This window comes from Sphingomonas sediminicola, from assembly GCF_014489515.1.
Classification (GTDB): Bacteria; Pseudomonadota; Alphaproteobacteria; order Sphingomonadales; family Sphingomonadaceae; genus Sphingomicrobium; species Sphingomicrobium sediminicola.
This window is the reverse complement of record NZ_CP060782.1, coordinates 1953598-2007878: the sequence shown is the minus strand read 5'-3', so window position 1 is coordinate 2007878 and position 54281 is coordinate 1953598. Positions and strand designations below refer to the sequence as shown.

Genomic DNA, 54281 nt, shown 5'->3' with positions numbered 1-54281 from the left:
TTCACGGGTCCAGCCAGCCTGCTTCGACGAATAGAAGCTGGGTCCGACCTTCTTGCCACCGATCGCAACCAGCTTGTCGCCCTTCTTGAGGCCGGCCCGTTCCGCGGGTCCGCCCGGCGTCACGTGGAGGACGTTGAAATGGTCGTCCTCCAGCAAGACGAACATGCCCGCCCGGTCCTTGGTGAACAGCGGCGGGTGCCCGGCGGGTTTCAACCATAGCCGGTCGTGGCTGAGGTCGAGCGTTAGATGGAACTGCTTGAACAGCTGGATGCCTGCGTTGGCACGCTTCTCGTAAGGGCCGTCCGCGACCGAGCCGAAGTCCGTCGGCACATCATGGAAGGTGAAGCCGCCGACTTCGACCGTCGGCATCGTGACCCTTTTCGTCTCGTGCAGGCCGCCCACTCCGCCGCTCAGCCCGATGGCGTAAGGGAGCTTCGCGAGTGCCGGAACCGACTCGTGATATTCCTTGGACAGGCTGAGCGCTCCGCCGTTGCCGAGGTCGAGCGCCGCATCCACCGGGGCCTGGCCGTCGATGGAAATGGGCAAGTAGTGAAGCGTCCCGTCGCGCTTTAGCTTCACTTCCGTGGCACCCGCTGGCGAGACGAAATTTGATGCCGGCGACAGGGACAGGATCTGCTTGTCGAAATCCAGATCGACGACGCTGTTCGTGAATAGCTCGCGGCCCATGATGACAGGGATCGGCCGGCCGATTGCCTTCTCGATCGCATCGAGATCGATCACCGCGACCGTCACTCCGCTAAGCTTGAGATTGCCGACTTCGACGGTGACATCCTGGACAAGTTCGGCGTCCTGCCTTCCGCCCGTTCCCTGCGCCGTGATCTTCATGCCTGGCTTAAGGCCGATCTTGCGCGCGAAGTCGCGGTCGATTGTCGTGACGCCGGCGCCGCTGTCGAGGATCATTGGCGTATCATTACCGTTGACGCGGCCGCTGAGGATGATCCGGTTCTCGCGAAACAGCTCGAACGGAACGGCGGCCCGCGCGTCCGGGATCGCCGTCACGACCGGCTTCGCGATTTGCGCCGCGGCAATGCACGGATAAAGCGCCGTTGCGGCCCCGAGGCTTACCAGCGCGAGCGCGACTTTGATCTGGCGTTTCATTCTGTTTCCCTTTATGTCCGTATTGCAATGCATCAACGAATTATCGCAAAACGATAATAAGGTCAAGCGAGATGAATGGATCGAACATTGGCAGGACCGCGAAGCGGCTTCGGTGGGCGGTCTGGATCTTCTGGGGCTGCATCATCCTTGCCTATATTGCCGGGCGACTGGGGCTCAGCCTTCGTGGAGCCGTCGAGGTCCAGGCGCATTCGTCCGCGGCCGAATCCGGAACGCCGATGATCGTGGCCGACGTCACGATCCTCCTCCTGAGCGTCGCGCTCTACCAGCTGAGCAGGATGCTGGGAGCGATCGGCGAGGGCGATCTGTTCTCGGCCCGCGTCGTCGGTGCATTCCGCTCGTTCGCCTTCTGGCTTCTCGTTGTTGCGGTCGTGTGGATCGTCGCGCCGATCGTCGCCGTGTTCCTGACCGGACCGGGCGAGACGCACCGCCTCGAATTCAGGTTACAGCTGCGCGACGTCCTGACGATCGGAATTGCGCTCATCCTGTTCCTCGTCGCCCGCCTTCTCGAGCGTGCTCGCACGATCGACGAGGAAATGCGGGAGATCGTCTGATGAGCATCGTCGTCCGGCTCGACGTGATGCTCGCACTTCGAAAGATGCGGTCGAAGGACCTCGCGGCGAAGATCGACATCACCGAGGCCAACCTGTCGTTGCTCAAGTCCGGCAAGGTCAAGGGCATCCGCTTTTCGACGCTGGAGGCGATCTGCGAGGCGCTGGACTGCAAGCCGGGCGACATTCTCGATTATGAGCCGGAGGCTGCGGCGAACGGGAATTGACAAGCCTCTGGCCCGCCTCCAAATGGCGCCGCCTACCAGCTGAAAACGAGCTCTCCGTGCCCAGGTGGCGGAATTGGTAGACGCACCAGCTTCAGGTGCTGGCGCTCGCAAGGGCGTGGAGGTTCGAGTCCTCTCCTGGGCACCATAGGCAAATCGGCGCTGAACTAAGCGCATTCCAGAGCTGCCGGGCGCGCGAATCTGATTTGGGTAGAAGGATTGGCATTGACGTCGTTGCCGGCAATGCAGGCGCTTCCGAACGTCGAAGCACTATCCCGCTCGTTTATTATTTCTTATCTAGATTAGTGTTAATGCTTGAAAAACACGCTTTTTTAAGGCATTATCGCATCTTGCTCGGGAGTCCCGGCTACATGCCGGCCCTGATGGTGTCGGGTTGTTGCGTGAGCAGGCCGCCGTTTCGGACCTGACCGCCGCCGGCACACTGCCTCCGACGACCAGCCCCGGACGAGCGGAAAAACTGTCGCTCGTACCAGGGGATTTCGCGACATGGCACACGATCCTTGATCTGAGAGGCTCCCGGAAACGGGTTTCATAATCAGCTGATTCCTCGACGCAGCGCACCATGCGCCGCGGCGACAGAAGGTCTTTGCATCAATGGCGACCATGGAGGGGGCCGTCGTTCCACCAGGGGGAACTCGTCATGGCGCTCGATATCACTGCTCTCGACATCACGGTCGACGAATCAACTGGTCTTACGGATAACGACGTCGACAAGACCGTTGCTCCGTACAGCACCGATCCCACGGTCCAATATCTCCTGTCGCTCGATACGTCGGGCGGATTGAGCTCACCGGAAGTCGCCTACATGGCCGACTTTATCACGGCGACGGCGACCGGAGGGGACTCGTTCTCCTCAGTGTCTCTCACGCAGAGTCTCAGTGGAACTCCGTTTTCCACCACCGTGGGCGTGAACAGCGGCATCCAAACGGTCGATGGCAATTATGTCTGGCTGTTCCTCGACCCCAGCAATTCCAATGTCGTGCGGGGCGTGATTGGTACGTCGAACCCGGCAACTGCGCCGGCAGCAGGCGGAGCGCTCGCTTTTTCGTTCGCGCTGATCAACACCAGCACCACCACCCCGGACCTGTATCTGGTCCAGTATGTGGCGTTGTCCCATCCGGATACGAATTCCACCGACGAGCGCATCGATCTCACCAACAAGGTGTTCGCAACGCTCTCTGCTACCACCACGGTCGGCTTCTCGGGCGCGAACGCCGCGTCCGGTAATCCTGACTTCTACATCATCAATTCGCCCACCGATGCTTCCAAGCAAGTACTGGTCATAGGTATCGGTGGCACAGCCAATGTGAGCACACAGGGCTTCGGCGTCGCCAACCAGAGCATAAATCCGAACGAGACGCTCCAGGTCGATTTCGTGACCGGCGGCACCCTGGCTTCAGGCAGCGCTTCGCAGATCCAGTACGGCAGTCATCTCGAGGATGTCACGCGGGCTGGGTTCACGATCAACCAGATCACGCCTTCCAACCCGGATAAGAGGGTCGACATCACCATCAGGGCCTTCAACAATACCGGTAACGAGCAAGGTTCGGACTTCTACGACGGAACCGCGACCAACCCCGTAGACATCACCAGCGTCATACTAACGGGCGCATCGGGATTTGCGTCCACGATCACTGCGGATGGCACCTATGCTACCTCGAGCGGCAACGTCACCATCACGGGGCTTAGCGGGACCGGGAATGCGGTTACCATCACAGGGCTCGATAACGTCACCACGGTCGATTTCACGACCGCGACCTCAATGGACCGGCTGCAGGTGACGGGTGTCGACGCCAACGAAGGCTGTGACATCACCGAGTTCCATTTCCAGACGACCACCCCCAACGGCCGCACCGAAGAAGTCGGCTCCTTCATCAACTTCGACGACTCCGGGCCGGATCTCTCGATCACGGCCGCGCCGGTGGTTGGCGCCCTCGAGGTAGTGGAGGCGAGCAACGTTGCTGGACAGAGCCAGGCGACGATCACGCCGCCGACCTACAACGCGAGTGCGGTCGACGGCGTCACGCCGAGCGTGGCCTACGCGCTGGCGTTGATAGGCTCGTCGGCGACAGGGCTGCAGACGACCGTAGGCAACAAAGCGATCACGCTTGTCGCAGATTCGGCGAGCCAGATCTCGGGCAAGTACGACAGCGACAACAATGGCTCGCTTGATGCGACGGCGTTCACCGTGACGCTTTCCGGGACGACGGTCACGCTGAGGTCGATGGTTGCGCTCGAGCACTCGAATTCGCCGCAAGGCGCGGGGGAGGACAATACGCTCGATCTCAACGGCCTCATCAAGGTCGTGGCGACCGTTTCGGTCTTGGACGGCGACAATGATCCTGCGTCGCAGCAAAGTTCGAGCTCGGCACTGTCAATCACGTTTGACGACACCGACCCGACGCTCTCGATCACATCAGCCGTGGCGGTTGGTTCCGCCGCAGTAGACGAGGCAAGCGGCAACGGCGGCAAGAGTACGGCAACGATCACGCCGCCCGGTGTAACGGCGGGCGCGGTCGACGGCAGCACGACGGATGTGACCTACGCGCTGAGCTTGGCCGGGACCGCGACCGGGCTGGTGACGACTGCGGGCAACCATCCGATCACGCTGGTAGCCGACTCGGCCACCCAGATTTCGGGCAAGTACGACAGTGACGGCGACACCACGCTCGACGCAACGGCGTTCACGGTGGTGCTCTCTGGCACGAACGTGACGCTGACGTCGGTCGTTGCGCTCGAGCACGACAACACCCAGGGCGGGAGCGAGGACAATACGCTCGATCTCAGCGGCCTGATTAATGTCGTGGCGACGGTGACTGTAACCGACGGCGACAATGACTCCGTCTCCCAGCAGAGCACGACCTCGTCGGCACTATCACTGACCTTCAACGACACCGATCCGGTCATCACGAAGGCGTTCGACGCCGATCCTGGTACTGCGGGGAATCAATCGCCCGAGACGCTGGCGAACACGCTGAACGCGACGGCCAGCGGAAACTTCGGCTATGCCATGACGGACCAGATCGCCGGCGCGGCCTACAATTTGACGACGGTTAGCGACTTCGTCGATGCCGACGCCAACACTGCAGGGGTGCAGATCAGCCTGACAGGCGCGGTCTCCAACTCACAGAACCCAGGCATCACTGACGCGGTCGCGACCCTCACGGCCGAGGACGCCAGCTCCGCCACCTTCAGCTTCTCGTTCAGCTACGACTATGACCCGATCACGGCTGGCGTGCAGAGTGCTACGGCGGGCGGCACGCTCTATTTCGACAAGGCTGCCGATACCTACACATTCACCCTGACTGACGTGGTCGACGGATTCAGCTTCGACGTGCTGCACACGGCCGAGCTGGTCGCCAAGGCGCCCACGGGGAACACTGGGCATCCTCTGATCGTCGCCGAGCAGCTGACGCCGAATGGCGATCCGGATCCGTTCTTCGTTCAGTTCACCGGGAACTCGGTCACCCAGCAGATCGGCTTCGGGTTCAACTCGACCGGCGACGGAGCGACCGTCGGTGACACCACGTTTAACAACGGCGGGGCCACCCATGATATGGTCACCAACGTCAACGAGGACTGGGTCAGTGCAACTCAGGCCACCAATGGCGTTGCTGGCGATACGATCCAGAAAGGTGAACTGCTTACGCTGCGGTTCTTCGAGGAAAACATCCTCAGCGATGTCAACCCGAAAGCTGCCGGCGGTGGCACTGAGCGGCTCGACCCGACAACATCGGCCAGTGGCGTCGTCGTCAAGTTCGACGGCATCGGCAACTCCGAAGACCTCGTCCTGATACTCGACCTGAAGGATGCGAACGGCAATGAAATAACCAGAGCCGTCAACGTCGAGAATTCGGACCTGATCAGGGGCAACGCAAATATTCCCGCCCCGTACAACACCGAGTTCACGCTCGATAACAACGATGCCCTGCTGATCATTGAGCAGAACGACTACACGATCGCTGGCGAGACCTACCTGATTCAGGGCATACAGATCATGCAGAGCTCCAACGGGTTGACGGGTGATGCCATCAACCTGAACGGCGCCGTCGGGGTCAATGGCGGCAGCAGCGCCACGACCAGCCTGACGGCTTGGGATCCGATGGACAACGACGTCCTGAAGATCGTGGACATCGGGTTTGTGCAGCAGAACAGTGGGACGATCGGCGCCAGCCTGGACTTCGGGTTCAACATCGTCGACGGCGATAACGATCAGACCGCCACTCAGCACATCCTAGTGGATGTTGGCGATACGTCCTCCATCAACTCGAGTTCGTTCGCGGCGCAGTTGAGCAGTCTGTCTCTCAAGAATGCTGGTTACACAGCGGATAGCGGCATGGCGCCCTCAAGCCATTCCATTAGCCTCATGGGTACCAGCGACGTGTACTCGACGTTGAAGATCGAAGCGCTGAGCCACCTCCACACAGCGGACTGGTACATGGTCTGATTGGGGAGCGCGTTAGGGAGATCACGCCTCCCGAATTCGCAAAGGAGAAGGGCCGCGGAGCGATCCGCGGCCTTCTCTATATCCGGAAACCCAGACTCACGACCCTGAAGCGCGAGGGGACTGGCGAGCATCGCGATCCGCCGCTAGCCAGTCCTGCACATCATCGTTAGCGGGGGTGACGTGAAGATCGGAATTCTGACCGGCGGCGGCGATGTTCCCGGGCTCAACCCCTGCATTCGTTCGATCACGCTCAACGCCGACGACAACGGCTGGGAAGTGGTCGGCTTCAAGCGTGGCTGGCAGGGCGTGCTCGAAATCGATCCCGACGATCCCGCTTCGATCGCCGCCAACAGCGTCTCGCTGACCCGCGACGGGGTCCGTGGAATCGACCGGATGGGTGGTACGATCCTCCACACGTCTCGGCTCGATCCGCGCACGATCGCTGACGGGGACAAGACGACCCAGGTCCTCCACACGCTGCAGCGGGTCGGCGTCGACGCAATGGTAACCCTCGGGGGCGACGGCACCCTGCGTTTCTCCGCGCATCTGTCGCGTCAGGGCTTTCCGGTCATCTCCATTCCCAAGACGATGGATAATGACGTCTTCGGCACGGATTACTGCATCGGCTTCTCGACCGCGGTCAGCCGCTCGGTTGAGGCGATCAATGCGCTTCGCACCACTGTCGGAAGCCACGAGCGGATCGGCATCATCGAGCTGTTCGGTCGGCGGAGCGGCGAAACGGCATTGCTCGCCGGGTTCCTCGCGCAGGTCGACCGCACCGTCATCGCCGAAGTTCCCGCTGACCTCGACGTGCTCCTTCCGCTGCTTGCGCGAGACAAGGAAGAGAGCGGATCGAACTATGCGATGTGCGTCATCTCCGAAGGCGCGACGATCCGCGGCGAAGGTAATGGCGACGATACGATGCGCTCGCTTCCGGGTAGCGAGCGAGAGGACATCAGCGTCAGCCGACGGCTGGGACGGGCGATCAAGCAGCGCCTCGGGTTTGGCACCGTCATCCAGGAACTCGCCTATCTGATGCGCGCCGGTGAGCCCGACGCGATGGACCGGATGGTCGGCCTCGCTTTCGGAGCGCTCGCGGTGCAGCTATTGGCCCGTAACGAGCATGCGCGAATGGTAGCGCTCAAGGACGGCAATTATTGCCATGTTCCGATTGGCACGCTCGAAGAGAGTGCGAAGCTGGTCGACGTTTCCGGCCTCTACGATCCCTCCACTTACCGCGCGAAGCTGATGCGCGTGGAGGGAATGCCGATGTTCCTCTACTAGGGAACGGTGTTCCCGTCGCGATTGCCGGGCGGCGAATAGCGGCAGATCAGATAATCCCAGGTGCCGTCGCGATAGATGGCGCAGCCGACGTGGGTCGTCGTCTTCCAGATCATCTGCGTATAGTGGGCGACGTCCGACCAGTTCCCGGAACGGCTAACGTTCGGAAACATGCCGGCGTTGAACAGTCTTTTCTCGTCGGTCCAGACAGTGACCATCTCTTCCGGGCGGAAGCGCCCCTCCTGTCCCATCCAGAGGTTCTCGCGCTGGTTCTCGCGCCCGGCACGGGGCGAATGCACGAGGTGCCCGATCCGCGACAGCGCAGGGCCATAGGAAGCCGCCGCTACTGCGAGGCTCGGATCCCACTGCAGAGGCGGAGCTCCGACCTCGGCCCGCGCCGCATTGTGGGCCATCAGGATGCGCGCATTGACGTTGTCGAGCCCCGGCGACGTCGCGACATAGGCGGCCGCGTCGGCATCGCTCGGCACGAGCGCGATGGCTGCTGCGATCAACGCAATGATGGGGCTGGTCTTCATTGCCGCCAAGTCTGCGCCGCAATCCCTAATCGTTTCTAAATCGATACGAGTGCGGAAACTTCTCCGGATGGAGCGGTTGTCGGGCAGTGGCTGTTCCTGAATCCCGCCCTGCGATCATCGCTGCCCTGATCGGGAATGGGCTCATCGCGGTGACAAAGGGCATTGCGGCCGCGATTACCGGAAGCTCGGCAATGCTCAGCGAAGCAGTCCACTCGCTAGTCGATTGCGGGAATGAGGTCCTTCTACTCTACGGACAGCACCGGTCATCCCGGCCGGCGGACGAGGTCCATCCGTTCGGTTACGGCCGCGAGCTCTACTTCTGGTGCTTTGTGGTCGCGCTCATGATCTTTGCACTCGGCGCGGGCATTTCGATCTACGAGGGTGTGATCCACATTCGGCATCCGGAGGCCATCACCAAGCCGTACATCAATTTCATCGTGCTCGGCCTGGCGTTCGTCTTCGAGAGCGTGTCCTGGTTCGTGGCGTGGCGCGGGTTCCAGCGAGTGCGGGGAGACGGGTCGATCTGGCATGTTGTCAGGGCGAGCAAGGACCCAACGATGTTCATGGTCCTGTTCGAGGATACCGCTGCACTGATCGGAATCGTCATCGCGGCGGTCGGAACGGGGCTTGCGGTTGCATATGATGCTCCGTGGATCGACGGCAGCGCGTCCATCCTGATCGGCCTGGTCCTGGCAGCAGTTGCCGGCGTGCTCGCCCGAGAGAGCAAGAACCTGCTGATCGGAGAGCGCGCCGATCCCATTCTTCAGGAAGCCATTCGCGAGGCGGCCGATCGTGAGGCATGCGTGAGGAGCGTCCGCAGGGTGCTGACCACGCACATGGCGCCGGACCAGGTGATCGCGACAATGGACGTCGAGTTCGACGACAGACTGACGATCCCGGATGTCGAGAAGCTGATCGGCCGCATCGAGCGCGGACTGCGGGACCGCCACCCCGAGCTTTCGCGGGTGTTCATTCGGCCAGAGCCGCGCGTGACTAGCGGTATCGACCGCGTGTAAACGCGGTTCATGACACATGCGCGCGTCTGGAAATTCAGGCCACCTGCTGGCCGCGAGGACGAGTTTCAGCGGGCTTACTCGGGCACCGGCAATTGGGCGAGGCTGTTCGAGCAGGCTCAGGGATATCGCGGCACCACGTTGCTGCGGCCCTGCGAGCCGGGCGACTGGTGGCTGACCATCGACCGCTGGGAGACGGAGGCGGATTTCGAGGGTTTCCAAAGGGACTTTGGCATAGAGTATCGCGGGCTCGACGAAGAGCTGGAAGGGGTGGCCGGCGAAGAGGTGTTCGTTGGGGCTTTCGAGGAATGAGCCTCTACGATATCGATGGCGTATTCCCACAGTTGGCGGAAGGAGCCTGGGCTGCCCCGTCGGCTGACCTGATCGGCGACGTCAGGCTAGCGGCAAGGGCCAGTGTCTGGTTCGGAGCGGTCATCCGCGCCGATAACACACCGATCATCCTCGGTGAGGAAACGAACTTCCAGGACGGCGCGATCGGCCACTCCGATCCCGGAGCGCCTCTGACCATCGGCGCGCGCGTGACGGTCGGCCACCAGGCGATCCTCCATGGCTGTACCATTTCCCGCGACTGCCTGATCGGCATGGGAGCGCGAATATTGAACGGCGCATTCCTTGGCTCCGAGTGCCTGATCGGCGCAAACGCGCTGGTCACCGAGGGCAAGAGATTCGAGGAAGGCGGGCTGATCGTCGGTGCGCCGGCCCGCCTGATTCGTCCGCTGACCGATGCAGAGAAGGCGGCGCTTCGCTTCTCCGCCGCGCATTATGCGGACAAGGCGGCTCGTTACGCTTCCGGTCTTAGGTTACACGGCTGACACTTGAAGGGTTCTGCTGCAGAGCCACTTTCATCTCATGATCGACATCCGCAAATTTGATTCGCTGGGCCATGCCGACCACGGATGGCTCAATGCCCGTCACCATTTCTCGTTCGCGAATTACTACGACCCCAACCGTATGGGCTGGGGCCGGATCCGCGTCTGGAACGACGACAAGATCGCCGCCAAGTCGGGCTTCCCGCCGCACCCGCATCGCGACATGGAAATCATCACCTATGTCCGCACGGGCGCGATCACACACCAGGACTCGATGGGCAACAAGGGCCGCACCGCGGCCGGCGACGTGCAGGTGATGAGCGCCGGCACGGGCGTGACCCATGCCGAGTATAATTTGGAGGACGAGGACACGACGCTCTTCCAGATCTGGATCGAAACGGACAAGCCGAATGCCCCGCCAAGTTGGGGCGCTAGGCCCTTCCCGAAGGAGAGCCGCGAGGGGCAATTCCAGCTGCTCGCCAGCGGCAACGGCGACGACGGCGTGCTGCACATCAATTCCGATGCGCGGATCCTCGGCGCGACGCTCAAGGCTGGCGAGACGCTGGAATACAAGGCGGACCCGTCGCGGCACCTCTACCTGGTGCCGAGCGCCAAGGTCGACGTGAATGGCACGCAGGCCGAGACACGCGACGGCGTCGCCATTACCGGCGAGTCGGTCGTGACGGTCAAGGCCGAGGAAGACGCCGAGCTCGTCCTGGTCGACGCGCGCTAAATCCCGCTCATTTCGGCGTTTTTTGCCGCTGGTCGCCTGTCGTTCATCCATACTGTGCTTGAAAGGCAGGCGATTGGACGGCAAAGCGCCGGAGTCGCTGCTTGGAGCTAAGCGACCCCAGCCAGATCAAAGGGTGAGATGAAGCAAGCATTGCGCATGAGTTCGACGGCGGTAGCGCTGGCGTTGGGCCTCGCTGCGCCTGCGATTGCGCAGGATCAGGCGAACAACAGCCCGGCGCCGCCCACCATCGCTTTGCCTGCGCCTTCGAGCGAGGACGCTGTCGGTCCCGCGCAACTCAAGGATTTCTCTATTAACGGCACGGTGACGAGGCGTGCCGACACTGCCGAACCTGCCGCGTCGCAACCCGCGGCCAGACCAACGACGGTCGTTGCGGCCCCGACGAACGCGCAGCCGGCAGCGAACACGCGTACCGTCGCCGCTCAATCGGAGCGTACCCCGACCCAGACTTCGCGAACTGCGGTGCCATCGCCAACCCCGACTTCGACTGCCGGTAGCTCATTCGGGTTCACGCCTTCGGCGCCGACGGAAAGCCAGACCACGTCGTTCGGAGGCGCGCTTGCTCCTGCGGCAACCCCAATCGTCGACACGACATCGGCGGAAGGGAACCTCTTTTCACACTGGCCATGGCTTCTGGCGCTGCTTGCAGTTGTGGGCGCGGCTCTCTGGTACTTCCGTCGTCAACGGCCCGACTATTCTTTTGCCGGTGCCAGCGGTGACGCATCTGCATTCAACTTCAGTCCTCCGACGCCCAGGCCCGAGACGCCGAGGCCGGCCCTGCCGCGCCCCGCTCCGGCGCCTCAGCCTGAGCTTCGGGAACCGGTTTCCGGCAGCGTCACGACCAAGCTCGCTCCAGCGCAGGGGATCGTCTCGACCCGTCTACGTCCGTGGCTCGAGATCGAGTTCGACCCGCAGGCCGCAATCGTCGACGCCGAAAAGGCCTCGATCCAGTTCGAAGTCGTCATCTTCAATTCGGGAAGCGCACCAGCCCGCGACGTGCTGGTCGAGGCGGCCCTGTTCAACGCGGGTACGGACCAGGACCAGCTACTAAGCGCCTTCTTCGGTCGCCAGCCGGGCCAATCGGACGGGACCACCATTCCGCCGCTTCAGCGCATGAGCTTTAGAAGCATCGTCACGCTTCCGCGCGACCAGTTACGTCTGTTCGAGGTCGAAGGCCGGACCCTCTTCGTGCCGGTGGTCGGCTTCAACGTCCATTACCGCTTCAGCAACGGGGCGGGCCAGTCGTCGACGAGCTATATCGTTGGCCGCAACAGTGCCGGCGAGAAGATGGCTCCTTTCCGGGTCGAGAAGGGATCCAAGACCTATCGCGGTCTTGCGACCCGCGAGCACAACCTCCGGGTTAGAAACTAGTCGGAACTGGCCACAATGGCGCGGGTGTCGCCGTCGATGCTGAGCGCTCCCGGCCCCTGAACACGAAATAGAGGAAGATGAAGCAATAGAGGATTGCTGCATCGCCCATGTTGTTCACGGGCCAGAAGTCCTTGGGCATGTGCTGGTAGAAATATCCGACAGCCATTGTCCCGGACGCCAAAAACGCCGCCGGACGGGTGAACCACCCGATCGCCACAAGGAATCCGCAAATCAGCTCGATTGGCCCGGCATATGCCCGAGCTGCGAGAAGGCCCATCCGCTACCGGCATAATCTCCCGGCGGGAAGGACAGGAATTTCTGGGCACCGTGCTCCAGGAATAGAAGTCCCGTCATGATCCGCACAATGCCAAGGACGATTGGTTCGTATTGCATCAGCTTTCGTGCGTTCATCGGGTCCTCTGCGAGCTGGTTTCGAGATTACAATACCGCTGAATTGTAACTGTGCCACGCGAGTACCGCCGCGGCGCCGCGATGCGGCTTCCAGCGCTCGCCGATCTCACGCAATTGCTTCTCGGTCGGCTTCTCCTCGAAGCCCATCAGTCGTCCGAGTTCGATCTGCACCGCCAGATCGCCCGCCGGGAAGACATCGCGTCGGCCTTCGGCAAACAGCAGGTAGATCTCGGCCGACCAGCGCCCGATGCCCTTGATCTTGGTCAGAAGCGCGATTGCTTCCTCATTCTCTTCCGGCAGAGCGTCGAGGTTCAGCTCTTCGGAAAGCACGAGGTCCGCAAGGCTACGAATGTAGCCCGCTTTCTGGCGAGACATGCCCGCCGCTCGCATCTCCTCGTCGGTTGCGGCAAGGAGCTTCGAAAGGTCCGGCGGTGAACCGAAAGCTGCTTCAAGCTTGGCCCACATCGACCGTGCTGCCGCGACGCTGACCTGCTGGCCGACGATCGTGCGAAGCAAGGTGATAGTGCCGGGTGGGCTGATGCGCGGCTCAGGGCGCCCATGCTTCTCAAGAACCGCTGCGAAGGCTGGTTCGAGCCTCGCAAGCTCATCGAGGCTTTCGTGAAGCGTGTCGGCAGTTCGAACCATCAGGCAACACTCGCTGCATAGAGGGCCACTGCCGCCGCATTGGAGACATTGAGGCTCTCGATCGAGTCCGAAATGGGCAGGCGTGCCACGGCATCGCAATGCTCGCGCGTGTTCTGGCGCATTCCGGGCCCTTCGGCGCCAAGCACCAGGGCAACGCGCGGCGGACCCAGCGCGTCCTTGAGATCCGCGTCCGCCTCGCCGGCAAGGCCGATGCGCCAGAAGCCTGCCTCGCCGATCTGCTCGAGCGCTCGTGCAAGATTGACGACTCGAACCCACGGCACGCGCTCCAGCGCTCCAGACGCGGCCTTGGCGAGTGCACCGCTTTCCGGTGGCGAATGACGATCCTGGGTGACGATTCCGATAGCTCCGAAGGCAGCAGCCGATCGCAGGATTGCACCAACGTTATGCGGATCCGTCACTTGGTCGAGGACAAGCAGGACGGCCCGATCCGGCGCATCCGCCAGAATGTCGTCGAGCCACGCTTCATCGAGCGGCTCGACCTCGATCACGATGCCCTGGTGAGGAGCATCGTGCGGCACGAGGCGGCCGAGGTCGGGCGCTTCCGCAAGGGTGACCGCGACATCCTTCGGGAATTGCATGAAGCCGGACGCCTCGCGGGTTGCCCAGGCGCGCAGGACCTTGCGGTCCGGATTATCGAGCGCTGCCGCGACTGCATGCTTGCCCCAGAATCGCGGCCGGTTCGCTGTGCCGTGGCTTTGGTGAGATTTCTTCCGCCGGGACATTTCGGCGGCAATGCGGGAGAGGGGCCTCGCGCGCAAGCCTTCTAGGCTGAGGCCGGCTGGCGACGTTCTTCCATGCGGCGGCGGTGGCTCCGCCAGGTTCCGATCACGATGATCAGGAAGATTGGATAGACCCAGAAACGGGCTGCCGCGGCATAGGCCTGCGGCATGAGGTCGAGGCGGCCGACCTTGAACGCGTGCGACATCAGGGTCGTCAGCTGCAGTCCGGCGACCCACAGCGGCCAGAACCGCTCCGACTTCAGTGCGACAAGGGTGAAGGCCACGAAGGCGCCGATATCGACCAGCAAGATGCCAGCCTCGAGGTGGGAATAGGCGCTCGCCTTCTGAGTGGCGACCAGCACGGACGCTATCGAAGCGGCGACGCATGTTGACGCCACGGCGCGCTCGTCGGTGCGCCCACGCACGAATGCGTAGGCGCACACCACGAACAGAACTACGAAATACGCTTGCGGACTAAGCATGATTCACCTCGGCCCGCTGCAGCGACACCACCCAACACTGTCAAGCGACGATACGCAGATCGGTGAAACCGGTCTTCTGGTCCGGGCAGTCATTGCCCTCGCCGAAGGAAACGGTGCGAAGGCCAGGGACCTTGCCCTTCGCCTCGGCCAGTGCCGTATGGCAGCCGACGACGGAGCCGCGGGCCCCGACCAGGCCGGTCACGGCTGCTGCCAGCTCTTCAAGCACCGGGTGAACGGTTCCGAAGCCGGCGCGTGCGACGGAGTTTACGCGCATGATCCTTGCGTGCAGCTCGGCGATCTCGGCGAGCGCGGCATCGATGCTGTCCTCGACGGCACGTACCTGGGTTGCGACTTCATAGGCGGCGTTTTCAATCTGATGCTTACGCATGACTGCTCCTTTCCGCGCGAAGGAGAATCGCGCGGGGATAGTTGCCGAAAGAAGAAGAGAAGTGGTTTCCGCTAGCTCTTGAGCAGCCTGGCGAGACTTTCGAGACCGGCGAGATACATGCCCGCCGAAAACGCTGCGCCAGTCGCGATCAGGAAGATCCAGAGCAGCCGGAGGCCGACGCTCATCTCATTCCGGGGTGGCTCCTCGTTGCGAACGGCAAAGGCAAGGGAGACCGGAATGGCTCGGATCTCTGCTCGGTATTGAGGTCCGGTCCCCGGCCTCCCCTGCGCGATCAGCGTGCCGAATCTGATGACTGACCGCCCGTCTGAATGCTCGGCGGGGAGGGGACCCTCAATGTACGGCGATTGATGTATCAATCGCTGATATGGCTCATGATGCCGGGCCACGATGCGGGCGGCCTGAGCACGCCGCTCCACGCCCAGCGTTTGAAGCGCTATGCGAATGCGTTGGTCGACCGTGTGCGGCGAGATGTTGAGCTCAGCCGCGATTTCTTTCGATGAGAGGTGCTGGTCGACGAGCAAGAGACAATCCAGCTGACCGCGGGTGAGCTTTGCTACCCGAGCCGTCACTGCCCCGTCCTGTCGTCGGGATCCTGCGACCCCGCCGCCGCCGCTTTCAATGGCATTCCTTCCGAGCTGACTGCCCCATACGCCCAGGGAACATCCGAGTCTGCTCCAACTTATGTCGATTTGGCCAATTTGGACAATTCCGTAGCGTAAGTTTGTCGCTAACTTACGTTTCCTTCGAACTTTTCCAAGCGAACGTGGGCATTTAGGCCACGTTCGAGCTGCAGAGAGCTGACTTGTCCTGTTCGCCGGTCCTTGGGGACCGGCCGTGCGCAGCGCTGGTGGAGAGGGCTGGATTCGAACCAGCGTACGGGAAACCCGGGCAGATTTACAGTCTGCTGCCTTTAACCACTCGGCCACCTCTCCAGGTGCAGGCAGGCGCGCCATGTGGCGGTGGACACGGGATGTGTCAACGCCGTCGGCGAGCGGATTCGCGGAAGATTTGGGGTTTTGTCGCCCCTTCGCTTCGTTTCAGGCGCTCCGGCCTCAACACGCCTCCGGCATGTTGCTAATCGGTTGGAGCGGGTGAAGGGAATCGAACCCTCGTCGTAAGCTTGGAAGGCTTCTGCTCTACCATTGAGCTACACCCGCGCCCGAGCGGAGGCGCCCAATGCCACCCCGCAGGACTTGCGTCAACCGCTACTACCGAAAGGCGTGAAGGCGCCCGTCGTCGTCGAGAATGTACAGGGTCTGGTTTGCGACGACCGGCGACAGGCTGATCGGCGCTTTTATGCTCGTCTGGCTCTGTACCGCCCCAGTCGCCGGATCGACGTTGATCAATGCGCCCTCCGAGTTGACGACGATCAGGCGATTCCCTGCGAGCACCGGCCCCGAATAGCTGATCGGTCCAGCCTTCTTCTTCTCGTGGCGGAAGGCGGGAAGCTGAGCGATCCAGCGAATCTTTCCGTTCGCCCTGGCGACGCAGAGCAGCTTGCCATCGTCGGTGACGACATAAGCCCAGTCGCCGATGACCCACGGGGTCGAGATGCCCGCGATGTTCAGCTCCCACTGGCGCTGGCCGGAAAGAAGCTCGATTGAGACCATGCGTCCGCCTTGGCCGACGGCGAGAACCTGGCCGTTATCGATAACCGGATCGGCATCGACGTCCGAGATCGACGCGACGCTGGTGCGAATGCTGGTGCGAGCGAGCTGGTCCTGCCAGACCAAACGTCCGTTCTCGTAGCGATAGGCGTTGAGCTCGCCGGACGAGAAGCCAGCGACGACCGTTCCCTGCCCGACCGCGGGCGAGGCGGTTCCGAAAAAGCCGGCGATCTCGAGCGCTGCGGCCTGCGACCAGTTGGTCGAGCCGTCGGAGGTCTTGAGGGAATAAATCTGGTTGTCCTGGGTGATCGCGTAGACCGTGTCACCGACGACCGTCGGCGAGCCACGGAGCGGTCCGGCCGGATGGACCTGCCAGATGATCCCGCCGTTACGGGCGTCGAGCGCGGCGACATAGCCGAGACCGTTCGTCGCATAGATTCGGCCGTTGTCGAACGCGACGCCTCCGCCGAACAGCGATGACTTATTGCTTTTTTCCGTCCCGAACTGCGTCGACCAGACCGTGGCGCCGGACTGGGCATCGAACGCGCGCACCGTCGCTTGCGTGTCGATGGTGTAGACCTTGCCATCCCCGACGACCGGTGCCGCGGCGAGCCGCGCGCGGAGGCTTCCACCTTCGCCGATCGAAACCGCCCAGGCCTGTCCAAGCGACTGACCGAGAGCGAGATGACCCATCGACTTTGATGCGTTTCCGCCCGACTGCGCCCATTCCGAGTTCGCGGTCGCTTCCGGCAACGAGAAGGGCAGTGCGGCCGTAGCCGGATCGACGGCGACATCCTGCTCCGTGGCGAGAACGGCGACGCGTTCGCCAAGAACGGGAGTTTTGGGCGATCCCTTTTTGAAGATTCCGCATCCGCTCGCAGCGAGCGCGGCGAGCGTCAGGACCAGGAACCTCGTTCGAACTGCCTTCATCGATTTCAATCCTGTTGTGGGAGCCCGGGCATCGATGCGCTTGCGTCAACGCCGAGCGTGCCCGCGATCTGGACGGCGCGGGCCCGAATGGAGTTTGGTACCTGTTGATCGGCGGCGATCGCGGCAAAGAGCTTGCCGGCTTCGGCCTTCTTGCCCTGCTTGAGATAAGCGAGCGCGGTCAGTTCGCCGGCGCTTCCGAACCAGGGATTTCCGGCTTTCGCGAGTGGCTCGAGGCGCGAGACGACCTCTTCCGCCTTGAGCGTGTCGAATTCCAGCGTTGTGCCGCGAATGGTGGCGACGTCGCGATAGACCTGCGCCAGTCCCCTGTCGTTCGCCAGCTCCCGATACTTTGCGATCGCTGCCGAGCGGTTGTTCTGCTCGAGCGCGAGCGCTGCATCGGTCAGCGCGGCCGAAGCCCGGACCACGTCGCTGTGGGATTTTTCGAGATCCGCAAGGCGCTGCGGCACGGTCTGCCGACGGTTGGAGGAAATGTCGGTCAAGATGGCGTGAAGCTTCTCGGACTGCTCGGCCGACTGCTTCTTCTGGTACTCCTGCCAGTAGATCCAGCCGCCCACTGCGCCCAGGAAGACCACGACCGCGACGGCGATCCACGTGCCATTCTTCTTGAAGAAGTCCTGAAGCTGGTCGCGACGAAGGTTCTCGTCGACTTCTCTCAGGAATGTGTCGTTGCTGTCCGTTGGGATCGCCAAGACTGCCTCAAAACGAAGTGACCGGAAATTGAAATGCCGGCGCTTCCTTCCTCACCCGGATGAATGGAAGCTGGCGGCGAACCGTCTAGCGGCTAAGTCGGCAAAGGCAAAGGGTCCTACGATCCCTTCGGTCGATAGGTCTGGTTCGCCGACGGGAAGGTACGCGAGCGGACCTCCGAAGCGTAGGTTTCCGCGGCCTTGCCGATCTGCTCGGCGAGATTGTCGTAGCGCTTTACGAAGCGCGGCGTCCGTTCGAACAGCCCGAGCATGTCGTCGGTTACGAGGATCTGGCCGTCGCAGTCCGCGGAGGCTCCGATCCCGATGATCGGCACCGGGATTTCACGGGCAATCCGCGTCGCCAGCTCTTCCATCACGCCTTCGACGACAATGGCGAAGGAGCCTGCGTCCGCTATCGCCCGCGCGTCGGACAGGATCTTCTTGGCTTCCGCATCGCCGCGTCCACGCGCTCCATAGCCTCCGAGCGAATTCACCGCCTGCGGGGTCAGGCCGACATGGCCGATGACTGGGATTCCGCGCTCGCTGAGGAAGCGGACGGTCGGCGCCATGGCATCGCCGCCCTCCAGCTTGATCGCCGCGCAGCCCGTCTCTTTCATCACCCGCGAGCAGTTCGCGAAGGCCTCTTCGGGAGAGCCCTCGTAGGAACCGAAAGGCATGTCGACCGCGACTAGCGCATGCCAGCTTCCACGGACGACCGCCGCGCCGTGCGCGATCATCATGTCGAGCGTGACGGGGATCGTCGATGGAAGCCCGTAGATCACCTGTCCAAGACTGTCGCCGACCAGCAGCAGATCGCATTGCTCGTCCAGCAATTGCGCCATGCGCATCGTGTAAGCGGTTAGCGCTACGATCGGCTGCTCAGTCGTCCCGTCGACCTTGCGCGCGCGCAGCGCAGGGGCAGTCATCCTCTTGCCGGGCACCGGAGTGGGGGTCGCTCGGCTGGTCGCCGTATCAATGGTGAAGGTGGACATGGGCAGGGCTTTTAGCCGCTCGCACGGCTGTCAGCCATCCCGGCTCAACCACAGCTCACCGACAATGGGGCGAAACCAACCGCGCGTCCCACTAGTCGGCCGCCTCGCGCACCTCGATGCGCATTCCCAGTCATCCACAACGAAAGGAATTCCGATGAAGATGACCAGGCTTATTGTCGGCGCTTTGCCGCTGGCTTTCGGTGCGAGCGTCGCGACGGCCCAGGCCACTCCAGCAACGCCAGCGACGCCATCGTCCGGCGCAACGCCCGCTACTCCCGCGACGCCGGCCGATCCGTCAACGGGCACGGCGGCGATCCCCGCCACGCCGGCCACTCCGGCAACGGCTGCAACCCCGGCAACTCCGGCGGAGCCGGCCGCCCAGGCGACAACCGACGATCCGCTGGCGCCGACCACGACAACCGACACGACCACGAAGAAGTCGAAGAAGAAATCGAAGCCTCAGTAGGCTTCAAGAGCGGGCGCGCCTTCGGGCGCGCCCATATTCGCTAGCGCAGCCAACCCCTTTGGCGTGAATGGCGCGCGAACCAGAAGATCGTCCATGTAATCGCCAATACGACCACTGCCACGGCAATATCGTTCGTGGTGACGAGATCGCTGACCGCCGGAACAACTGCATAGGGGATGAAAGTGAAGATGGCTGCGATCAGCGAGACGAGCAGCAGGGGCTCCGCCGCTTTCCTGCGCATCAAAAGCAGAACTGACCCCAGCAATCCGATCCAGACCGCGATCGCATAAGCGGCAATCATCCATATCGGCCGCGCGGCCATCAGATTACGTTGGTCCGCGGGGAGGCTGCTCGGATCGGTCAGGACGCTGGCGAGATAGCCAGCGCATCCGATCGCCATGAACAGCACTGACGCGATCGCTGCAAACTTGAACCAGCCGGCCACCGGCCGCGGCGAATAGTGATCGTCCATCTTTCCCTCCCACAAGCGCGACGCGAGACTGCGCTGACCGTCGAAGTTAGGCAAGCGGGCTGGCACCATCTCGTTTCGTAAGCGTTTCGGGCGTTATGGAGCGTTTCTTCACCCGTGTAGCCACGTCAATCTCGAGCGCGGCAGGCCAGCCCCTGGCGTTCGTACTGGCGGTCTTGATTATCGTCGTCTGGGGGTGACCGGGCCGGTATTTCATTTCTCCGATACGTGGCAGCTGGTGGTGAACACCGGCACGACCATCATCACATTCCTGATGGTGTTCCTTATCCAGAATGCCCAGAATCGCGATGCCGCGGCGATGCAGGCAAAGCTGGATGAGTTGCTTCGCGCGGTAACCAAGGCCCGCGACCAATTCATCGGCGTGGAGCACCTCACCGAACGCGAGATTGAGATGATCCGCCGCGCTCTCGAGCGTGAGGTGAAAGATCCCACCAAAAAGGGCAGCACTACGAAAGGGACCGTCGACCGGCTGCTTGACCGGTTCTGACACTGGGAGGGACAAAAACCGCTTGAACGCTAAGCCATTCGCAATATTGCTCTTCCGCGGGTGGAAGAGTACGGGCGCATTGCGCCAACGCGTTAGGAACAGCACCGTCTTGTCCAGCCTCGACAGTATCTCCGAGCAGCAGCGTTTTCAGCTGCTCGTCAACTCCATCACCGATTACGCGATCTACATGCTGGATCCGAACGGCCACGTCACCACGTGGAACCCGGGCGCGGAACGATTCAAGGGTTACACGGCCGACGAGATCATCGGGCAGAATTATTCGATCTTTTTCACCCCTGAGGATCGTGCTGCGGAGCTTCCTGGAAGGGCCTTGCGGATCGCTGCGGCGGAGGGTCGTTTCGAAGCGGAAGGCTGGCGCGTTCGGAAGGACGGCACGCGGTTTTGGGTCAATGCAGTCCTGGATCCCATCGTCAATACAGAGGGCGAGCTTGTAGGATATGCGAAGATCACTCGCGACATTACCGAGCGGAAAAAGGTCCAGGACGAGCTTGAGAACACGCGGGCGGCCCTCATCCAGTCGCAAAAGCTGCAGGCACTCGGTGAACTTACTGGCGGCATCGCCCATGATTTCAACAATCTGATGACCGTTATTGCCGGATCCGCCGACTTCCTGCTCAGGAAGCCGGATCTGCCCGCTGCGAAACGAAAGCAATATCTCGAGGCCATAACCGAAACTGCCGACCGCGCGACGACCCTGACCAATCATCTACTGGCATTTGGCCGCCGGCAGGCGATCAGGCCGGAAGTGCTCGACCTCAACGTCCGGCTCGATGCAGTGGCAGACGTTCTTTCGCGCACTCTGGGCGACAGCATCGCGATCGAGCTCGAATTGGATCCCGGGGCAAGCCGCGTCGAGGTCGACGCCGCCCAGCTGGAAACCGCCATTTTAAACGCTGCGGTCAACGCTCGCGATGCCATGCCGGAAGGCGGGAAGTTGACCCTTTCCACGCGCAGCTTGCACGAGAACGGATCCGACTTCGTTGCCCTTGGAATCAGCGATACGGGCGTCGGGATGCCGAGGGACGTCGCCGCGCGCGCATTCGAGCCTTTCTTCACGACCAAGGCGGTCGGCAAGGGGACCGGTCTCGGTCTTTCGCAAATCCATGGTTTCGCGGCCCAGGCTGGCGGACGAGCCGAAATCCAGTCGGACGAGGGCCGGGGCACGACCATCACGATGATCCTCCCCCGCACCGAAAAAGAACAGGCAGCCCTTACGGAAGGTCCGGCCATGTCGGAGTTGCCGAAAGGACTGTGCGTCCTGCTGGTCGAGGACAATCCTCAGGTGCGCGACTTCGCGGAGGGTCTGCTTATCGACCTTGGCTGCAAGGTGATTCCTTCCGAAAGCGCCGAGGACGCCCTGGAGCGGATCGGGTCCAACGGCATCGATCTCGTGCTCTCGGACGTCGTAATGCCGGGAATGAGTGGCGTCGAGTTTGCGCGACATGTCCGCGAAGAACATCCGCAGGTGCCGGTCCTGCTTGCGACCGGCTACAGCGACGAGGTCCTGAAGAACGGATCTGAGTTCGCAGTGCTGTCAAAGCCATTCGGGGCGGCCGACCTCAGCAAGGCGATGGCCGCGGTGCTCGACGAGCATGCAAGGGAATTCAGACGGCGGCCTTCTGCTGCTGGGCGCGTGTGATCGCTTCGGTCACGATCCGACGCGCGTCATCGGCGTTTCCCCAATTTCCGATACGCACCCACTTCTCGGATTCCAGATCCTTATAGTGGGTGAAGAAGTGCTCGATCTGCTGGAGCACGATCGAGGGCAGGTCCTGCCGCTCGCCGATGTCTGAGTAATAGGGGAAGGTCGTGTCGACGGGGACGCAAATGAGCTTTTCGTCGCCGCCATGCTCATCCTCGAGGTTGAGGACGCCGATCGGACGGGTGCGCACGACGCATCCGGGGACGAAAGGCGAGCGCGCTATCACCAGCGCGTCGAGCGGGTCGCCGTCGGGCGACAAGGTGTGCGGGACGAAGCCGTAGTTCGCCGGATAGCGCATCGGCGTATGCAGGATTCGGTCGACGAACAAAGCGCCCGACTTCTTGTCGAACTCATATTTCACCGGCTCGCCACCGACCGGCACCTCGATGATGACGTTGAGGCTTTCGGGCGGATTGTCGCCGACGGGAATCAAATCGATATTCACGGAACGAAACTTTCAAGCTGAAATACTAGGATGCCTGCGAACAGGGCGGCCAGGCCGAAAAAGACGGAGGCCGCGACATAGGCTGCCGCATGCCCATAAGCATGTCGCTCGATAAGCAAAGCGGCATCGAGGCTAAACGCAGAAAAAGTTGTAAAGCCCCAAGGATTCCGGTCGTCAGGAATAAACGCATGTGCTGCGGGATTCCGGTCCGGTAGGCGAAATATCCGGCAAGAAGTCCCATCAGGAACGAGCCGAGGATGTTTACGATCAAGGTGCCGAAGGGGAATCCGAAGCCCAGATAACGCACTGCGGCCAAGTTGACGCCGTGGCGCAACGCCCCGCCGATCCCGGCACCAAGAAAGACGATCGCAAACCCCATGTGTTTCCTCCTGCTGCACGCATGCGCTTCAAGCAGGAGTCATCAGCGACAGGCGGTTTTCAGGGAGACCCCATTCCCTCTGGTCCAGGCACTAGCAGCGGTCAGCCCCTTCGGACAAGCACTGCGCCGATCAGGACCAGAACGGCACCTGCGATACGCTCCACGCTGACCGGCTGACGGGCCAGCCCGAGCAGCCCGAAATGGTCCAGCATGAGCGCCGCAAGGATCTGTCCGCCGATTGCCGCAGTCAGCATGGTGGCAACGCCAATTCGCGGCGCCGCAAAGGCAGCCATGGCGACGAAGAAGGCGCCATAAAGCCCGCCGACCCACGCGTACCATGGCACGCCTTTCAACTCAGGCGCGAAGAGCCGGCCCGAGCTCGCGGCGACCATCGTTCCGAGAGCAAGCGTGCCGACAACGAAGGAGATGAACGCGGCGACGACCGGCGAGCCGGACGCCTTGCCGAGGATCGCGTTGGTCGGCGCCTGTATGGCTATGAAAATCCCGGCAATTACGGCAAGCGCCAGTGGCAAGGCGGCTGCATTCATCTGGCGGCTCCTCTTGACTTCCGCGAGGCATTCCGCTTGAGGGCGGCGCTCAGCGAAAGCAACGGGAAAAGGGGCGGCTCCCGCAAACAAGTCCGCCTGGCCGAAGCTACCTTGAACGGGCTTCGAACGAACGGAGAAGAACCATGCGTCACCGCGTAGGCGGCCGTAAGCTGCAGCGTACCTCGAGCCACCGTGCGGCATTGTTCCGCAACATGGCGGCAGCGCTGATCAAGCACGAACAGATCACCACCACCACCGCGAAGGCGAAGGAACTCCGGCCCTACGTCGAGAAGCTGATCACGCTCGCCAAGCACGGCGGCCTCAGCAATCGCCGTCTCGCCCAGTCGCGCCTGATGGACGACGCCCAGCTTGTGAAGCTCTTCGACGTCCTTGCGAAGCGCTATGCCGACCGTAACGGCGGCTACACGCGCATCATCAAGGCCGGCATTCGCGCCAGCGACGCAGCGCCGATCTCGATCATCGAGTTCGTCGATCGCGACGTTTCGGCCAAGGGCCAGGACAGCGGCCCGGTGGTCACCGAGGAAGAGTTCGAAGCCGCCTGACGGTTCGTCGAACGTCCGCTTGAAACACTAGGCGCGGCTGCTACCCAAGGCGGCCGCGCCTTTTTCTTTGCGCCGGGGAGGGATTTTCCATGCGTCGGAGTGCTTTCGTTGTCGCCTTGCTCACTGGTGCCTGTGCAATGACCCCCAACCCTGCAGTCGAGGCTGCGGCAGCAGCGGACGCGGCGAGCATGGCGACGCAGGCGGCAAACGCTGCAAGGCCGGCGCTTGCTTACCCGCAAACCCGGCGGACCGATCAGGTCGATCCTCAGTTTGGCGTGCAGGTCGCCGATCCGTACCGCTGGCTCGAGAATGATGTCCGCGAGGATGCCGAGGTGAAGTCCTGGGTGGACGCTCAGAACAACGTCACCAACGCATTCCTGACGACTCTCCCGGGTCGCGACGCGCTCGAGGCGCGCATCAAGCAGCTTTACGATTACGAGCGGTTCGGCGTGCCGACGAAGAAAGGCGGACGCTATTTCTACGCTCACAACACTGGCCTCCAGAACCAGTCGGTCCTGTTCGTCCGCGACAGCGTCGACGGGAAGGGCGCGTCCTTATCGATCCGAACAGCTGGTCGAAGGACGGCGCAACAGCGCTCGCCGAATGGACCCGAGCGAGGACGGCAAATATCTCGTCTATTCGATCCAGGACGGCGGGTCGGATTGGCGCACGGTCAAGGTCATCGACGTCGCGACCGGGAAGGAGACCGGCGACGAGGTCAAATGGGTCAAGTTCTCCGGATTGGAGTGGATGAAGGACGGATCGGGCTTCTTCTACACTCGCTTCCCCGAGCCGACGCAGGGGCAGGAGTTCCAGTCGACCAACCTCAATTCGAAAGTCTATTTCCATAAGCTCGGCACGCCGCAGTCCGCCGACCGTTTGGTATATGCGACGCCGGACAAGCCGACCTACGGGCATTCTGCCACGGTTAGCGACGACGGCCGCTGGCTGGTGATCACGACTGCCGAAGGCACCGACGACCGCTACGAGGTCCACGCGATCGACCTGCGCGCACGGGGGGCGAAGCCGAAGGCGCTGGTTACGGGCCTCGAGAACAACTGGACCTTCATCGGCAACGAAGGCTCGCACTTCTTCTTCATCACGAACAAGGATGCGCCGAAGCTGAAGGTCGTCGCGATGGATGTCGCGCGGCCCGGCAATCCGGTTACGCCGGTCATCGCCGAACAAGAGGCGACCCTCGACAGCGCCTCGATCGTCGGCGGCAAGCTGATCGCTTCCTATCTCGCCGATGCGAAGTCCGAGGTCAGCGTCTACAGTCTACAGGGCCGGAAGCTCTCGACGGTCGAGCTTCCGGGGATCGGCACCGCGACGGGCTTCTCGGGTGACATGGACGATCCCGAAACCTTCTTCTCCTTCACCAGCTTCAATCGGCCGACGACGATCTATCGCTACGATGCGAGGAGCGGACAGGCGTCGACCTGGGCCGCTCCGAAGGTCGCGTTCAACCCGGACGACTATTCGGTCGAGCAGGTCTTCTACAATTCGAAGGACGGCACTCGTGTGCCGATGTTCATCGTTCGCAGGAAGGGTTCCACCGGCCCAGCGCCGACACTGCTGTATGGCTATGGCGGTTTTAACGTCTCGCTAACGCCAAGCTTCTCCGCGACGCGCCTCGCCTGGCTCGAAAAGGGCGGCGTCTACGCACTCGCCAACCTTCGCGGCGGTGGCGAATATGGCAAGGCATGGCACGACGCCGGGCGCCTGGCGAACAAGCAGAACGTGTTCGACGATTTCATTGCCGCCGGCGATTATCTGAAGAAGAACGGCATTGCGTCACCCAAGGGCCTCGCAATCCAGGGCGGATCGAACGGCGGCCTCCTGATCGGTGCGGTGATCAACCAGCGGCCGGACCTCTTCGACGCGGCCAATGCGGCGGTCGGCGTTATGGACATGCTGCGCTTCGACCGCTTCACCGCCGGACGCTATTGGGTCGACGATTACGGCTACCCCAACAAGGACGCCGATTTCCGGACGCTGCTGGCCTATTCGCCCTACCACAACATCAAGACCGGCGTTCACTACCCGCCGATGCTGGTTACGACGGCGGACACGGACGACCGTGTCGTCCCGGGCCACAGCTTCAAATATATCTCTGCATTGCAGGCGGCGGATCCGAACGGGGAGCCGCACCTGATCCGCATCGAGACTCGCGCTGGACATGGATCGGGCAAGCCGACCGACAAGATCATCGAGGAAGCGTCGGACGTGCTGGCTTTCTTCGCCCGTTTCACGGGCTCCAGCTCTAGTCCTTGTCAGCGCGCGCGGCGCTCAAGATAGAGATAGTCCGTATCGAACTCTGCGACGGCTTGAAGCGCGGGCAGGTCCGGGATTGTCGTCTGCCGGCGATGGACCTCGATCAGGCCGCGCTTCCTCAACTCCTGCAGCGTGCGATTGACGTGAACTGAGGTCAGGCCAAGGCACTCGCTTAGTTCCTGCTGGGTCAACGGGAATTCGTAGCTGTTGCCTGACGTCTGCCCGACAATCCGCAGCCGCTCGTAGATTTCGCAGAACAGATGCGCCATCCGGTTCAGCGCGGGCCGCCTGCCGAGCGATGCCGTCCACTCGCGATGGATCGACGCATCGATGTTGGTCATCATCCAGTAGACGCGAGCGAGATGCGGGAACCGTTCGAGCAATTTCCGGAAATTCTCGTGAGGAACCACGGCGACCTTGCACGGCGTAAGCGATGTGACGTTGTGGTCCAGCCGCTTGAGCGTGAAGCCGTGAAGGTCGACGAAGTCGCCGCAGAATTGCAGTTCGCTGATCTGCTGCTGTCCGTCCGCCATGTCCCTGTTTCGGGTCATCCATCCGTCGAGCAGCAAAAGGCACTCGTTCAACTCCTGGCCGCGCCGGACGACGGTTATGTCCGTGCGGATCCTTCGGACGTCAGAGATAGCGGCGCGTATCGCCGCCTCTTCCTCGCTTCCGATGCGGTCGCGGACACGAAGTTTTTTGAGATGGGCTTCAATCATGGGAAATTGGCCCGCCTTTCCATCCAGAAATGATCGCCGCGGCAAGCGGTTTCGCAATTACCAACCGAGCCAACAGGAAAGTCACTACGCGATCCAGCCCGAAGGAGCGCGCGTGTGACCGTTGCAGGGCAATACTGATTTGTGTGTCATTTGTCGCGTTCGGACGGGATGATCGGTGAACTCCTATCCTTTGTTAATGCGCCGTCGATTGTTGCCCGCCTAAGGGGCGCTCGGGTGAGAGAATCACAGGCGGTGTCGTGCGTTCGTTGAAATGCCCTTTCGCGCGCCTTGTCGAGGCGCGCGCGTGATCGGTCAGGCGCTTTTGAATCACCTTTCGCGGGTCGGTGATCTTTGTCCCGATGATCGCGCCGCCGTTCTCCGCGTTCAGGGCGACATCAAGACCTTTCGCCGGCACGAAGACATCAGCAAGACCGGCGGTCTGCCCTGCTTTTCGGTCGTCGTTGTAACCGGTTTCTTGCAGCGGTACGTCAGCCGCCGCGACGGCTCGCGGCAGATCCATTCCTTCTATATCCCGGGCGATGCGCCTTCGTTGGAATCCATGCATCTCGACTACCTGGACAGCAGCCTGAGCGCCGCCGTCCCGAGCGAGATTGCTCTGATCCCGCATGGTGAACTCGAGAACCTCATGCGTGCTCGTCCGAGGGTTCAGTCGCTAATCTGGCGATCGAGCCTGATCCAGTCGGCGCTTTATCGCGAGTGGCTGATGCGCAATTCCAGGCTCGCGGCCGACCGAGCCATGGCGCATCTGTTCTGCGAAATCTTCAAGCGCTCGAGCGCAGCCGGGCTCGTCGACCGCAACAGCTGCGAAATGCCGCTCACTCAGGAGATGCTGGCCGATGCGCTCGGCCTCACGGGCGTCCACGTGAATCGTACTCTCCAACAGCTGCGTGAGACCGGAATGGTCGACCACAAGAGCGGTCGTCTGTTCGTTCACGATTTCGAGCGGCTCGCCAGCTTCGCGGATTTCGACCCCTTCTACCTTCATCATCGGAACAGTTGCCGGGTCCTTCAAAGCTGAACGCCAGCAAACGGCGCATTCAGACCAACTGCAGTGGCGAACCGGTAGGAAGCCTGCGAGCTTGCCGTGCGTTTGTGCGTGCAAGCAGACTGTTGAAGGAGAGAGTGGCCATGAAGGCACTGACGAAAATTCTCGCCGGCGGCGTTGGTCTTGCTGCCCTCGCGAGCGCGGCACCTGCGGCCGCTCAATATTACCCGCAGCCTTATTCGAACTACGGCTACGGCTACGGCTACAACCAGAACCCGGTCGGCCAGATCATCGGCCAGATCCTGGGCTACGGACGCTATCCGTACGGAAATTACGGCTACAACCAGTACTCGAACCAGAGTGTTGCGATTGACCAGTGCGCCCGCGCCGTCGAAGCCCGCCTCAATGGCTATAACAATGGCTACTACGGCTACGGCAACGTGCCTTACGGCGGTCAGTACGGTTACGGCCAGTACGGCTACAACAATCGTTACAACATGGGCGGTCGCGTGCAGGGCATCACCCGCGTTGATCGCAAGTCGTACGGCCTCAAGGTCTACGGCGTCGCCAGCTCTGGCTACCAGGGCTACGACGGCTACGGCCGTGGGGGCTACGGCAGCTACGGCTACAATGCCGGCGCTGACCTAAGCTGGAAGTGCGAAGTCCGCTACGACGGCCGCATCCGCGACATCGATATCAATCGTCGCACGGCCTACTGGCGCGGCTACTAAGCGGAAGCGAAGTAGCTTTTGAAACACGGATGCGCCGGGGTCGAAAGACTCCGGCGCATTTCGTTTGGGCTCAGGCGCTGACCTTGAGACTTTTGGCGAATTCTTCGAGCTGGCCGGCGACCGTGCCCCAGCCGTCGTGGAAGCCCATCTTCTCGTGGGTTTCCTTGTCCTTCGCGTCTTTGTGCAACGCGACGGCCCGGTACGCAGTCCTTCCGTTGCCCGCGTCCTCGAAAGTGACGATCGCGGTCATCGGGAAGGATTCGCAGCCTTCACCCATCTCGGCGGGGCGATAACCGGGCCCGAGCGCGCTGGTCCAGGTCAGCTTCTTGCCCTGCTCGACCTCTAGCACGCAGCCCGCACCTCCGTGGCCCGTGTCGAAGCCGTCAGGGCCGACCATGCGGATGCGGAAGATGCCGCCGGGACGAAGATCAAGCTCGCACTCGGTGATCTGATATGGCTTCGGGGCGAACCATTGCTTGAGATGTTCCGGGTCCGTGTACGCGGCCCACACCAGGTCGACCGGGGCGTCGAGCGTCCGTTCCAGGACCAGGTCGATATGCTGGGTCAATGCGTTTCTCCATCATTCTTCAGCGTTGAAAGATACTTCTCGAATCGGTCGAGCTGTGCCTCCCATTCGGTGCGCCGCTCGGCGATCCAGGATTCCGCCGTTTCGAGCCTTTTTGGCTCGAGTTGGACGGTTCGAACCCGGCCTTTCTTTTCGGACCGGACGAGGCCGCTCTCTTCGAGAGCCTTCAAATGCTGCATCACAGCCGGCAGGCTGATCGGCAGCGGATTCGCCAGTTCCGATACCGAAGCGGGACCGCGGCTCAGTCGCGCTAGCATTCCGCGCCGAACCGGATCGGCGAGGGCCTGGAAGGTCCGAGTGAGGGCAAGCGAATCGTTAAGCATGCACTTAAGTATCGAGCCAGAAGAGGTGCGTCAAGACAGTTAAGGAATCGCTTAACTTTACTCTTGGCGATGCGGTGCCTATCGGCTCGCCATGACGGTCCAGCCCACCGAATCCATCCTCATCGTCGACTTCGGCAGCCAGGTGACGCAGCTCATTGCGCGCCGCATCCGCGAAGCCGGAGTCTATTCGGAGATCGCTCCATTCAATTCGGCCGAGGAGGCGTTCAACCGCCTCCAGCCCAAGGGAATCATCTTCTCTGGCGGCCCGGCGTCGGTCACCGAGGCGGAAAGTCCGCGCGCTCCGCAGGTGATGTTCGACAGCGGACTCCCGCTCCTGGCCATTTGCTACGGTCAGCAGACCCTTCACCAGCAGCTCGGCGGCAAGGTTGTCACGTCGGACCAGAAGGAGTTCGGCCGGGCCTTCATCGAGATCGTGTCGCCGTCGGCCCTGTTCGACGGCCTCTGGCACATTGGTGAGAAGCACCAGGTCTGGATGAGCCACGGCGACCGGGTCGAAAGCCTCGCACCCGGCTTCGAAATCGTTGCCCGTTCCGAAGGTGCGCCGTTTGCGATCGCCACGAACGAAGAGGCGAAGCGCTACAGCCTGATGTTCCATCCGGAGGTCGTGCACACGCCCGACGGTGGGAAACTGCTGTCCAACTTCGTTCGGCATGTCTGCGGCTGCGCCGGCGACTGGACCATGGCTAGCTTCCGAGATGCGAAGATCGCCGACATCCGCGAGCAGGTCGGCAGCGGCCGCGTCATCTGCGGCCTCTCCGGCGGCGTCGACAGCGCCGTCGCTGCGGTTCTCATCCACGAAGCGATCGGCGAGCAGCTCACTTGCGTCTTCGTCGACCACGGATTGATGCGGGCAGGGGAGGCCGAGCAGGTCGTTTCGCTGTTTCGCAACAGCTACAACATCCCGCTCGTCCATGTGGATGCCAGCCGCGACTTCCTTGCCGGCCTAGACGGCGTCTCGGACCCAGAGAAGAAGCGCAAGTTCATCGGCGCCGAGTTCATCAACGTGTTCGAGGCCGAGGCGAAGAAGATCGGCGGCGCCGACTTCCTTGCTCAGGGCACGCTTTATCCTGACGTGATCGAAAGCGTCAGCTTTACCGGTGGTCCGTCGGTCACGATCAAGAGCCACCACAACGTCGGCGGTCTCCCTGAGCGCATGAACATGAAGCTCGTCGAGCCGCTTCGGGAACTTTTCAAGGACGAAGTCCGCGAACTTGGACGGGAGCTTGGGCTGCCCGACGCCTTCGTCGGACGCCATCCCTTCCCGGGTCCAGGCCTCGCCATCCGCATCCCCGGCGAGGTGACCAAGGCGAAGTGCGACATCCTGCGCAAGGCCGATACGATCTACCTCGAGGAAATCCGCAATGCCGGACTCTACGATGCAATCTGGCAGGCCTTCGCCGTTCTCCTTCCGGTTCGCACCGTGGGGGTGATGGGCGATTTCCGCACTTACGACTACGTCTGCGCGCTTCGGGCCGTGACCAGCGTCGACGGCATGACCGCTGACATTTACCCGTTCGACGCCGCCTTCCTCAGTCGCGTCGCGACCCGCATCGTCAACGAGGTGCAGGGCATCAACCGGGTCGTTTACGACTACACGTCTAAACCGCCCGGAACGATCGAGTGGGAATGACAGGCACCGCTCGCGCATCAACGGCATATTGATCGACTGCAACGTCGACGACATCCAGCAGGCAGCGCAGTTCTGGGCGGAGGCTCTGGGACGCCCGGTCGATCCCGATCATCCGGGTACGCGCGGCGACTACGTCATGCTTGAAAACCGGCCGGATGAGATCAGCGTCCAGATCCAGCGTGTCGACCACGAGAGCCGGATTCATCTCGACATCGAGACGGATGACATTCCCGCCGAAGTCGCCCGGCTCGAGAAGCTTGGAGCGAAAATCCACAAGCACATGGAGCGGTGGGTGGTCTTGGAGGCGCCGAGCGGCCAGCGCTTCTGCATTGTGCGTGTGCAGCGCGAAGGCTTTCCGAAAGGTGCGACCACCTGGGAGTCGCGAGGCTATTCTGCCGCGGTAACCTGCATCTGCGGTTGGATGCTCACCGGTCGCTCTTTCTCTTGCGCAGCCAGATATTGGTGTATCGCCGCGACGACCTGCGCGCCGTCGCCGACTGAAGCGGCCACGCGCTTCACCGACCCCGACCGCACGTCGCCGACCGCGAAGATGCCGCGTTTGTTCGTTTCCAACGGAAGACGTTCGTCCCCGCCCGTCAGTACGAAGCCGCGCCCGTCGAGCTTGAGGCCCGAGCTCTGCAGCCAGTCGGTGTTCGGCTCCGCGCCGATGAAGGAGAAGAGGAATCGGCAGGGGCGCGCCTCTTCGGTTCCGGACGAGCGATTCCGTAGCTCCACGCCTTCCAGCGCACCATCGGCTCCAGCGAGTCGAGCAACTTCCGACCCGATGACGACATCGACGTTCGGCAGGCTTTCGATCCGTTCGATCAGATATTGCGACATGGTGTCGCTAAGCGGCCGGCGCGCGACCAGTGTGACATGCTTTGCGCGGCTGGCGAGGAACACGGTCGCCTGGCCCGCGCTATTGCCTCCGCCGACCAGTGTGACCTCTTCATTCGCCGCAAGGTCGGCTTCCAGCGGCGAGGCCCAATAATGGACGGACGATCCCTCGAATTCGTCGAGACGGTCAACGGCCAGCCGGCGATAGCGCGCGCCCGTTGCGATGACGACCGATCGCGCCTGGATCCGCTCTCCGGTGGCGAGAAGCAGGTGGCAGGGATCGTTCCCGCATTCCAGCTTCACGGCTTCGTCCGGAATGGCGATCTCGACCCCGAACTTCTGCGCCTGGCTGAAGGCGCGGCCCATCAACGCCATTCCTGAAATGCCGGTCGGGAAGCCGAGATAATTTTCTATCCGCGCGGACGCTCCCGCTTGTCCACCGAAGGACCGGCAGTCGATCGTCAACACCGAAAGGCCTTCGGATGCAGCATAGACCGACGTTGCGAGGCCGGACGGGCCCGCCCCGATCACCGCGACATCGTAAAGCTTCTCGGCATTGATCGGGCCGACCAGCCCAACGCAGCGTGCGAGCTGGTGCTCGGTCGGATTGCGAAGGAGCTGCCCGCCCGGACAGAGCACGATCGGAAGTTCTTCCGACGACACTTGGAAGCGTTGGACCAAGGTCTCCGCACAGGAATCGCCGGTCGGATCGAGCCGCTGGTAGGGATGACCGTTCCGGCGGAGGAAATTCACTAGGCGAAGCACGTCGGCGTCGGCCTCGTCTCCGATGATGATGGGACCGGCGCCAGATTCGATCAGTCCTACCCGGCGCAGGATCAGAGCCCGCATGATGCGCTCGCCGAGCTCCGCCTCCGCGATCAGCAAGGCACGAAGCCGATCGGGAGCAATGGCAACGCCTTCGACTCCGGTCAGAGCGGTCGAATCAACGAGCACTGGCCGCCCCGAAAGCTGGGCCAGCTCTCCCGTGAAATTGCCGCGCGAGTGGGTGACGATATGCGGCGCCTTGCCGTCCTTCGCCGGCTCGGTGACTTCCACCTCGCCCGACAGGATCAGCATCAGCCCCGGTCCTGTCTCCCCGACCCGGCCGACCCTTTCTCCGGCGCGGAAGCTGCGCGGCTCCCCGAACTTGGAAAGCCGCGCAAGCTCGTCGTCGGTCAGGCGCGGGAACATCTGCGCCCCGCGCTCTGCAAACAGGGTACGCTGAGCGTCACTCATTCAACGGGAGCGGGGATTGGCTCGACGATCAGCCTCTCTTCCTCCTGCCGGTCGGCGCCGAAGTCCTCTCCGCGGATGAACGCCAGGATGTCCTTGTTGATCACGTCCGCGTGCGTCGTCGCCATGCCGTGCGGATAGCCCGGATAGGTCTTCAGCGTGCCGTTCTTCAGCAGCTTGGCCGAGAGCGGCGCCGAATCCGCATAGGGCACGACTTGATCGTCGCCGCCGTGGAGCACGGCGACCGGCACCTCGATTGCCTTCAGATCCTCAGTGAAATCGGTCTCCGAGAAAGCCTTGATGCAGTCGTAATGCGCCTTCGTTCCGCCCATCATTCCCTGGCGGAACCAGTTCTGGATCGTGCCTTGCGAGATCTGCGCGCCCGGTCGGTTGAAGCCGTAGAAAGGCCCACTGGCGATATCGAGATAGAGCTGCGCTCGGTTTGCCGCGAGGGCCGCGCGATAGCCGTCGAACGCCTCGATCGGGTCCCGCCGGGGTTCGACTCCTTCTTGACCATGACAGGCGGGACCGCGCCGATGATCACTGCCTTGGCGACCCGGCCCGGCTTGGCGCGAGCGACGTAATGAACGCATTCGCCTCCGCCGGTCGAATGCCCGACGTGGATGGCGTTCTTGAGATCGAGCTTCTCGACCAACTCCGCGACGTCGGCCGCGTAAGTGTCCATCTCATTGCCGGTGTCGGTCTGGGTCGAGCGCCCGTGGCCGCGCCGGTCGTGAGCGATCACGCGGAAGCCCTGATTGAGGAAGAAGATCATCTGCGCGTCCCAGTCGTCCGCGCTGAGCGGCCAGCCGTGATGGAAGAAGATCGGCTGAGCGTCCTTCGGACCCCAGTCCTTGAAGAAGATCTCGGTGCCGTCGGTGGTGATGATGGTGCCCATACATGAGCCCTCCCGGGGGTGGAGTGCCGGCCAGCGAGACCGGCGTCGGCGTCTCGATTGGGACCGATTGGCGGGCAAATACTAGCTCGTCGAACGCACCGGACTCGGATCGTGACGTTGAAGGCCCGTAACAGGTTTCGCGTGACCGCGCGATGACGGCTTCATGGCGAATGGCGCGCAGCCGGAACGGCTTGGCGACGAGTGCCCGTTTGACCCTCTTCGCCATGCGTGGCAACGCCCCGACCATGTCCGATCAACCTCCCAGCCAGAAGACTTGGGGCGGCCGGTTCAGCGAAGCTGCGTCGGACCTGATGCAGCGGATCAACGCCTCAATCTCTTTCGACAAGAGGTTGTGGCGCGAGGATATTGCGGCATCGAAAGCCCACGCTGCGATGCTTCGGGATCAGGGGATCGTCGGACAGGCAGACGCGGCGGCTGTCCTCGAAGGCCTCGACCAGATCTCAAGAGAGTTCGAGCGCGATGGCGTGCCCGAGCGTGTCGAGCTCGAAGACATACACATGACGGTGGAGCATCGCCTTGCCGAGCTGATCGGGCCGGCAGCCGGGCGGCTGCACACGGCGCGCTCCCGCAACGATCAGGTCGCGACGGACTTCCGCTTATGGGTGCGCAATGCGTGCGACGAGGCCGTAGGCGCCATCCACGGGCTTCAGCGGGCCCTTGTCGAGCGCGCCGAGGATCATGCCGACACGGTGATGCCGGGCTTCACTCACCTGCAGGTCGCCCAGCCAGTCACGCTCGGCCACCATCTGCTGGCCTATTTCGAAATGCTCCAGCGGGATGTCTCGCGCTTCTCCGACGCTCGAACGCGTATGAACGAGAGCCCGCTCGGCAGCGCGGCGCTTGCGGGGACGAGCTTCCCGATCGACCGGCACGAAGTCGCCGATGCGCTCGGCTTTGAGCGGCCTACGGCGAACAGTCTCGACAGCGTGTCCGATCGCGATTTCGCGCTCGATTACCTAACGGCCGCTTCCCAGTGCAGCCTGCACCTGTCACGGTTGGCGGAAGAGCTGATCATCTGGACCAGCCAGCAATTTGGTTTCGTAAAGCTGCCGGATGCCTTCTCGACCGGGTCCTCGATCATGCCGCAGAAGCGCAATCCAGATGCGGCGGAGCTGGTGCGCGGCCACAGCGGCCGGATCCTCGGTTGTCTCACGTCGCTGATGGTGACGATGAAGGGCCTGCCGCTCGCCTATTCGAAGGACATGCAGGACGACAAGGAGCCGGTGTTTGAAGCGCGCGACTTGCTGGCTCTGTCGCTCGAGGCGCTTGCCGGCATGATCGAGACGATCGAGTTCGTCCCGCAGCGGATGGCCGATGCGGCGGCGCTTGGCTTCTCGACCGCGACAGACCTTGCTGACTGGCTCGTGCGCGAGGCCGGAGTGCCATTCCGAGAGGCGCACCACATCACCGGTCGGGCGGTAAAGGCGGCGGAGGACCGGGGCTGCGACCTCGCCGATCTTCCGCTCGATGCGCTGAAAGAAATCGACGCGCGAATTGACGAGCGCGTTTTCGACGTGCTCAGCGTCGACGCCTCGGTTCGCAGCCGCACAAGCTACGGGGGAACTGCTCCGGAGCGCGTCCGCGAACAGGTAGCCGCCGCGAAGGTTGACCTAGGACTTTAAGCGCCGGTCGCGCTGGCCGAGCGTCCGCAGCCGCAATGCGTTCAGACGGATGAAGCCCGCCGCGTCGCGCTGGTCGTAGTCGCCGGTGCCCTCCTCGAAGGTGACGAGGTCCTGGTCGTAGAGCGAGTGCTCGCTCTCCCTGCCGATGACCGTCGCATTGCCCTTATAGAGCTTCATCGTGACTCGGCCGATGACATGCTCCTGGCTTTTGTCGATCGCGGCCTGGAGCATCTCCCGTTCCGGCGAGAACCAGAAGCCGTTGTAGATGAGGCTCGCATAGCGCGGCATCAGCTCGTCCTTGAGGTGCATCGCGCCGCCATCGACGGTGATGCTCTCGATCCCGCGATGCGCCGCCAGCAGGATCGTGCCGCCGGGCGTCTCGTACACGCCGCGCGATTTCATCCCGACAAACCGGTTCTCGACGAGGTCTAGGCGGCCGATGCCATTGTCGTGACCGAGCTTGTTGAGCCGCTCCAGCAACGTCGCCGGCGAAAGTTTCTCGCCATCGATCGCGACCGGATCGCCACGCTCGAAATCGATGGTGATCGTCGTCGCCTTGTCCGGCGCCTCCTCGGGCGAGATCGTCCGCTGATGAACATATTCCGGTGCGTCAATCGACGGATCCTCAAGCACCTTCCCCTCGGACGAAGAGTGAAGGAGATTCGCATCGATCGAGAAGGGCGCCTCGCCGCGCTTGTCCTTCGCGATCGGGATCTGGTGTTTCTCGGCGAAGTCGATCAGCGCCTCACGGCTCGCATGCTTCCACTCGCGCCACGGCGCGATCACCCTAATGTTTGGCTCCAGTGCGTAATAGCCTAGCTCGAACCGAACCTGGTCGTTCCCCTTGCCGGTCGCCCCGTGGCACACGGCGTCCGCGCCGACCTGCCGGGCAATCTCGATCTGCCTTTTCGCGATCAGGGGACGGGCAATGCTCGTCCCGAGCAAATATTGCCCTTCGTAAACAGTGTTCGCACGGAACATTGGAAAGACGAAGTCGCGAACGAACTCCTCGCGGAGGTCGTCGATGAAAATGTTCTCCGGCTTCACGCCCAGCATCTCGGCCTTCCGCCGCGCCGGCTCGACCTCCTCGCCTTGGCCGAGGTCCGCGGTGAAGGTCACGACCTCCGCATCATATTCGGTCTGCAGCCACTTCAGGATAATCGAGGTGTCGAGGCCGCCCGAATAGGCGAGCACAACCTTCGGCTTCTTGTTCGTCATGTCTGTCCTCGATTCAGGCGGCGGCGCCGGTCAGCCAGAGCATAGCTCCGCGCGCCGTATGCATCCGGTTCTCGGCCTGGCGCCAGACCGCGGAATTGGAGCCGTCGATCACGTCGGCCGTTACTTCCTCTCCCCGGCGAGCAGGCAGGCAGTGCAGGAAATGTGCGTTCGGTGCCCTGTGCATCAGGTCGGCATCGACCCGGTAGGGCGCGAAGACCTCGCGGCGTTCACGACTGTCCTCGTCGCCCATCGACACCCACACGTCCGAATAGACGATGTCGGCGCCGTCCATCGCCTCGGCGGGATCAACCACCTGATTGACCGCGAGCATCGGGCTTCCGAAGCCGAAGCCGGTGGGACTGGCGATGTTCAGCTCGGCTCCGAGCAGGGCGCAGCCTTCGGCGAGCGAGCGGGCGACGTTGTTCGCCTCCCCGATGAAGGCGATCCGAGCGCCCTCGATGCGGCCGAGCAGTTGCTTGATCGTCAGGAGATCGGCCAGAGCCTGCAAGGGATGATCGGTTGCTGAAAGCATGTTGAGCACCGGCGCGACATTCACCGCCGCCATCTGCTCAAGGAGGGCGTGGTCGAACACGCGCGCGGCGATGATCGCGTGATAGCAGGCGAGCGTGCGGGTGACGTCCTCGACGCTTTCGCGTTCGCCGATCCCAAGCTCGTTCGGCTGCAGATAGACGGGGTGCCCGCCAAGTTGGGCCGACGCGACCTCCATCGAGTTGCGAGTTCGCGCGCTAGGCTTCTCGAAATAGAGAGCCACGCCCTTGTGCTGAAGGACGTGGGTGTATGGCGCCTCGGACAGCGCAAGGATCGAATTGAGGTCATCCGCCGACAAATCACGGATGGCGAGGAGATGCTTCACCAGCTCGCCTCCCGCTTTACCATCGTGCCGACGCCGTGGTCGGTCAGAAGCTCGATCAGCAGCGAATGATGGACGCGACCGTCGATGATGTGCGCGAAGCCCACCCCTTGATCGACCGCGTCCGCGCAGGCCTTCAGTTTCGGAATCATGCCCTTGCCAACGCTTTCGTGCTCGATCCGGCCGCGGAGCTCGGTCGAGGTCAGGCGAGGGATGAGCGTGCTTTCGTCCTTCGGGTCTTCGAGGAGGCCCGGTACTGCAGTGAGGTAGACGATCTTCTCCGCGTGCATGGCGACGGCAATCGCCCGCGCCGCCTCGTCCGCATTGACGTTGTACGGCTGGCCCTCGAGATTTGCTCCGACCGTCGAGACGACGGGGGTCAGTCCGTCATCGAGAAGGCGGTGGAGCAGCTCCGCACGGACGCCTGTGACGTTGCCGACGAAGCCCAGAGCGGAATCCGCCGGCGTGACTGTCAGCAATCCCGCATCCTCGCCCGACACCCCGACCGCGACGGGCTCCTCGCCAGCCTGGCTGTTGATCGTTGCGACGAGATCGCGGTTGATCTTTCCGACCAGGACCATCCGGACAATCTCGAGGGTTTCCGCGTCGGTGACGCGAAGGCCATCCCGGAATTCCGGTTCCTTGCCGACGCGGCGGAGCATGGTGTCGACCTGCGGCCCGCCGCCATGCACCAGCACACAGCGCACTCCGACGCTCCGCAGCAGGAGGACGTCCTGCGCGAGCGCAAGGTCGGACTCGCGGTCGATCGCCGCTCCACCGAGCTTTACGACGACCGACTTTCCGGCCCACTGCCGGATGTACGGCAGCGCCTCGACGAGGATGTGCGCGGTCTCGCTCGGGTCATGAGGTCTTGCTATTCTCTTTGATGTAACCGGGGCCGAGATCGATCCCGATCATCCGGGCGGACGCCTTGCCGGCACCGAGGTGGACCTCGATCTGGACCTCTTCGCCCATCATGTGCCGGGCGAGCGCGACGCCGTCGTGCGCGATGCCCGCGCCGCCCCTGGCGACGACGATCCCGCCATAGGCCACGCGCGACTTGGCGACGTCCATGTCGACGCCCGCGGAGCCAGCGGCGGCCATCAGCCGTCCCCAGTAAGGGTCGCCGCCGTACCAGCTGCACTTCACCAGATTGTTCTCGACGATGTTCTTGGCTGCGATCTTCGCCTCATTGTCGTTGGCCGCGCCGGTGACGATCAGCCGCGCGATGCGGGTCATGCCCTCGGCGTCGCGCGCCATCTGCATGGTCAGGTCCTCGCAGGCGGCGAGGAGGGCATTGCCGAACTCCTCGTGGCTCGCCTTGCCGCGGCGGCCCGATGCCAGCACCATTGCTGTGTCGTTGGTCGAGGTCGCGCCGTCGACATTGAGCGTGTTGAACGTGGCGTCGGAGGCCGAACGCAACACCTTCTGAATGAATTCGCGCGGCACGTCGGCGTCCGTGGTCAGGAACGCCAGCATCGTCGCCATGTTCGGCGCAATCATCCCGCAGCCCTTGGCCATTCCGCCGATCGTGAAGGTCGAGCCCTTGATCAGCACTTCCTTCGGATTGTGATCGGTGGTCAGGATTCCGCGAGCTGCATCATGGCCGCCTTCGACCGACAGCCTCTTGGCGAGCTTTGGCGTGGCGTGCAGGATCGGCTCCATGGGCAAGGGCGTGCCGATGATGCCGGTCGAGCAGACCAAGACCTGCGACGCGTCGACCCCCAAAGCGTCGCCGGCAGCCGCGCCCATCAGCTGGGCGTCCTTGTATCCCGGCGCACCTGTCCCGGCGTTCGCATTTCCGGAGTTGACGATGACGGCCGTCACGCGCCCGCCGTTGGCGGCGAGCAGCTTGCGGTCCAGCTCGACCGGCGGCGCGGCGAACTTGTTCTGCGTGAAAACGGCCGCGCACGCCACCGACTGGCGATCTTCGGTCGCGAGCAGGGCCATGTCGAAGCGCCGCTTCTTGATGCCGGCGTGGCAGCCGGCCGCGACGAACCCTTCGGCCGCGGTTACGCTCATGGATAGACTCCGATTGCAGTAAGCCCGGCGGTCTCTTCGAGGCCGAGCATGAGATTGGCGCACTGGACCATCTGGCCCCCCGCGCCCTTTCCGAGATTGTCGATCGCCGAGAGGGCGAGCACGCGTCCGGTCCGGTTGTCGTAGCGCGCCGTGACCTGAACCCCGTTCGAGCCTGACACCCACTTGGTCGCGGGCGAAGCGTCCGTGACGTGGAAAAAGGGCTCGTCCGCATAAGCCGCCCTGAGCGTCTCCAGGGGATCGCCTTCGCCGGTCGCCTCACCGTAGCAGGTCGCGAGGATTCCCCGGGTCATCGGCACGAGATGGGGCGTGAACAGCACCGTCGCGTCCAGCGCCATTTCCATTTCAGCGGTGTGGCGGTGGTTGAGCAGCCCATAAGCCGAGAAGCTGCCGTCGACCGTGCTGAAGCCCGTCGCTTCCTTCGCTTCGCGACCGGCCCCGCTGACGCCAGAAGCGGCGTCGACGATCAGGCTCTTTGGGTTGACGAGTCCGCTGTCCACCAGGGGTTTCAACGCGAGGATCGCAGCGGTGGCGTAGCATCCGGCGGCGGCTACCGCTTTCGAGCCACGGATCGCCGCGCGGTTGAGTTCGGGAATGCCGTAGACGAACTCGCCAAGCAGGGCGGGCGCCTTGTGCGCGTGGCCGTACCAGCGCTCGTAGGTCGCGGCATTGTTGAGGCGGAAGTCTGCGCCGAGATCGACGAAGGGGATGCCACGTTCGAGGATGGTGGGCGCAACGTCTTGGCTGTGCCCGTGGGGCAAAGCGGCGAGGATCAAATCGACATCCGCCAGCGCCGCCTCGTCGAACTTCTCGAACGATCCTGCATAAAATGGCGCAAGATGTGGATGCGTTTCCGCAACCGGCCGGCCGGCCTTGCTCTCGCCGAACAGCTTCGCTGCGTGCAGCTGTGGGTGCGCCGCGAGAAGACGCAGCAGCTCGCCGCCGACATAGCCCGAGGCTCCAAGAATGGCCGTCCGAATCATGAGGCGGCTCCTATTCACTGATTTGCATAAATATGCAAGTTAGTGCATAGGCAACGCATGAGTGAGCTCAAGGAACGACGACAGCGCGCGGTCGCGGACCTCATCCGCGCCAACGCCCTCGCGAGTCAGGAAGAGGTCGCTGCGCGCCTCGCGGGTCTCGGCTTCGAAGTAACCCAGGCGACCGTGTCGCGAGACCTCGAGCAGCTCGGAGCGCTCAAGGTCCGCCGCGACGGCCGGATCAGCTACACGCTTCCCGACCAGCTTCCTGCCAATGGAGCCACGGCTTCGCGGCTCGCGTTAGTGCTGCGCGACTGGGTCCGCTCGATCGACGTCGCTGCGACCATTGTTGTCCTCAGGACCCCGCCGGGTTCAGCGCATCTCGTCGGTGTCGCTCTCGACGAATCCCCCTTCGCGGAGATCGTTGGAACCATCTGCGGCGACGATACGATCTTCGTCGCCTGCCGAAGCACAGGAGATGCGGAAGCCCTTGCAGCGAAGCTCAAGGCCGTACCGTCGGGCCAGCTTCAGTAGCCAATAAGAAAAGGGCCGCCCCGGCGGGACGGCCCTTCAAGTCTTCCACGAAAGTCCGGCGCGTTTAGCCGAGCATTTCCTGCTCGAGCTTCTTCGCCATCTCTTCGATGTTCTCCGGCGGCCAGCCAGGGATGTCCATGCCGAGGCGCAGGCCCATCGAGGCAAGGACTTCCTTGATCTCGTTGAGGCTCTTGCGGCCGAAGTTCGGCGTGCGGAGCATCTCGGCCTCGGTCTTCTGAACGAGGTCGCCGATGTAGATGATGTTGTCGTTCTTCAGGCAGTTCGCCGAACGGACCGAAAGCTCCAGCTCGTCGACCTTCTTGAGAAGGTAGCGGTTGAGCTGGTTGGCGTCAGTGGTCGTCTCGGCAGCAGACGGGACCGCAATACCGGCCGTCATCGGCGCAGCTGCACGGACCTGGCCCTCGTCGAAGTGGACGAACAGCTGCAGCTGGTCCTGGAGGATGCGGGCCGCATAAGCGAGCGCGTCTTCCGGGGTCACCGTGCCGTCGGTTTCGATTGTCAGGTTGAGCTTGTCGTAGTCGAGCTCCTGACCGACGCGGGTGTTCTCGACCTTGTACGCAACCTGGCGGACCGGGCTGTACAGAGCGTCGACCGGGATGAGCCCGATCGGAGCGTCGACCGGACGGTTGGCGGCGGCCGGGACGTAGCCCTTACCGATGTCGACGGTCAGCTCCATGTTGAGCGTCGCGCCGTCGTCGAGGTGGCAGATCACGAGATCCGGGTTGGTGACTTCGATGTCACCCGTTGCCTGGATCATGCCCGCGGTGACTTCCGCCGGACCGGTTGCGGAGAGCGCAAGCCGCTTCGGACCTTCGCCTTCCATCTTAAGGGCGATTTGCTTCACGTTGAGCACGATGTCAGTCACGTCCTCGCGGACACCCGCGAGGCTCGAGAACTCGTGCAGCACACCTTCGATCTTGATCGACGTGACTGCCGCGCCCTGAAGCGACGACAGAAGCACGCGGCGCAGCGAGTTGCCGAGCGTCATTCCGAAACCGCGCTCCAGCGGCTCGGCGACGAAAACGGCGCGGCGGCGAGCATCGCCCGCGCCCTGCTTGCGCTCCAGCGCGTTCGGCTTCTTGAGTTCCTGCCAGTTCTTCGCGTTGACAGCCATGTTGTTTCCCTAGCCCTGGGCGGAAGAGGTGGGGTTCCGCCCGATAATTTCAAACTGCCGCTGGAAACCACCCAGCGGCGGCGGCCGCGTTGGTTAGACGCGGCGCCTCTTGCTCGGACGGACGCCGTTGTGCGGGATCGGCGTGACGTCGCGGATTGATGTGATCGTGAAACCGACCGCCTGCAGCGCACGAAGGGCGCTCTCGCGGCCCGAACCCGGACCCTTGACTTCGACCTCGAGCGTGCGGACGCCGTGCTCGGCGGCCTTCTTGCCCGCGTCTTCCGCGGCAACCTGAGCGGCGTACGGAGTCGACTTGCGGCTTCCCTTGAAGCCCATCATTCCGGCGCTCGACCAGGCAATCGCATTGCCCTGCGCGTCGGTGATGGTGATCATGGTATTGTTGAAGCTGGCGTTCACGTGAGCGACGCCGGCTGAGATGTTCTTGCGTTCCCGCCTGCGGAGGCGCTGTGGTTCGCGTGCCATTCGAAAATTCCTGTCATCCATTCGCCCGACCGAGGGTCCAAGGCGAAGTTAAACCCTTGGAAGAAGCTTACTTCTTCTTACCGGCGATCGGCTTGGCCTTGCCCTTGCGAGTGCGCGCATTCGTGTGCGTGCGCTGGCCGCGGACCGGGAGGCCCTTGCGGTGGCGGAGGCCACGGTAGCAGGCGAGATCCATGAGCCGCTTGATGTTCATCGCGGTCTCGCGGCGAAGGTCGCCCTCGACGCTGTAGTCGCGGTCGATCGTCTCGCGGATGTGCAGGACTTCCTGATCGGTCAGGTCCTGGACCCGGCGCTCAGGGGTGATCCCCAGCTTGCCGATGATTTCCTTGGCCGTCGTGCGGCCAATGCCGTGGATGTAGGTCAGCGCAATTTCAACGCGCTTGTTGGTGGGGATGTTAACCCCGGCAATACGAGCCATTCTTCACCCTTCTTCAGCTCCACAGGCGCCGATGGCTCAGAGCGAAATACCCCGGCAATCGAAACCCATCTCGTCGCTTGTTAGGCCCGCTCCAAACGAAAAACCGACGCGCGCACGAATGCGCCGCCGGAACCGGTGGATCGGGATAGGAGCGAAATAGGATTTGGGACCCTTTAAGTCAAGCGGTTCGCCGTGTAGCCGCGCGGGTCGATGAACGAGAAGCGAATCCACGGCCTGTTTGTGCTTAGCGTCGGGCTGAAGGGCTTCTACGCGCTGATCGAAATGGCGAGCGGCGTGGCGCTCTACCTCGTCGCTCATGAATCGATCATCAATTTCCTGGGCGAATTCATCACCGATGAGCGGTTGCAGGACCCGCAGGACTGGGTGGCAAGCACGGCCTTGAAGCTGGCGCAGGGCTTTTCGCTCGAGACCCAGCACTTCTACGCATTCTATCTCTTCACCCATGGGCTGCTGAAGCTTGCCGTCGTCGTCGGCCTGCTTCGCGAGAAGCTGTGGGCCTATCCCGCCTGCTTCGTCGTCTTCGGCGCCTTCATCGCCTATCAGCTCTACCGCTACAGCTTCACCCACGACGTCGGGCTGGTCCTACTGTCGATCCTCGATGCCTTCGTGATCGTGCTCGCATGGCACGAATATCGGCTTCTTAAGAAGCACCTCCCGACGCACTGATTTGCCGCGCCTGCGAAGCGCCGATACAGCTTGCGCCCAATGCAGCGGCTGTACCACGACGAACCTATCCCCAAAGAGCTTCGCGGCGCGGTCGTCGCGCTCGGCAATTTCGACGGCTTCCACCTCGGCCATCAGGCGGTCGTGAACCGCGCGATCGCGCTCGGCTTCCACATGCGGCGGCCGGTGATCGTCGCGACCTTCGATCCCCATCCGGTGCGGCATTTCAAGCCGGACATCCCACCCTTTCGGCTGACGACCCTCGACCAGCGCGAAAGCCTGTTCGCCCATGCGGGGGCCGACGCGATGCTGGTCTTCCGCTTCGGCGGGGAGCTTGCGGGAACGACTGCGGAGGATTTCGTTGCGGATATCCTTGGCAAGAGGATCGGCGCCTCGGGCGTCGTGACCGGCGAGGACTTCACCTTCGGCAAGGGAAGGGGCGGCAACACGACGGTGCTCCGCGAAGTCGGAGCGCAGCACGGGATTACCGCCGAGACGGTCGGAGCGGTGCTTGTCGACGGCGAGCGGGTCGCGTCCGGGCGCATCCGCGAGGCGTTGGCGGCCGCCAATACGGCGAAGGCGACGCGGCTCCTCACCCGCGATTTTGCGGTCGAGGGCATTGTCGAGCGCGGCGATCAGCGCGGCCGCGAGCTCGGCTATCCTACCGCCAATCTCCGGCTCGGCGATTATCAGCGGCCGCGCTACGGCATCTATGCGGTCCGCGTGACGCTCGACGATGGTACCGAGCATCCCGGTGTCGCCAGCTTCGGGATCCGCCCTACGTTCGAGCCCGCCGTGGAGCTCCTCGAAGCGCATCTGTTCGACCAGACGCCCGACCTCTACGGCCGAAAGATCGAGGTCGCGCTCCACGCCTTCATTCGCGACGAAAAGAAGTTCGACAACCTCGACGCGCTGGTCGAGCACATGCGGGGCGACGAGGCAGAGGCGCGCAAGCTGCTGGCGCTGCCCGAATAAGCGCGGTTTGCAATCCGGGACGCCCCCGCTAGAGCCGCGCGCAATGGCCGACAGCCCTGACACCACTGAAGTGAAGCGGGATTATCGCCCGACCGTCTTCCTGCCCAAGACCGACTTTCCGATGAAAGCCGGCCTGCCGCAGAAGGAGCCGGCGATTCTTGCCCGCTGGCTGGAAGGCGACATCTACCAGCAGGTCCGCGCCAGCCGCGCCGGCCGCGAGAAGTTCATCCTTCACGACGGCCCGCCGTACGCCAATGGCGACATGCACATCGGCCATGCGCTGAATCACATCCTGAAGGACATGGTCGTCCGCACTCAGACGTTGCTGGGCAAAGACGCACCCTACGTGCCCGGCTGGGACTGCCACGGGCTTCCGATCGAATGGAAGGTCGAGGAGCAGTACCGCAAGAAGAAGCTCAACAAGGACGAGGTGCCGGTCAAGGAATTCCGCGCCGAGTGCCGCGCCTATGCCCAGCATTGGGTCGACACGCAGCGCGAGCAGCTGAAGCGGCTCGGCATCGGCGGCGACTGGGACCATCCCTATTTGACGATGGATTTCCAGGCGGAGGCGACGATCGTCGCGGAGCTGATGAAGTTCGCCGAGAGCGGGCAGGTATATCGGGGCGCCAAGCCGGTCATGTGGTCGCCGGTCGAGAAGACCGCGCTGGCCGAGGCCGAGATCGAATATGAGGACATCACCTCGACGCAGATCGATGTGGCGTTCGAGATCGTCGAGAGCCCGATACCCGAGCTGGTTGGCGCTCATGCGGTCGTGTGGACGACGACGCCGTGGACGATTCCGGTCAACCAGGGGATCGCCTATGGGCCGGACGTTGAATACGTCCTCGTGAGCGTGAAGGCCGGTCTCCACGAGGGCCCAGCCGTCAACCCGTCTGTGGGCCGTCGACTGCTTGTAGCTAAAGGCTTACTCCCGCAGGTCGTTGATCGCTTGCAGAAGCTCACCGTCGAGATCGAGAAGCAGTTCAAGGGCTCTGAGCTCGCCGGCACCATCGCCCGCCACCCCATGCATAAGCTCGGCGGCTTTTTCGCCAAGCCGCGGCCGTTCCTGCCGGGCGACTTCGTCACCACCGACCAGGGCACGGGGCTCGTTCACATGGCGCCCGACCATGGCGAGGACGACTTCGAGCTGTGCAAGGCGAACGGCATCGACCCGGTCTTCGCGGTCGATGCGGCGGGCTTCTACCGGCCCGACTGGCTGTGGCTCGGCGGGCAGGGCAGCGTCATCAATAACAAGTTCAACGCGCCGGACGGGCCGATCTGCACGGACCTGCGCGAGGCCGGTGCTTTGCTCGCCGCCAGCGCGGACTTCCAGCACAGCTATCCGCATTCGTGGCGGTCGAAGGCCAAGGTCATCTACCGCTGCACGCCGCAATGGTTCGTCGCGATGGACCGACCGCTGCCCAGCTATCATTGCGAAAGCTTCGCCGAGCAGCGTTGGGACAATGAGGGCGGGGCGGTCGAGCATACGCCGACGCTTCGCCAGCTGGCGATGCGCGCTATCGCCGACACTCGCTTCGTTCCCGAAAAGGGCCGCAACCGCATCGGCTCGATGGTCGAGGGTCGTCCGGACTGGGTGCTCAGCCGCCAGCGCGCCTGGGGTGTGCCGATCGCACTCTTCGTCGATCGCAAGACCGGCCAGCTGCTCGTCGACCATGAGGTAAACCAGCGCATCGTCGCCGCCATTCGCGAGCAGGGGGTCGATGCCTGGGACGCGGAGAATGCCGCCGCCTTTCTCGGCAATCGCAACCCCGACGATTACGAGATGGTCACCGACATTCTCGACGTCTGGTTCGACAGCGGCTCGACCCACGCCTTTGTGCTGGAGAGCGGCCGCTGGCCCGAGCAACGCTGGCCCGCCGATCTCTATCTCGAAGGCTCGGACCAGCATCGCGGCTGGTTCCAGTCCTCGCTTCTCGAAAGCTGCGGAACGCGCGGCCGGGCGCCGTTCAACGCCGTCCTGACCCATGGCTTCACGATGGATGCCAAGGGCCTCAAGATGTCGAAGAGCCTCGGCAATACGGTCAATCCGCTCGACCTGATGAAGGAGCATGGCGCCGACATCCTGCGGTTGTGGGCGCTCTCGGTCGATTTCACCGAGGACCACCGCATCGGCAAGGAAATCCTCGCCGGCGTCGCCGACCAATACCGCAAGCTCCGCAACACCTTCCGCTATCTGCTCGGCGCGCTCGCCGACTTCCGCGAGGAGGAGAAGGTCGGCATCGAGGCAATGCCGGAGCTGGAGCTGTACATGCTCCACCTGACCGCGGAGCTGGACAAGAAGCTGCGCCAGGCGGTCAACGACTTCGACTTCAACACCTACACGCGGCTGCTGTCGGACTTCGCCAACAACGATCTTTCGGCCTTCTATTTCGATATCCGCAAGGACGTCCTCTACTGCGAAGTGAATGCGGAGACAGGCTTCCAGACGGACAAGCGGCGCGCGTATCGCACCGTTCTCGACGAGCTGTTCCAGGGGCTGGTGCGTTGGCTCGCGCCCGTGCTGGTGTTCACCACCGAGGAGGTTTGGGGCACGCGCTATCCGGAGGCGAAGTCCGTGCATCTGGTCGAATGGCCGGAGATCCCGGACGTTCCCGCCGATGACGGACGCTGGGCCAAGCTCCGCGAGCTTCGGACGCAGGTCACGGAAGCTATCGAGCCGCTCCGCCGCGACAAGGTCATCGGCTCCAGCCTTCAGGCGGTGGTCACGGTTCCCGAGCTGGCCGCGTCCCCCGACGCGCTGGCCGAACTGTTCATCGTCTCGTCAGTGAGCGCGGGCGATGCGCTGCGGGTGGATGAAACGGATAATCACAAGTGCGGCCGCTGCTGGCGCTACCTCCCGGAAGTGAAGGAAGACGGCGAGCTCTGCGCGCGCTGCGAGGAAGTGCTGGATGCGTAAGGGCGCTATCGGCTTCAGCATCGCCGCGATCGTCTTCGTGCTCGAGCAGATCACCAAGTGGGTCGTGCTTGGCCCGCTCGACCTGCGCAACACGCAGTCCGTTGAAGTGCTGCCGATCTTCCGGCTGAATTACACCGAAAACCACGGAATCTCGCTCGGCCTGTTCCAGGCGTCGAGCGACGCGATGCGCTGGGTCCTGGTGCTCGTCACCGCGGCGATCGCGGTCGGCGTCGCCTGGTGGATCGGGCGAGAGGAAAAGCGCTGGGACCAGATCGCGCTCGGGATGGTTCTCGGTGGTGCGCTCGGGAATATCCTCGACCGGGTGCGCCATGGGTATGTCGTCGACTTCGCCGATTTGCACTTCGGCGACTTTCGTCCCTTTTTCATCTTCAATGTCGCCGATGCAGCCATTAGCATTGGCGTCGCCATCCTGTTACTGCGGGCCTTCCTGGTTAAGGATCGGCCAAAGGAGAATGCCGAACATGCGTAAAATCATCCCGCTCCTGGCCCTTTCGGCAGTCGCCCTGAGCGGTTGCTCGATCCTGAGCGGCAAGCGCGCCGGACCTGACGAATTCCAGGTCGCCCGCAACGCGCCGCTCGTCATTCCGCCGGATTACACGCTGACGCCGCCCGTCGCGGGCACGGCCGCCCTGACTCCGCAGGACGCTCAGCAGCAGGCTATCGACGCCCTGTTCGGTGGGCCGGCTCCGCGCAGTCAGAGCGAATATAATTTGCTCGAAAAGGCAGGCCGCGACCGCACGCAGGTCGGCGCCCGCTCGACGGCCGGCGATCCCGATACTCGCGTTGTCGACAAGGGCCCGGTGACGACCGCAATCCTGAACGCTCCGGAAGCGGACGGCCAGGTCGCGTCGGCGCAGGTCCCGCAGTAAAGGATACTATTCTGGACGTCCGGGGGAACGGGCAGGTCATGGCTGAAGAGACACTTTCTGCACGCCTCGTGGAGATTGAGTCCATGCTCGAGCGGTCACGCCGCCGCTTCGAGGAAGGCGCTCGCCTCGTCGAAGAGGCGCAGACCCTGATGGGCGAGATCCAGCAGGCGCTGATCGGCAGTCCCAAGCGGGTTTCGCCGGAAGACAGCGAGGAGGCGGCGTCAAAGCTGCTCCAGTCGCTCAAGGCTTCGGGCGGCGACATGCCCGATACGCTCTGTGGAGGCCGCCTGTCGGTCGACCAGGTCCAGCGCCTGATCCGTATCGATGGCCATCCGATCGGCATCACCGAGATGGAATATCGCGTGCTCGAGCTGCTGGCCTTCGCGCGCAACAATGTCGTCACCCGGGCGATGCTCCTGAAGCACCTCTATCGCCGGGCCGACGACCAGCCGCAGCCGAAGATCATCGACGTCTTCATCTCGAAGCTTCGTAAGAAGCTGCGCAGCGCGTCCGGCGGCGCGGAATTCATCGAGACGATCCCGCAGCGCGGCTGGATCCTGCGCGACATCGACGCGACCCAGGGCGCCTAAGCCTCTTCACCATTTGTTGACCATCCGCGCGCGATGCTGCGCGCGATGTTCCAGATCCTTTCGATCGAAGCCGCTGCTGAGGCGCCCGTCGCGGGCGGCGAGCTTGCCGCGCGCATTGCCGGCCTGAAGCGCGCCCTGCGCCTGCTCGAACCGAGCGGGGGCGGTCCGTCCTGCGATGCGGAAGAGTTCGAAGCGATCGAGTTCGCCAGCGAAGCGGCGATGCGCTGCTTCGACACGCGATCCGAGCGAGTGATCGGCGAAGCTGCCGCGGGCCTCGAGGCTGTCGTCAGCGCCCGGAGCACGGGCAGCGAACCGCATCCGGTCGCGGTGGACATGGTCGCCGAAGCGATCCGCGTGGGTCTCGCGAACCTTTCCGAGCTTCTCCGCCGCTAGGCGGGGCCTTTCTCCTTCGGCATCGACGGGTCTGCGCCCCATTCGCTCCAGCTGCCGTCGTACAGCCGCGTGTCGCGGTTGCCGAGCAGCTTCGCCGCGAAGATCAGCGAATTGGCGGTGACGCCCGAGCCGCAGCTCGCCACGAAGGGCTTTTCCGGGTCGACGCGCGCGGCCGCGAATAGCCGCCGGATCTCCTCCAGCGACTTGAACGTTCCGTCGGGGTTGTAGAGTTCCGAATAAGGCAGGTTACGTGCGCCGGGGATATGCCCTGCCGCGACGCCCGGGCGCGGATCCTCTTCCGTCCCTTCGAACCTTGCACGCCCCCGTGCGTCGACCAGCGGAACGCCTAAACCGGCGCGCACGTCACGTTTCGTGACGACTTCGTTCGGCCGTTCGATCGCATCGAAAATTGCGTTCCGGGGAGCAGGCTCGCCACTCTCGGTCGGCCGTCCCTCGTCCAGCCATTTCTGGAAGCCGCCGTTGAGCACGGCGACGTTCGGAGCTCCGAAATGGCGGAGCATGAACCAGCCGCGGACGGCATTCCGCGTCGGGCTGTTGTCGTAGACTACGATCCGGTCATTCCTGCCGACGCCCAATTCTTCCATCGCCTGTCCGAACTGCTCGGCACTCGGAAGCATGTGTGGAGAGGAGGCGCTCGTGTCCGCGACAGCATCGATGTCGAGGAAGCGCGCACCCGGGATGTGCGCCGCCAGAAACTCCTCTCGGCCGCTCCGTTTGGTCGCAGGCATGTGCCAGCTGGCGTCGACCACGACAACATCCGCCTGGCCCAGGTTCTGCGCGAGCCATTCCGTCGAAACGAGATCGTCCATCAGCGAGTCTCCAGAAGGCCGACGCGCTGCAAGGTCGCGAGAAAGTCCGCAACCTCGGTGATCGGCACCGGCCCGACAGTAGCGGCAAGTTGGTTGCCAATGTCCTGCACGCTTCGGTTACCGTCCACGAGATTCAGTGTTTCGTAGGCGAAGGCCGGACCATCCCTGGGACCCTGGCGGTCGAGCAGTTTCGGTCGAGGCAACTTCGACTTTTCGAGCTGGTCGTCGAGCCAGGAATAGCCGAAGCCGTTCATTGGGCCCTTCGGCTCACTCTTCCGGCGATAGACGACACCGTCGATATGCGCAGGAGCCGAGCCGGCCGATTGCGCCCGAGCTTCCAACCCAAACCGGGCCAGGGACGCAGCTTCGGTCGTGTCCGCTCGCTCGGCATACTCCAGTGCTCCTTGCCGTGGGTCGCGGAGAGCCGCGGCCCTGCGCTCCAGCGATTCCGAACTCATCGCCCGAGTGAGAGCGGGACGTCTTGCTGCGTGAGATTGGCGAGGTACCAGCCTGACGCCGCCGCGATGAAGATCGCACGCTTCATCTTGGTCGCGTCGAGATTCTCGGGACGTCCCGGTTCGTGTGGATGTAGCGGTCGGGCCAGTCCGAAACGTAGATGATCGGCGTCCTCCAGCTACCCTCGGCCCAAACCTCATGGTCGCTGCCTTCAGAAAATCCGCCGACCTTCGCCTGCAACGCTTCCTTGCCGCCATCCGGATCGACCAGCGGCCAATCGCCCGAATTGCTGTCGGCGAACCCGAAAGTTTGGCGATTGACCCAGCGAGTCAAAGCGAATGCAACGTCATCGACGAAGCTGGGCGAGCTCGGTGGAGATCCTTCGACGCGGAGGATGCCCTTCGTCGTTTCGGTGCGCCCACCGATCATATCTAGGTGGATGGTCGCGAGCGTCCGCTCCGCGAACTCGGGACGCGCGTTCAGCAGGGAGATCGTGCACTCGACTTCGCACGGCCAGATGAAGCGCAGCGTCCGCTCGGGCCGCGGCAGGCGGCCTTCCTTGACCAGTCGGTTCAGGCTTCTCGCGACCTCGAGGATACCGGCGCAGCCGCTCGCATTGTCGTTCGCGCCCGGAGACGGATGGTCGAGGTGACAGGAGTAGACAATCTCCCTGGTACGATCGCGGCCCGGAATCACGGCGGTCGGAATCAGGTACTGCCCCGGCGAACGCCCGGCCTTAACAATCGCGCGCAGCCGGACCGTCTCTCCCTTTGCTAACCGCTCCTGCCACGAATGGGCCCGCGCCGGGGAGACCATGAAGGCGAAGGTCGGGTCCTTCCACGTGTCGAGATGGCCCCAGCGGATCAGGCTCTCGTCCTCGCCCCACCAGGCCTGCTTCTGATTTTGCGCCCAGGAGACGATCCCGGCAGCGCCATATTTAGTGATCGCGAGCTTGGCGACATCTTCCGGCTGTGACGATGTCATCACCAGCTTTCCGCGAACGTCTTTCCCCGCATAGTCGCGATCAGAGGTGCCCGTTCCCACATCGATCAGCGAGGTGTTGGCCGACCCGTTGACGCTATCCTGCGCAAGAGTGATCGGCTGGTCTTCCCACGATGCAATGCGCTCTGCATCGATCCAGCGGCCACTTTCCTGCCGCTGCTCCCAAAGCTCCGCGAATTCCCCGTTCCAAGCGGGACGAGACCGCTGCGTCCCGTAGAAGATCGTCCCATCGGCGGGCAGAGCGATGATGCTCGCCTCCGCCAGCCCATATTCCTCCAGCCGGCTGCGAATGAGTTCGGCAGCTCGACGGTAACCCTCAGATCCGCGCATTCGGTGGTTCAGCGAGAGCTCTTGGACGGTTTGCTTCGCTGCGCCTCCCGAAACAAGCGCGGCAATTGCTTGTGCGTCAGCAGTCTTGAGCAGCGGCGGCGGCTCGGCCGATGTTCCTGACGCGACAACAAGCATCCCGGACAGAAATGCCGCTCGAAACATCGTTCACCCCCTGATGAAGCAGGCAGGATAGGCGGGAACCGCCAAGACTGATAGGTGGCCGCCCGATGGTTGAAACGACCCACCTCGGCAAGGCGACGCCGCTGCCGGCTTCCCCGGAGGAAGCCAAACTCGACTATGTGCCCAATCCGCGTCCCGGCACGCTCTATCTTGTCCGCTTCGCGGCCCCGGAGTTCACGTCGCTTTGTCCAGTGACCGGCCAGCCCGACTTCGCGCATCTGGTGATCGATTACGCACCCGCCGAGACGATCGTTGAATCGAAGAGCCTGAAGCTCTTCCTCGGCTCCTTCCGTAATCATTGCGGGTTCCACGAGGATGTCACTGTCGGCATCGGCCAGCGGCTGGTCGAGGAAATGAAGCCGCAATGGCTCCGCATTGGAGGCTACTGGTATCCCCGCGGAGGAATGCCAATCGACGTGTTCTGGCAGAGCGGAAACCCGCCGGAAGGCCTCTGGCTGCCCGACCAGGGCGTGCAACCCTACCGCGGACGGGGCTGAACGGGTTTCAGGACGATCCGCGCGTCCCAGCGCCAGAGGATCAGGTTCTCGTCGTCGGCCGTCAGCGGAGTGTCCCGGAAGCAGGCCGAGGCGAAGCCCCGATCGCACTCCGCGGGTGGAGGCATGGGATCTGTCGTAAGCAGCACGGTTCCATCGCGAACCGCCCAAGTGCCCTCGCTCTCCTCGGAGACAGCGCCATAGTCGAACGCGTACCTGAAGCGGCCATCGGGTCGCAGCTCGAGCCCGCCGGCCATCTCCATCTGACTTATCCGATAAAGGCCCGCGAACTTGAGAGGCTCGGCCGGCGCTGCAACCGCGAGCGCGGCCATCACCAATAGACCGAGGATCTCCCGCATCAGGCTTCGATGGGTGCGGATGCCTCGCGCTTCGTCCAGGCGTAGAGCCCGACGATCGCGCCCGCGAAAACCACGATACTGAGCGGCACAGCCCATGGATTCTCGGCGACCAGCGCGAGCGGCGTGTCCTGCCGGGTTGCGCCGACAAGCATGGCGAATGCGACGCCGAACAGGCTCTCGCCGACAATCAGGCCAGTGGCGAGGAGAACACCCATGCGTTCGGCGAATTCGGGATTCGATGTTCGCTTCGCCCAATTATCGTAGAACCGCCCGAGCAGCGCCCCCGCGGGGATGAGCAAGGTCAGTGCCATGGGGAGGTAGATGCCCATGCCGACCGCAAGCGGTGGCAGGGATCCCCGTTTAGTGTAGCGCAGCGCCTCGTCGACCATCACGACGA

Annotated in this window: 58 protein-coding genes, 3 tRNA genes, 6 pseudogenes and 1 riboswitch (2 of these 68 only partly in view); of the genes and pseudogenes, 30 read left to right on the top strand and 37 right to left on the bottom strand. The window is 63.1% G+C overall.

From position 1 onward, the window contains the following. A protein-coding gene (locus H9L14_RS10865) for an aspartyl protease family protein (RefSeq protein WP_187708109.1) crosses the window boundary here: on the bottom strand, positions 1 to 1119 show its 5' portion. It extends 75 nt beyond the left edge of the window; the window shows 1119 of its 1194 coding nt (coding positions 1-1119); it begins with the start codon at positions 1117 to 1119; its stop codon lies beyond the left edge, outside the window. 71 nt (positions 1120 to 1190) lie between these two features. Between H9L14_RS10865 and H9L14_RS10860 the strand changes: the two genes are divergently transcribed. From H9L14_RS10860 to H9L14_RS10840, 5 genes are all read left to right on the top strand, one after another. Beyond that, a complete protein-coding gene (locus H9L14_RS10860) occupies positions 1191 to 1691 on the top strand; it encodes a DUF2975 domain-containing protein (RefSeq protein WP_187708108.1) in 501 nt (166 codons plus the stop codon). Next, positions 1691 to 1915, top strand: coding sequence for a helix-turn-helix domain-containing protein (locus H9L14_RS10855; protein ID WP_187708107.1), 225 nt, complete (start codon positions 1691 to 1693; stop codon positions 1913 to 1915). The genes H9L14_RS10860 and H9L14_RS10855 overlap by 1 nt, the downstream gene beginning before the upstream one ends. Before the next feature lie 58 nt (positions 1916 to 1973). Further along, a tRNA-Leu gene (locus tag H9L14_RS10850) sits at positions 1974 to 2060 on the top strand. Positions 2061 to 2573: 513 nt separating this feature from the next. Next, positions 2574 to 6380: a beta strand repeat-containing protein gene (locus tag H9L14_RS10845; RefSeq protein ID WP_222949810.1), complete on the top strand. Its 3807-nt coding sequence runs from the start codon at positions 2574 to 2576 to the stop codon at positions 6378 to 6380. 180 nt (positions 6381 to 6560) lie between these two features. Next, the gene (locus tag H9L14_RS10840; RefSeq protein WP_187708105.1) at positions 6561 to 7664 is read left to right on the top strand and encodes a 6-phosphofructokinase; all 1104 of its coding nucleotides are present in this window, start codon (positions 6561 to 6563) and stop codon (positions 7662 to 7664) included. Here H9L14_RS10840 and H9L14_RS10835 read toward each other — a convergent pair. After that, positions 7661 to 8197, bottom strand: coding sequence for a CAP domain-containing protein (locus H9L14_RS10835; protein ID WP_187708104.1), 537 nt, complete (start codon positions 8195 to 8197; stop codon positions 7661 to 7663). The genes H9L14_RS10840 and H9L14_RS10835 overlap by 4 nt on opposite strands. A gap of 86 nt (positions 8198 to 8283) precedes the next feature. Here H9L14_RS10835 and H9L14_RS10830 point away from each other — a divergent pair, with 86 nt between their 5' ends. The 5 genes from H9L14_RS10830 to H9L14_RS10810 all read left to right on the top strand — a co-directional run bounded on the left by H9L14_RS10830 (position 8284) and on the right by H9L14_RS10810 (position 12162). After that, positions 8284 to 9213 carry a cation diffusion facilitator family transporter gene (locus tag H9L14_RS10830; RefSeq protein WP_187708103.1) on the top strand — a complete coding sequence of 310 codons (930 nt, stop codon included), beginning with the start codon at positions 8284 to 8286 and terminating at the stop codon, positions 9211 to 9213. Between the two features lie 9 nt (positions 9214 to 9222). After that, positions 9223 to 9522, top strand: coding sequence for an antibiotic biosynthesis monooxygenase family protein (locus H9L14_RS10825; RefSeq protein ID WP_187708102.1), 300 nt, complete (start codon positions 9223 to 9225; stop codon positions 9520 to 9522). Next, complete coding sequence (locus H9L14_RS10820) at positions 9519 to 10043, top strand: gamma carbonic anhydrase family protein (protein WP_187708101.1); 525 nt, start codon at positions 9519 to 9521, stop codon at positions 10041 to 10043. The genes H9L14_RS10825 and H9L14_RS10820 overlap by 4 nt, the downstream gene beginning before the upstream one ends. A 37-nt stretch (positions 10044 to 10080) precedes the next feature. Continuing rightward, a complete protein-coding gene (locus H9L14_RS10815) occupies positions 10081 to 10773 on the top strand; it encodes a pirin family protein (RefSeq protein ID WP_187708100.1) in 693 nt (230 codons plus the stop codon). 138 nt (positions 10774 to 10911) lie between these two features. Beyond that, positions 10912 to 12162, top strand: coding sequence for a hypothetical protein (locus tag H9L14_RS10810; RefSeq protein WP_222949809.1), 1251 nt, complete (start codon positions 10912 to 10914; stop codon positions 12160 to 12162). Here the strand turns inward: H9L14_RS10810 and H9L14_RS16045 are convergent. From H9L14_RS16045 to panB, 12 genes are all read right to left on the bottom strand, one after another. Next, a complete protein-coding gene (locus tag H9L14_RS16045; protein ID WP_246444773.1) occupies positions 12152 to 12328 on the bottom strand; it encodes a hypothetical protein in 177 nt (58 codons plus the stop codon). The genes H9L14_RS10810 and H9L14_RS16045 overlap by 11 nt on opposite strands. A 65-nt stretch (positions 12329 to 12393) precedes the next feature. After that, the gene (locus H9L14_RS16035) at positions 12394 to 12555 is read right to left on the bottom strand and encodes a hypothetical protein (protein ID WP_246444112.1); all 162 of its coding nucleotides are present in this window, start codon (positions 12553 to 12555) and stop codon (positions 12394 to 12396) included. 45 nt (positions 12556 to 12600) lie between these two features. Continuing rightward, positions 12601 to 13218, bottom strand: coding sequence for a DNA-3-methyladenine glycosylase family protein (locus H9L14_RS10800; RefSeq protein ID WP_187708098.1), 618 nt, complete (start codon positions 13216 to 13218; stop codon positions 12601 to 12603). Then, complete coding sequence (rlmB, locus tag H9L14_RS10795) at positions 13218 to 13961, bottom strand: 23S rRNA (guanosine(2251)-2'-O)-methyltransferase RlmB (RefSeq protein ID WP_187708097.1); 744 nt, start codon at positions 13959 to 13961, stop codon at positions 13218 to 13220. The genes H9L14_RS10800 and rlmB overlap by 1 nt, the downstream gene beginning before the upstream one ends. Before the next feature lie 41 nt (positions 13962 to 14002). Next, on the bottom strand, positions 14003 to 14440 hold the full coding sequence (locus H9L14_RS10790; RefSeq protein ID WP_222949808.1) for a hypothetical protein: 438 nt from the start codon (positions 14438 to 14440) through the stop codon (positions 14003 to 14005). 40 nt (positions 14441 to 14480) lie between these two features. Next, a complete protein-coding gene (locus H9L14_RS10785; RefSeq protein WP_187708095.1) occupies positions 14481 to 14828 on the bottom strand; it encodes a hypothetical protein in 348 nt (115 codons plus the stop codon). 71 nt (positions 14829 to 14899) lie between these two features. Next, on the bottom strand, positions 14900 to 15418 hold the full coding sequence (locus H9L14_RS10780; RefSeq protein ID WP_187708094.1) for a response regulator transcription factor: 519 nt from the start codon (positions 15416 to 15418) through the stop codon (positions 14900 to 14902). A 276-nt stretch (positions 15419 to 15694) separates the two neighbouring features. Beyond that, positions 15695 to 15781: transfer RNA gene (locus tag H9L14_RS10775), tRNA-Tyr, on the bottom strand. A gap of 151 nt (positions 15782 to 15932) precedes the next feature. Beyond that, positions 15933 to 16006 (bottom strand) — tRNA-Gly (locus H9L14_RS10770). Between the two features lie 51 nt (positions 16007 to 16057). Then, positions 16058 to 17386: an outer membrane protein assembly factor BamB family protein gene (locus H9L14_RS10765; RefSeq protein WP_187708093.1), complete on the bottom strand. Its 1329-nt coding sequence runs from the start codon at positions 17384 to 17386 to the stop codon at positions 16058 to 16060. 5 nt (positions 17387 to 17391) lie between these two features. Next, entirely contained in the window at positions 17392 to 18096 is a 705-nt protein-coding gene (locus H9L14_RS10760; protein WP_187708092.1) for a tetratricopeptide repeat protein, read from the bottom strand. A 116-nt stretch (positions 18097 to 18212) separates the two neighbouring features. Then, complete coding sequence (panB, locus tag H9L14_RS10755) at positions 18213 to 19085, bottom strand: 3-methyl-2-oxobutanoate hydroxymethyltransferase (RefSeq protein WP_187708091.1); 873 nt, start codon at positions 19083 to 19085, stop codon at positions 18213 to 18215. 160 nt (positions 19086 to 19245) lie between these two features. Between panB and H9L14_RS10750 the strand changes: the two genes are divergently transcribed. Then, positions 19246 to 19551: a hypothetical protein gene (locus H9L14_RS10750; RefSeq protein WP_187708090.1), complete on the top strand. Its 306-nt coding sequence runs from the start codon at positions 19246 to 19248 to the stop codon at positions 19549 to 19551. A 40-nt stretch (positions 19552 to 19591) separates the two neighbouring features. Here H9L14_RS10750 and H9L14_RS10745 read toward each other — a convergent pair whose 3' ends face one another. Further along, entirely contained in the window at positions 19592 to 20023 is a 432-nt protein-coding gene (locus H9L14_RS10745; RefSeq protein WP_187708089.1) for a hypothetical protein, read from the bottom strand. Positions 20024 to 20118: 95 nt separating this feature from the next. Here H9L14_RS10745 and H9L14_RS10740 point away from each other — a divergent pair. Together H9L14_RS10740 and H9L14_RS10735 are read left to right on the top strand one after the other, a co-directional pair. Continuing rightward, positions 20119 to 20528, top strand: a pseudogene (locus H9L14_RS10740) (low affinity iron permease family protein). Positions 20529 to 20637: 109 nt separating this feature from the next. After that, a complete protein-coding gene (locus H9L14_RS10735; protein WP_222949807.1) occupies positions 20638 to 22188 on the top strand; it encodes a PAS domain-containing sensor histidine kinase in 1551 nt (516 codons plus the stop codon). On the opposite strand, the gene ppa is transcribed toward H9L14_RS10735, so the two are convergent. The 3 genes and pseudogenes from ppa to H9L14_RS10720 all read right to left on the bottom strand — a co-directional run bounded on the left by ppa (position 22154) and on the right by H9L14_RS10720 (position 23623). Next, positions 22154 to 22696 (bottom strand): inorganic diphosphatase, encoded by a 543-nt coding sequence (gene ppa, locus H9L14_RS10730; RefSeq protein ID WP_187708088.1) that lies wholly within the window; start codon positions 22694 to 22696, stop codon positions 22154 to 22156. The two genes, H9L14_RS10735 and ppa, sit on opposite strands and share 35 nt — an antisense overlap. Next, positions 22693 to 23075 (bottom strand): annotated as a pseudogene (gene crcB, locus H9L14_RS10725) (fluoride efflux transporter CrcB). Before crcB ends, ppa begins: the two are co-directional and overlap by 4 nt. 26 nt (positions 23076 to 23101) lie before the next feature. Continuing rightward, positions 23102 to 23162, bottom strand: a riboswitch (Fluoride riboswitch). A 14-nt stretch (positions 23163 to 23176) separates the two neighbouring features. Next, complete coding sequence (locus H9L14_RS10720) at positions 23177 to 23623, bottom strand: DMT family transporter (protein ID WP_187708087.1); 447 nt, start codon at positions 23621 to 23623, stop codon at positions 23177 to 23179. 143 nt (positions 23624 to 23766) lie between these two features. On the opposite strand from H9L14_RS10720, the gene rplQ reads away from it, so the two are divergent. After that, a complete protein-coding gene (gene rplQ, locus H9L14_RS10715) occupies positions 23767 to 24186 on the top strand; it encodes a 50S ribosomal protein L17 (protein ID WP_187708086.1) in 420 nt (139 codons plus the stop codon). Between the two features lie 137 nt (positions 24187 to 24323). Further along, a pseudogene (locus tag H9L14_RS16685) lies at positions 24324 to 26484 on the top strand (prolyl oligopeptidase family serine peptidase). Here H9L14_RS16685 and H9L14_RS10705 read toward each other — a convergent pair. Together H9L14_RS10705 and H9L14_RS10700 are read right to left on the bottom strand one after the other, a co-directional pair. Next, a complete protein-coding gene (locus tag H9L14_RS10705; protein ID WP_187708085.1) occupies positions 26460 to 27179 on the bottom strand; it encodes a Crp/Fnr family transcriptional regulator in 720 nt (239 codons plus the stop codon). The pseudogene H9L14_RS16685 and the gene H9L14_RS10705 overlap by 25 nt on opposite strands. 193 nt (positions 27180 to 27372) lie before the next feature. Continuing rightward, positions 27373 to 27699, bottom strand: a complete 327-nt coding sequence (locus H9L14_RS10700; RefSeq protein ID WP_187708084.1) for a hypothetical protein — start codon at positions 27697 to 27699, stop codon at positions 27373 to 27375. A gap of 39 nt (positions 27700 to 27738) precedes the next feature. On the opposite strand from H9L14_RS10700, the gene H9L14_RS10695 reads away from it, so the two are divergent. After that, positions 27739 to 28218: a Crp/Fnr family transcriptional regulator gene (locus tag H9L14_RS10695; RefSeq protein WP_187708083.1), complete on the top strand. Its 480-nt coding sequence runs from the start codon at positions 27739 to 27741 to the stop codon at positions 28216 to 28218. A gap of 110 nt (positions 28219 to 28328) precedes the next feature. Further along, entirely contained in the window at positions 28329 to 28916 is a 588-nt protein-coding gene (locus H9L14_RS10690; protein ID WP_187708082.1) for a hypothetical protein, read from the top strand. 70 nt (positions 28917 to 28986) lie between these two features. Here H9L14_RS10690 and H9L14_RS10685 read toward each other — a convergent pair whose 3' ends face one another. Further along, positions 28987 to 29484, bottom strand: coding sequence for an SRPBCC family protein (locus H9L14_RS10685; protein WP_187708081.1), 498 nt, complete (start codon positions 29482 to 29484; stop codon positions 28987 to 28989). Continuing rightward, positions 29481 to 29825, bottom strand: a complete 345-nt coding sequence (locus H9L14_RS10680) for an ArsR/SmtB family transcription factor (protein ID WP_187708080.1) — start codon at positions 29823 to 29825, stop codon at positions 29481 to 29483. Before H9L14_RS10680 ends, H9L14_RS10685 begins: the two co-directional genes overlap by 4 nt. Before the next feature lie 91 nt (positions 29826 to 29916). On the opposite strand from H9L14_RS10680, the gene guaA reads away from it, so the two are divergent. Both guaA and H9L14_RS10670 read left to right on the top strand, forming a co-directional pair. Next, complete coding sequence (guaA, locus tag H9L14_RS10675; protein ID WP_187708079.1) at positions 29917 to 31476, top strand: glutamine-hydrolyzing GMP synthase; 1560 nt, start codon at positions 29917 to 29919, stop codon at positions 31474 to 31476. A gap of 28 nt (positions 31477 to 31504) precedes the next feature. Then, positions 31505 to 31750, top strand: a pseudogene (locus H9L14_RS10670) (VOC family protein); the annotation flags it as partial. A 113-nt stretch (positions 31751 to 31863) separates the two neighbouring features. Here H9L14_RS10670 and H9L14_RS10665 read toward each other — a convergent pair. Beyond that, positions 31864 to 33549, bottom strand: coding sequence for an FAD-dependent oxidoreductase (locus tag H9L14_RS10665; RefSeq protein WP_187708078.1), 1686 nt, complete (start codon positions 33547 to 33549; stop codon positions 31864 to 31866). A 71-nt stretch (positions 33550 to 33620) separates the two neighbouring features. Continuing rightward, positions 33621 to 34444 (bottom strand): annotated as a pseudogene (locus H9L14_RS10660) (alpha/beta fold hydrolase); the annotation flags it as partial. Positions 34445 to 34689: 245 nt separating this feature from the next. On the opposite strand from H9L14_RS10660, the gene argH reads away from it, so the two are divergent. Beyond that, positions 34690 to 36087, top strand: coding sequence for an argininosuccinate lyase (argH, locus tag H9L14_RS10655; protein ID WP_187709953.1), 1398 nt, complete (start codon positions 34690 to 34692; stop codon positions 36085 to 36087). On the opposite strand, the gene H9L14_RS10650 is transcribed toward argH, so the two are convergent. Genes H9L14_RS10650 through argB form a run of 3 tightly spaced genes read right to left on the bottom strand, consistent with a single transcriptional unit; the run spans position 36076 to position 38943 of the window. Further along, positions 36076 to 37305, bottom strand: a complete 1230-nt coding sequence (locus H9L14_RS10650; RefSeq protein ID WP_187708077.1) for an argininosuccinate synthase — start codon at positions 37303 to 37305, stop codon at positions 36076 to 36078. The genes argH and H9L14_RS10650 overlap by 12 nt on opposite strands. A 13-nt stretch (positions 37306 to 37318) precedes the next feature. Beyond that, positions 37319 to 38179: an ornithine carbamoyltransferase gene (locus H9L14_RS10645; protein WP_187708076.1), complete on the bottom strand. Its 861-nt coding sequence runs from the start codon at positions 38177 to 38179 to the stop codon at positions 37319 to 37321. Next, positions 38176 to 38943 carry an acetylglutamate kinase gene (gene argB, locus H9L14_RS10640; protein WP_246444609.1) on the bottom strand — a complete coding sequence of 256 codons (768 nt, stop codon included), beginning with the start codon at positions 38941 to 38943 and terminating at the stop codon, positions 38176 to 38178. The genes H9L14_RS10645 and argB overlap by 4 nt, the downstream gene beginning before the upstream one ends. On the opposite strand from argB, the gene H9L14_RS16020 reads away from it, so the two are divergent. Further along, positions 38863 to 39063: a hypothetical protein gene (locus H9L14_RS16020; RefSeq protein ID WP_246444110.1), complete on the top strand. Its 201-nt coding sequence runs from the start codon at positions 38863 to 38865 to the stop codon at positions 39061 to 39063. The two genes, argB and H9L14_RS16020, sit on opposite strands and share 81 nt — an antisense overlap. Here the strand turns inward: H9L14_RS16020 and argJ are convergent. Together argJ and argC are read right to left on the bottom strand one after the other, a co-directional pair. Next, a complete protein-coding gene (gene argJ / locus H9L14_RS10635) occupies positions 39038 to 40198 on the bottom strand; it encodes a bifunctional glutamate N-acetyltransferase/amino-acid acetyltransferase ArgJ (protein ID WP_187708075.1) in 1161 nt (386 codons plus the stop codon). The genes H9L14_RS16020 and argJ overlap by 26 nt on opposite strands. Further along, on the bottom strand, positions 40195 to 41199 hold the full coding sequence (gene argC / locus H9L14_RS10630; protein ID WP_187708074.1) for an N-acetyl-gamma-glutamyl-phosphate reductase: 1005 nt from the start codon (positions 41197 to 41199) through the stop codon (positions 40195 to 40197). Before argC ends, argJ begins: the two co-directional genes overlap by 4 nt. Positions 41200 to 41256: 57 nt before the next feature. Here argC and argR point away from each other — a divergent pair, with 57 nt between their 5' ends. After that, entirely contained in the window at positions 41257 to 41730 is a 474-nt protein-coding gene (gene argR / locus H9L14_RS10625) for an arginine repressor (RefSeq protein ID WP_187708073.1), read from the top strand. Between the two features lie 64 nt (positions 41731 to 41794). Here argR and H9L14_RS10620 read toward each other — a convergent pair whose 3' ends face one another. The 3 genes from H9L14_RS10620 to rpsM form a co-directional block, all read right to left on the bottom strand. Beyond that, a complete protein-coding gene (locus H9L14_RS10620; protein WP_187708072.1) occupies positions 41795 to 42865 on the bottom strand; it encodes a DNA-directed RNA polymerase subunit alpha in 1071 nt (356 codons plus the stop codon). Between the two features lie 93 nt (positions 42866 to 42958). Beyond that, positions 42959 to 43348: a 30S ribosomal protein S11 gene (gene rpsK / locus H9L14_RS10615; RefSeq protein WP_187708071.1), complete on the bottom strand. Its 390-nt coding sequence runs from the start codon at positions 43346 to 43348 to the stop codon at positions 42959 to 42961. Between the two features lie 67 nt (positions 43349 to 43415). Further along, entirely contained in the window at positions 43416 to 43784 is a 369-nt protein-coding gene (gene rpsM, locus H9L14_RS10610; RefSeq protein ID WP_187708070.1) for a 30S ribosomal protein S13, read from the bottom strand. Positions 43785 to 43994: 210 nt separating this feature from the next. On the opposite strand from rpsM, the gene H9L14_RS10605 reads away from it, so the two are divergent. From H9L14_RS10605 to H9L14_RS10575, 7 genes are read left to right on the top strand one after another with little or no spacing between them, the layout of a single operon-like run. Then, a complete protein-coding gene (locus tag H9L14_RS10605) occupies positions 43995 to 44471 on the top strand; it encodes a DUF2127 domain-containing protein (RefSeq protein ID WP_187708069.1) in 477 nt (158 codons plus the stop codon). A gap of 39 nt (positions 44472 to 44510) precedes the next feature. After that, on the top strand, positions 44511 to 45443 hold the full coding sequence (locus tag H9L14_RS10600) for a bifunctional riboflavin kinase/FAD synthetase (protein ID WP_187708068.1): 933 nt from the start codon (positions 44511 to 44513) through the stop codon (positions 45441 to 45443). Positions 45444 to 45486: 43 nt separating this feature from the next. Next, complete coding sequence (gene ileS, locus H9L14_RS10595) at positions 45487 to 48360, top strand: isoleucine--tRNA ligase (protein ID WP_187708067.1); 2874 nt, start codon at positions 45487 to 45489, stop codon at positions 48358 to 48360. Then, entirely contained in the window at positions 48353 to 48850 is a 498-nt protein-coding gene (lspA, locus tag H9L14_RS10590; RefSeq protein ID WP_187708066.1) for a signal peptidase II, read from the top strand. The genes ileS and lspA overlap by 8 nt, the downstream gene beginning before the upstream one ends. Next, a complete protein-coding gene (locus H9L14_RS10585; protein ID WP_187708065.1) occupies positions 48843 to 49250 on the top strand; it encodes a DUF3035 domain-containing protein in 408 nt (135 codons plus the stop codon). The genes lspA and H9L14_RS10585 overlap by 8 nt, the downstream gene beginning before the upstream one ends. Positions 49251 to 49288: 38 nt before the next feature. Next, positions 49289 to 49840, top strand: coding sequence for a winged helix-turn-helix domain-containing protein (locus H9L14_RS10580; RefSeq protein ID WP_187708064.1), 552 nt, complete (start codon positions 49289 to 49291; stop codon positions 49838 to 49840). Between the two features lie 33 nt (positions 49841 to 49873). Next, positions 49874 to 50233: a hypothetical protein gene (locus H9L14_RS10575; RefSeq protein ID WP_187708063.1), complete on the top strand. Its 360-nt coding sequence runs from the start codon at positions 49874 to 49876 to the stop codon at positions 50231 to 50233. Here the strand turns inward: H9L14_RS10575 and H9L14_RS10570 are convergent. The 3 genes from H9L14_RS10570 to H9L14_RS10560 all read right to left on the bottom strand — a co-directional run bounded on the left by H9L14_RS10570 (position 50230) and on the right by H9L14_RS10560 (position 53013). Continuing rightward, the gene (locus H9L14_RS10570) at positions 50230 to 51063 is read right to left on the bottom strand and encodes a sulfurtransferase (RefSeq protein WP_187708062.1); all 834 of its coding nucleotides are present in this window, start codon (positions 51061 to 51063) and stop codon (positions 50230 to 50232) included. The genes H9L14_RS10575 and H9L14_RS10570 overlap by 4 nt on opposite strands. Continuing rightward, entirely contained in the window at positions 51063 to 51521 is a 459-nt protein-coding gene (locus H9L14_RS10565) for a hypothetical protein (protein ID WP_187708061.1), read from the bottom strand. The genes H9L14_RS10570 and H9L14_RS10565 overlap by 1 nt, the downstream gene beginning before the upstream one ends. Before the next feature lie 82 nt (positions 51522 to 51603). Beyond that, positions 51604 to 53013, bottom strand: a complete 1410-nt coding sequence (locus tag H9L14_RS10560; protein WP_187708060.1) for a M28 family peptidase — start codon at positions 53011 to 53013, stop codon at positions 51604 to 51606. Positions 53014 to 53078: 65 nt separating this feature from the next. Here H9L14_RS10560 and queF point away from each other — a divergent pair, with 65 nt between their 5' ends. Beyond that, the gene (queF, locus tag H9L14_RS10555) at positions 53079 to 53528 is read left to right on the top strand and encodes a preQ(1) synthase (RefSeq protein ID WP_187708059.1); all 450 of its coding nucleotides are present in this window, start codon (positions 53079 to 53081) and stop codon (positions 53526 to 53528) included. Here queF and H9L14_RS10550 read toward each other — a convergent pair. Together H9L14_RS10550 and H9L14_RS10545 are read right to left on the bottom strand one after the other, a co-directional pair. After that, positions 53510 to 53884 (bottom strand): hypothetical protein, encoded by a 375-nt coding sequence (locus H9L14_RS10550; protein ID WP_187708058.1) that lies wholly within the window; start codon positions 53882 to 53884, stop codon positions 53510 to 53512. The two genes, queF and H9L14_RS10550, sit on opposite strands and share 19 nt — an antisense overlap. Then, positions 53884 to 54281: pseudogene (locus H9L14_RS10545) on the bottom strand (OPT family oligopeptide transporter); it runs 1542 nt beyond the window's last position. The gene H9L14_RS10550 and the pseudogene H9L14_RS10545 overlap by 1 nt, the downstream one beginning before the upstream one ends.

Bases quoted from the DNA above. Each gene is read 5' to 3' on its own strand.
- H9L14_RS10860 (WP_187708108.1), top strand. From the start codon at position 1,191: ATGAATGGATCGAACATTGGCAGGACCGCGAAGCGGCTTCGGTGGGCG.
- H9L14_RS10855 (WP_187708107.1), top strand. From the start codon at position 1,691: ATGAGCATCGTCGTCCGGCTCGACGTGATGCTCGCACTTCGAAAGATG.
- H9L14_RS10845 (WP_222949810.1), top strand. From the start codon at position 2,574: ATGGCGCTCGATATCACTGCTCTCGACATCACGGTCGACGAATCAACT.
- H9L14_RS10835 (WP_187708104.1), bottom strand. From the start codon at position 8,197: ATGAAGACCAGCCCCATCATTGCGTTGATCGCAGCAGCCATCGCGCTC.
- H9L14_RS10825 (WP_187708102.1), top strand. From the start codon at position 9,223: ATGACACATGCGCGCGTCTGGAAATTCAGGCCACCTGCTGGCCGCGAG.
- H9L14_RS10820 (WP_187708101.1), top strand. From the start codon at position 9,519: ATGAGCCTCTACGATATCGATGGCGTATTCCCACAGTTGGCGGAAGGA.
- H9L14_RS10815 (WP_187708100.1), top strand. From the start codon at position 10,081: ATGATCGACATCCGCAAATTTGATTCGCTGGGCCATGCCGACCACGGA.
- H9L14_RS10810 (WP_222949809.1), top strand. From the start codon at position 10,912: ATGAAGCAAGCATTGCGCATGAGTTCGACGGCGGTAGCGCTGGCGTTG.
- H9L14_RS16045 (WP_246444773.1), bottom strand. From the start codon at position 12,328: ATGGCTGTCGGATATTTCTACCAGCACATGCCCAAGGACTTCTGGCCC.
- H9L14_RS16035 (WP_246444112.1), bottom strand. From the start codon at position 12,555: ATGCAATACGAACCAATCGTCCTTGGCATTGTGCGGATCATGACGGGA.
- H9L14_RS10800 (WP_187708098.1), bottom strand. From the start codon at position 13,218: ATGGTTCGAACTGCCGACACGCTTCACGAAAGCCTCGATGAGCTTGCG.
- rlmB (WP_187708097.1), bottom strand. From the start codon at position 13,961: ATGTCCCGGCGGAAGAAATCTCACCAAAGCCACGGCACAGCGAACCGG.
- H9L14_RS10790 (WP_222949808.1), bottom strand. From the start codon at position 14,440: ATGCTTAGTCCGCAAGCGTATTTCGTAGTTCTGTTCGTGGTGTGCGCC.
- H9L14_RS10785 (WP_187708095.1), bottom strand. From the start codon at position 14,828: ATGCGTAAGCATCAGATTGAAAACGCCGCCTATGAAGTCGCAACCCAG.
- H9L14_RS10765 (WP_187708093.1), bottom strand. From the start codon at position 17,386: ATGAAGGCAGTTCGAACGAGGTTCCTGGTCCTGACGCTCGCCGCGCTC.
- panB (WP_187708091.1), bottom strand. From the start codon at position 19,085: ATGTCCACCTTCACCATTGATACGGCGACCAGCCGAGCGACCCCCACT.
- H9L14_RS10750 (WP_187708090.1), top strand. From the start codon at position 19,246: ATGACCAGGCTTATTGTCGGCGCTTTGCCGCTGGCTTTCGGTGCGAGC.
- H9L14_RS10745 (WP_187708089.1), bottom strand. From the start codon at position 20,023: ATGGACGATCACTATTCGCCGCGGCCGGTGGCCGGCTGGTTCAAGTTT.
- H9L14_RS10720 (WP_187708087.1), bottom strand. From the start codon at position 23,623: ATGAATGCAGCCGCCTTGCCACTGGCGCTTGCCGTAATTGCCGGGATT.
- rplQ (WP_187708086.1), top strand. From the start codon at position 23,767: ATGCGTCACCGCGTAGGCGGCCGTAAGCTGCAGCGTACCTCGAGCCAC.
- H9L14_RS10705 (WP_187708085.1), bottom strand. From the start codon at position 27,179: ATGATTGAAGCCCATCTCAAAAAACTTCGTGTCCGCGACCGCATCGGA.
- H9L14_RS10700 (WP_187708084.1), bottom strand. From the start codon at position 27,699: ATGGATCTGCCGCGAGCCGTCGCGGCGGCTGACGTACCGCTGCAAGAA.
- H9L14_RS10695 (WP_187708083.1), top strand. From the start codon at position 27,739: ATGCATCTCGACTACCTGGACAGCAGCCTGAGCGCCGCCGTCCCGAGC.
- H9L14_RS10690 (WP_187708082.1), top strand. From the start codon at position 28,329: ATGAAGGCACTGACGAAAATTCTCGCCGGCGGCGTTGGTCTTGCTGCC.
- H9L14_RS10680 (WP_187708080.1), bottom strand. From the start codon at position 29,825: ATGCTTAACGATTCGCTTGCCCTCACTCGGACCTTCCAGGCCCTCGCC.
- guaA (WP_187708079.1), top strand. From the start codon at position 29,917: ATGACGGTCCAGCCCACCGAATCCATCCTCATCGTCGACTTCGGCAGC.
- H9L14_RS10665 (WP_187708078.1), bottom strand. From the start codon at position 33,549: ATGAGTGACGCTCAGCGTACCCTGTTTGCAGAGCGCGGGGCGCAGATG.
- argH (WP_187709953.1), top strand. From the start codon at position 34,690: ATGTCCGATCAACCTCCCAGCCAGAAGACTTGGGGCGGCCGGTTCAGC.
- H9L14_RS10650 (WP_187708077.1), bottom strand. From the start codon at position 37,305: ATGACGAACAAGAAGCCGAAGGTTGTGCTCGCCTATTCGGGCGGCCTC.
- H9L14_RS16020 (WP_246444110.1), top strand. From the start codon at position 38,863: ATGCACCAGCACACAGCGCACTCCGACGCTCCGCAGCAGGAGGACGTC.
- argJ (WP_187708075.1), bottom strand. From the start codon at position 40,198: ATGAGCGTAACCGCGGCCGAAGGGTTCGTCGCGGCCGGCTGCCACGCC.
- argC (WP_187708074.1), bottom strand. From the start codon at position 41,199: ATGATTCGGACGGCCATTCTTGGAGCCTCGGGCTATGTCGGCGGCGAG.
- argR (WP_187708073.1), top strand. From the start codon at position 41,257: ATGAGTGAGCTCAAGGAACGACGACAGCGCGCGGTCGCGGACCTCATC.
- H9L14_RS10620 (WP_187708072.1), bottom strand. From the start codon at position 42,865: ATGGCTGTCAACGCGAAGAACTGGCAGGAACTCAAGAAGCCGAACGCG.
- rpsK (WP_187708071.1), bottom strand. From the start codon at position 43,348: ATGGCACGCGAACCACAGCGCCTCCGCAGGCGGGAACGCAAGAACATC.
- rpsM (WP_187708070.1), bottom strand. From the start codon at position 43,784: ATGGCTCGTATTGCCGGGGTTAACATCCCCACCAACAAGCGCGTTGAA.
- H9L14_RS10605 (WP_187708069.1), top strand. From the start codon at position 43,995: ATGAACGAGAAGCGAATCCACGGCCTGTTTGTGCTTAGCGTCGGGCTG.
- H9L14_RS10600 (WP_187708068.1), top strand. From the start codon at position 44,511: ATGCAGCGGCTGTACCACGACGAACCTATCCCCAAAGAGCTTCGCGGC.
- ileS (WP_187708067.1), top strand. From the start codon at position 45,487: ATGGCCGACAGCCCTGACACCACTGAAGTGAAGCGGGATTATCGCCCG.
- lspA (WP_187708066.1), top strand. From the start codon at position 48,353: ATGCGTAAGGGCGCTATCGGCTTCAGCATCGCCGCGATCGTCTTCGTG.
- H9L14_RS10585 (WP_187708065.1), top strand. From the start codon at position 48,843: ATGCGTAAAATCATCCCGCTCCTGGCCCTTTCGGCAGTCGCCCTGAGC.
- H9L14_RS10580 (WP_187708064.1), top strand. From the start codon at position 49,289: ATGGCTGAAGAGACACTTTCTGCACGCCTCGTGGAGATTGAGTCCATG.
- H9L14_RS10575 (WP_187708063.1), top strand. From the start codon at position 49,874: ATGCTGCGCGCGATGTTCCAGATCCTTTCGATCGAAGCCGCTGCTGAG.
- H9L14_RS10570 (WP_187708062.1), bottom strand. From the start codon at position 51,063: ATGGACGATCTCGTTTCGACGGAATGGCTCGCGCAGAACCTGGGCCAG.
- H9L14_RS10565 (WP_187708061.1), bottom strand. From the start codon at position 51,521: ATGAGTTCGGAATCGCTGGAGCGCAGGGCCGCGGCTCTCCGCGACCCA.
- H9L14_RS10560 (WP_187708060.1), bottom strand. From the start codon at position 53,013: ATGTTTCGAGCGGCATTTCTGTCCGGGATGCTTGTTGTCGCGTCAGGA.
- queF (WP_187708059.1), top strand. From the start codon at position 53,079: ATGGTTGAAACGACCCACCTCGGCAAGGCGACGCCGCTGCCGGCTTCC.
- H9L14_RS10550 (WP_187708058.1), bottom strand. From the start codon at position 53,884: ATGCGGGAGATCCTCGGTCTATTGGTGATGGCCGCGCTCGCGGTTGCA.